This is a genomic window from Natrinema altunense (genome assembly GCF_000731985.1).
In the GTDB taxonomy this organism is placed as follows: Archaea; Halobacteriota; Halobacteria; order Halobacteriales; family Natrialbaceae; genus Natrinema; species Natrinema altunense.
Map to the genome: position 1 here is coordinate 107172 of NZ_JNCS01000007.1, position 48045 is coordinate 155216.

Annotated in this window: 52 protein-coding genes (1 of these 52 cut by a window edge); 21 read left to right on the forward strand and 31 right to left on the reverse strand. The window is 66.4% G+C overall.

The window, feature by feature from the left end; translation table 11 throughout:
- Together ALTAJ2_RS13340 and ALTAJ2_RS13345 are read left to right on the forward strand one after the other, a co-directional pair.
- Positions 1–478: the final stretch of an SPFH domain-containing protein gene (locus tag ALTAJ2_RS13340; protein ID WP_007107708.1), read on the forward strand. The gene continues 701 nt to the left of window position 1, outside the view; the window shows 478 of its 1179 coding nt (coding positions 702–1179); its start codon lies off the left edge, out of view; the stop codon is at positions 476–478.
- A gap of 179 nt (positions 479–657) precedes the next feature.
- Positions 658–1275, forward strand: coding sequence for a winged helix-turn-helix transcriptional regulator (locus ALTAJ2_RS13345; RefSeq protein WP_007107709.1), 618 nt, complete (start codon positions 658–660; stop codon positions 1273–1275).
- Positions 1276–1302: 27 nt separating this feature from the next.
- Here ALTAJ2_RS13345 and ALTAJ2_RS13350 read toward each other — a convergent pair whose 3' ends face one another.
- The 3 genes from ALTAJ2_RS13350 to yjjX form a co-directional block, all read right to left on the reverse strand.
- Entirely contained in the window at positions 1303–1959 is a 657-nt protein-coding gene (locus tag ALTAJ2_RS13350) for an HAD family hydrolase (protein WP_007107710.1), read from the reverse strand.
- Between the two features lie 114 nt (positions 1960–2073).
- Positions 2074–2295 carry a DUF7123 family protein gene (locus ALTAJ2_RS13355; protein ID WP_006186431.1) on the reverse strand — a complete coding sequence of 74 codons (222 nt, stop codon included), beginning with the start codon at positions 2293–2295 and terminating at the stop codon, positions 2074–2076.
- A gap of 239 nt (positions 2296–2534) precedes the next feature.
- On the reverse strand, positions 2535–3059 hold the full coding sequence (gene yjjX / locus ALTAJ2_RS13360) for an inosine/xanthosine triphosphatase (RefSeq protein WP_007107711.1): 525 nt from the start codon (positions 3057–3059) through the stop codon (positions 2535–2537).
- 219 nt (positions 3060–3278) lie between these two features.
- Between yjjX and ALTAJ2_RS13365 the strand changes: the two genes are divergently transcribed.
- The 3 genes from ALTAJ2_RS13365 to ALTAJ2_RS13375 all read left to right on the forward strand — a co-directional run bounded on the left by ALTAJ2_RS13365 (position 3279) and on the right by ALTAJ2_RS13375 (position 5503).
- On the forward strand, positions 3279–4259 hold the full coding sequence (locus ALTAJ2_RS13365; protein ID WP_006186429.1) for a transcription initiation factor IIB: 981 nt from the start codon (positions 3279–3281) through the stop codon (positions 4257–4259).
- Positions 4260–4330: 71 nt separating this feature from the next.
- Positions 4331–5005: a type I 3-dehydroquinate dehydratase gene (locus ALTAJ2_RS13370; protein ID WP_007107712.1), complete on the forward strand. Its 675-nt coding sequence runs from the start codon at positions 4331–4333 to the stop codon at positions 5003–5005.
- Positions 5006–5065: 60 nt separating this feature from the next.
- Positions 5066–5503 carry a zinc ribbon domain-containing protein gene (locus ALTAJ2_RS13375; RefSeq protein WP_007107713.1) on the forward strand — a complete coding sequence of 146 codons (438 nt, stop codon included), beginning with the start codon at positions 5066–5068 and terminating at the stop codon, positions 5501–5503.
- Between the two features lie 23 nt (positions 5504–5526).
- Here ALTAJ2_RS13375 and ALTAJ2_RS13380 read toward each other — a convergent pair whose 3' ends face one another.
- Positions 5527–6720 carry a 3-dehydroquinate synthase II gene (locus ALTAJ2_RS13380; protein ID WP_050031473.1) on the reverse strand — a complete coding sequence of 398 codons (1194 nt, stop codon included), beginning with the start codon at positions 6718–6720 and terminating at the stop codon, positions 5527–5529.
- A 223-nt stretch (positions 6721–6943) separates the two neighbouring features.
- On the opposite strand from ALTAJ2_RS13380, the gene ALTAJ2_RS13385 reads away from it, so the two are divergent.
- A complete protein-coding gene (locus ALTAJ2_RS13385; protein WP_049899643.1) occupies positions 6944–7525 on the forward strand; it encodes a hypothetical protein in 582 nt (193 codons plus the stop codon).
- Between the two features lie 36 nt (positions 7526–7561).
- Here the strand turns inward: ALTAJ2_RS13385 and ALTAJ2_RS13390 are convergent, their stop codons facing one another.
- A complete protein-coding gene (locus tag ALTAJ2_RS13390) occupies positions 7562–8428 on the reverse strand; it encodes an HFX_2341 family transcriptional regulator domain-containing protein (RefSeq protein WP_007107717.1) in 867 nt (288 codons plus the stop codon).
- A gap of 225 nt (positions 8429–8653) precedes the next feature.
- On the opposite strand from ALTAJ2_RS13390, the gene ALTAJ2_RS13395 reads away from it, so the two are divergent.
- Positions 8654–9334 (forward strand): HAD family hydrolase, encoded by a 681-nt coding sequence (locus tag ALTAJ2_RS13395; RefSeq protein WP_007107718.1) that lies wholly within the window; start codon positions 8654–8656, stop codon positions 9332–9334.
- A 36-nt stretch (positions 9335–9370) separates the two neighbouring features.
- On the opposite strand, the gene ALTAJ2_RS13400 is transcribed toward ALTAJ2_RS13395, so the two are convergent.
- A complete protein-coding gene (locus ALTAJ2_RS13400; RefSeq protein WP_049899644.1) occupies positions 9371–9910 on the reverse strand; it encodes a hypothetical protein in 540 nt (179 codons plus the stop codon).
- Between the two features lie 150 nt (positions 9911–10060).
- On the reverse strand, positions 10061–10633 hold the full coding sequence (locus ALTAJ2_RS13405) for a SprT family zinc-dependent metalloprotease (RefSeq protein WP_007107720.1): 573 nt from the start codon (positions 10631–10633) through the stop codon (positions 10061–10063).
- Between the two features lie 202 nt (positions 10634–10835).
- Between ALTAJ2_RS13405 and ALTAJ2_RS13410 the strand changes: the two genes are divergently transcribed.
- The gene (locus tag ALTAJ2_RS13410; RefSeq protein ID WP_007107721.1) at positions 10836–11771 is read left to right on the forward strand and encodes a cation diffusion facilitator family transporter; all 936 of its coding nucleotides are present in this window, start codon (positions 10836–10838) and stop codon (positions 11769–11771) included.
- Between the two features lie 63 nt (positions 11772–11834).
- On the opposite strand, the gene ALTAJ2_RS13415 is transcribed toward ALTAJ2_RS13410, so the two are convergent.
- The 10 genes from ALTAJ2_RS13415 to ALTAJ2_RS13460 all read right to left on the reverse strand — a co-directional run bounded on the left by ALTAJ2_RS13415 (position 11835) and on the right by ALTAJ2_RS13460 (position 22049).
- Complete coding sequence (locus ALTAJ2_RS13415) at positions 11835–12629, reverse strand: 2-amino-3,7-dideoxy-D-threo-hept-6-ulosonate synthase (protein ID WP_007107722.1); 795 nt, start codon at positions 12627–12629, stop codon at positions 11835–11837.
- 24 nt (positions 12630–12653) lie between these two features.
- A complete protein-coding gene (gene trpA / locus ALTAJ2_RS13420) occupies positions 12654–13568 on the reverse strand; it encodes a tryptophan synthase subunit alpha (protein ID WP_007107723.1) in 915 nt (304 codons plus the stop codon).
- On the reverse strand, positions 13565–14875 hold the full coding sequence (gene trpB, locus ALTAJ2_RS13425; RefSeq protein WP_007107724.1) for a tryptophan synthase subunit beta: 1311 nt from the start codon (positions 14873–14875) through the stop codon (positions 13565–13567). The genes trpA and trpB overlap by 4 nt, the downstream gene beginning before the upstream one ends.
- Positions 14872–15705 (reverse strand): indole-3-glycerol phosphate synthase, encoded by an 834-nt coding sequence (gene trpC, locus ALTAJ2_RS13430; protein ID WP_007107725.1) that lies wholly within the window; start codon positions 15703–15705, stop codon positions 14872–14874. The genes trpB and trpC overlap by 4 nt, the downstream gene beginning before the upstream one ends.
- Positions 15706–15917: 212 nt before the next feature.
- The gene (locus ALTAJ2_RS13435; protein ID WP_007107726.1) at positions 15918–16448 is read right to left on the reverse strand and encodes a TorD/DmsD family molecular chaperone; all 531 of its coding nucleotides are present in this window, start codon (positions 16446–16448) and stop codon (positions 15918–15920) included.
- Positions 16441–17817 carry an NrfD/PsrC family molybdoenzyme membrane anchor subunit gene (gene nrfD, locus ALTAJ2_RS13440; protein WP_007107727.1) on the reverse strand — a complete coding sequence of 459 codons (1377 nt, stop codon included), beginning with the start codon at positions 17815–17817 and terminating at the stop codon, positions 16441–16443. Before nrfD ends, ALTAJ2_RS13435 begins: the two co-directional genes overlap by 8 nt.
- Positions 17814–18551, reverse strand: a complete 738-nt coding sequence (gene dsrO, locus ALTAJ2_RS13445) for a sulfate reduction electron transfer complex DsrMKJOP subunit DsrO (protein ID WP_007107728.1) — start codon at positions 18549–18551, stop codon at positions 17814–17816. The genes nrfD and dsrO overlap by 4 nt, the downstream gene beginning before the upstream one ends.
- Entirely contained in the window at positions 18551–21046 is a 2496-nt protein-coding gene (locus tag ALTAJ2_RS13450; RefSeq protein ID WP_007107729.1) for a molybdopterin-dependent oxidoreductase, read from the reverse strand. The genes dsrO and ALTAJ2_RS13450 overlap by 1 nt, the downstream gene beginning before the upstream one ends.
- Entirely contained in the window at positions 21033–21293 is a 261-nt protein-coding gene (locus ALTAJ2_RS13455) for a 4Fe-4S ferredoxin N-terminal domain-containing protein (RefSeq protein WP_007107730.1), read from the reverse strand. The genes ALTAJ2_RS13450 and ALTAJ2_RS13455 overlap by 14 nt, the downstream gene beginning before the upstream one ends.
- A gap of 138 nt (positions 21294–21431) precedes the next feature.
- A complete protein-coding gene (locus tag ALTAJ2_RS13460) occupies positions 21432–22049 on the reverse strand; it encodes a helix-turn-helix domain-containing protein (protein ID WP_007107731.1) in 618 nt (205 codons plus the stop codon).
- 290 nt (positions 22050–22339) lie between these two features.
- Between ALTAJ2_RS13460 and ALTAJ2_RS13465 the strand changes: the two genes are divergently transcribed.
- Positions 22340–22810, forward strand: a complete 471-nt coding sequence (locus ALTAJ2_RS13465) for an MGMT family protein (protein ID WP_007107732.1) — start codon at positions 22340–22342, stop codon at positions 22808–22810.
- A 13-nt stretch (positions 22811–22823) separates the two neighbouring features.
- On the opposite strand, the gene ALTAJ2_RS13470 is transcribed toward ALTAJ2_RS13465, so the two are convergent.
- The 3 genes from ALTAJ2_RS13470 to ALTAJ2_RS13480 are packed head-to-tail and all read right to left on the reverse strand — an operon-like array spanning position 22824 to position 25059.
- The gene (locus ALTAJ2_RS13470; RefSeq protein ID WP_007107733.1) at positions 22824–23417 is read right to left on the reverse strand and encodes an NUDIX hydrolase; all 594 of its coding nucleotides are present in this window, start codon (positions 23415–23417) and stop codon (positions 22824–22826) included.
- Complete coding sequence (locus tag ALTAJ2_RS13475; RefSeq protein WP_007107734.1) at positions 23414–23890, reverse strand: DUF7109 family protein; 477 nt, start codon at positions 23888–23890, stop codon at positions 23414–23416. The genes ALTAJ2_RS13470 and ALTAJ2_RS13475 overlap by 4 nt, the downstream gene beginning before the upstream one ends.
- A gap of 26 nt (positions 23891–23916) precedes the next feature.
- The gene (locus tag ALTAJ2_RS13480; protein WP_007107735.1) at positions 23917–25059 is read right to left on the reverse strand and encodes a glycosyltransferase family protein; all 1143 of its coding nucleotides are present in this window, start codon (positions 25057–25059) and stop codon (positions 23917–23919) included.
- Positions 25060–25219: 160 nt separating this feature from the next.
- Between ALTAJ2_RS13480 and ALTAJ2_RS19790 the strand changes: the two genes are divergently transcribed.
- Complete coding sequence (locus tag ALTAJ2_RS19790) at positions 25220–25390, forward strand: HVO_0758 family zinc finger protein (protein ID WP_006186405.1); 171 nt, start codon at positions 25220–25222, stop codon at positions 25388–25390.
- A gap of 16 nt (positions 25391–25406) precedes the next feature.
- Here the strand turns inward: ALTAJ2_RS19790 and ALTAJ2_RS13485 are convergent, their stop codons facing one another.
- The 4 genes from ALTAJ2_RS13485 to arcD form a co-directional block, all read right to left on the reverse strand.
- Entirely contained in the window at positions 25407–26597 is a 1191-nt protein-coding gene (locus ALTAJ2_RS13485) for a DHH family phosphoesterase (protein WP_007107736.1), read from the reverse strand.
- A 149-nt stretch (positions 26598–26746) separates the two neighbouring features.
- The gene (locus tag ALTAJ2_RS13490) at positions 26747–27637 is read right to left on the reverse strand and encodes an SDR family oxidoreductase (RefSeq protein WP_007107737.1); all 891 of its coding nucleotides are present in this window, start codon (positions 27635–27637) and stop codon (positions 26747–26749) included.
- A gap of 163 nt (positions 27638–27800) precedes the next feature.
- Positions 27801–28226, reverse strand: coding sequence for a DUF5791 family protein (locus ALTAJ2_RS13495; RefSeq protein WP_007107738.1), 426 nt, complete (start codon positions 28224–28226; stop codon positions 27801–27803).
- Positions 28227–28365: 139 nt separating this feature from the next.
- Positions 28366–29841, reverse strand: coding sequence for an arginine/ornithine antiporter ArcD (arcD, locus tag ALTAJ2_RS13500; RefSeq protein ID WP_007107739.1), 1476 nt, complete (start codon positions 29839–29841; stop codon positions 28366–28368).
- A 605-nt stretch (positions 29842–30446) separates the two neighbouring features.
- Between arcD and ALTAJ2_RS20450 the strand changes: the two genes are divergently transcribed.
- Complete coding sequence (locus ALTAJ2_RS20450) at positions 30447–30668, forward strand: hypothetical protein (protein ID WP_007107742.1); 222 nt, start codon at positions 30447–30449, stop codon at positions 30666–30668.
- Positions 30669–30848: 180 nt separating this feature from the next.
- Here ALTAJ2_RS20450 and hutH read toward each other — a convergent pair whose 3' ends face one another.
- Genes hutH through hutU form a run of 4 tightly spaced genes read right to left on the reverse strand, consistent with a single transcriptional unit; the run spans position 30849 to position 36271 of the window.
- Positions 30849–32423 carry a histidine ammonia-lyase gene (hutH, locus tag ALTAJ2_RS13515; protein WP_007107743.1) on the reverse strand — a complete coding sequence of 525 codons (1575 nt, stop codon included), beginning with the start codon at positions 32421–32423 and terminating at the stop codon, positions 30849–30851.
- Positions 32416–33633, reverse strand: coding sequence for an imidazolonepropionase (gene hutI, locus ALTAJ2_RS13520; RefSeq protein ID WP_007107744.1), 1218 nt, complete (start codon positions 33631–33633; stop codon positions 32416–32418). The genes hutH and hutI overlap by 8 nt, the downstream gene beginning before the upstream one ends.
- Positions 33630–34544: a formimidoylglutamase gene (gene hutG / locus ALTAJ2_RS13525; RefSeq protein ID WP_007107745.1), complete on the reverse strand. Its 915-nt coding sequence runs from the start codon at positions 34542–34544 to the stop codon at positions 33630–33632. The genes hutI and hutG overlap by 4 nt, the downstream gene beginning before the upstream one ends.
- A complete protein-coding gene (gene hutU, locus ALTAJ2_RS13530) occupies positions 34541–36271 on the reverse strand; it encodes a urocanate hydratase (RefSeq protein ID WP_007107746.1) in 1731 nt (576 codons plus the stop codon). Before hutU ends, hutG begins: the two co-directional genes overlap by 4 nt.
- Before the next feature lie 87 nt (positions 36272–36358).
- Here hutU and ALTAJ2_RS13535 point away from each other — a divergent pair, with 87 nt between their 5' ends.
- The 5 genes from ALTAJ2_RS13535 (at position 36359) to ALTAJ2_RS13555 (ending at position 41581) form a co-directional block, all read left to right on the forward strand.
- Positions 36359–37003 (forward strand): helix-turn-helix domain-containing protein, encoded by a 645-nt coding sequence (locus tag ALTAJ2_RS13535; protein ID WP_007107747.1) that lies wholly within the window; start codon positions 36359–36361, stop codon positions 37001–37003.
- 91 nt (positions 37004–37094) lie between these two features.
- Positions 37095–38177: a tubulin/FtsZ family protein gene (locus tag ALTAJ2_RS13540; protein WP_007107748.1), complete on the forward strand. Its 1083-nt coding sequence runs from the start codon at positions 37095–37097 to the stop codon at positions 38175–38177.
- A gap of 415 nt (positions 38178–38592) precedes the next feature.
- Positions 38593–39474, forward strand: coding sequence for a coiled-coil protein (locus ALTAJ2_RS13545; RefSeq protein WP_007107750.1), 882 nt, complete (start codon positions 38593–38595; stop codon positions 39472–39474).
- A gap of 208 nt (positions 39475–39682) precedes the next feature.
- Positions 39683–40117: a nuclear transport factor 2 family protein gene (locus ALTAJ2_RS13550; protein WP_007107751.1), complete on the forward strand. Its 435-nt coding sequence runs from the start codon at positions 39683–39685 to the stop codon at positions 40115–40117.
- 90 nt (positions 40118–40207) lie between these two features.
- Positions 40208–41581: a carboxylate--amine ligase gene (locus ALTAJ2_RS13555; RefSeq protein ID WP_007107752.1), complete on the forward strand. Its 1374-nt coding sequence runs from the start codon at positions 40208–40210 to the stop codon at positions 41579–41581.
- 56 nt (positions 41582–41637) lie between these two features.
- Here ALTAJ2_RS13555 and ALTAJ2_RS13560 read toward each other — a convergent pair whose 3' ends face one another.
- Positions 41638–41991 carry a hypothetical protein gene (locus tag ALTAJ2_RS13560; protein ID WP_007107753.1) on the reverse strand — a complete coding sequence of 118 codons (354 nt, stop codon included), beginning with the start codon at positions 41989–41991 and terminating at the stop codon, positions 41638–41640.
- 113 nt (positions 41992–42104) lie between these two features.
- Here ALTAJ2_RS13560 and sppA point away from each other — a divergent pair, with 113 nt between their 5' ends.
- From sppA to ALTAJ2_RS13575, 3 genes are all read left to right on the forward strand, one after another.
- On the forward strand, positions 42105–43100 hold the full coding sequence (gene sppA / locus ALTAJ2_RS13565; RefSeq protein ID WP_049899656.1) for a signal peptide peptidase SppA: 996 nt from the start codon (positions 42105–42107) through the stop codon (positions 43098–43100).
- A 153-nt stretch (positions 43101–43253) separates the two neighbouring features.
- Complete coding sequence (locus ALTAJ2_RS13570; protein WP_049899659.1) at positions 43254–44579, forward strand: DUF373 family protein; 1326 nt, start codon at positions 43254–43256, stop codon at positions 44577–44579.
- 49 nt (positions 44580–44628) lie between these two features.
- Positions 44629–45354: a diphthine--ammonia ligase gene (locus ALTAJ2_RS13575; RefSeq protein WP_007107756.1), complete on the forward strand. Its 726-nt coding sequence runs from the start codon at positions 44629–44631 to the stop codon at positions 45352–45354.
- Positions 45355–45464: 110 nt separating this feature from the next.
- Here the strand turns inward: ALTAJ2_RS13575 and ALTAJ2_RS13580 are convergent, their stop codons facing one another.
- A complete protein-coding gene (locus ALTAJ2_RS13580; RefSeq protein ID WP_007107757.1) occupies positions 45465–46439 on the reverse strand; it encodes a sugar phosphate nucleotidyltransferase in 975 nt (324 codons plus the stop codon).
- A 150-nt stretch (positions 46440–46589) separates the two neighbouring features.
- Here ALTAJ2_RS13580 and ALTAJ2_RS13585 point away from each other — a divergent pair, with 150 nt between their 5' ends.
- Together ALTAJ2_RS13585 and ALTAJ2_RS13590 are read left to right on the forward strand one after the other, a co-directional pair.
- Positions 46590–46880 (forward strand): transcriptional regulator, encoded by a 291-nt coding sequence (locus tag ALTAJ2_RS13585; protein WP_007107758.1) that lies wholly within the window; start codon positions 46590–46592, stop codon positions 46878–46880.
- A 188-nt stretch (positions 46881–47068) separates the two neighbouring features.
- The gene (locus ALTAJ2_RS13590) at positions 47069–47437 is read left to right on the forward strand and encodes a DUF7344 domain-containing protein (protein ID WP_049899649.1); all 369 of its coding nucleotides are present in this window, start codon (positions 47069–47071) and stop codon (positions 47435–47437) included.
- On the opposite strand, the gene ALTAJ2_RS13595 is transcribed toward ALTAJ2_RS13590, so the two are convergent.
- Positions 47434–47901, reverse strand: coding sequence for a Rieske (2Fe-2S) protein (locus tag ALTAJ2_RS13595; protein ID WP_007107760.1), 468 nt, complete (start codon positions 47899–47901; stop codon positions 47434–47436). The two genes, ALTAJ2_RS13590 and ALTAJ2_RS13595, sit on opposite strands and share 4 nt — an antisense overlap.
- Between the last annotated feature and the right edge of the window lie 144 nt (positions 47902–48045).

Genomic DNA, 48045 nt, shown 5'->3' on the forward strand with positions numbered 1-48045 from the left:
GGCACAGGGTGACGCGATCTCGACTGTCCTGCGCGCCCGCTCGGCCGAATCGATGGGCGAACGCGCGGTCATCGACAAGGGGATGGAGACGCTGGCCGACATCGGCCAGGGCGAGTCGACGACCTTCGTCATGCCTCAGGAACTCACCTCGCTGGTCGGCCGCTACGGCAAGCACCTCTCGGGTAGCGACGTCGAGGCGGATGGCCACGAACTCGAGAGCCGCGAGTTCGACGACGAGACGCGCGAACTGATCGGGCTGGACGATATCGCCGAGATCATCGGCGAGATCGACCAGGAAGCGGACATGGACGTCGAAGCGATGGAACAGGAAGCGCAGGCGATCAAGGAAGGGAAGGACCCGGCCGAGATATCCGATCCCGACGAAGTCATCGAGGAGATGGATCAGGACTTCCAGAGTCAGGCCGACGGCGGTACCGAGATGGCGGCCGACGAGGACGGATCGTCCACGGGCGACTGATCGGTCGGTTGTCGACAGTACCGACGCGTTCCCAACTTCATTTTTGTTCGAGGGAAGCGAAACCCGAACAACGATTCGGCTGTCCCATCCGTTAGTATCTGACTAACCGATTCTAGTCGATGCACAACGGGGAGCGAAACCTGTTTTACGGGTCGCCCCGTTGTGGGTGGTAGGTAGTTATGACATCGCCCGATGGGGTCGACGACGACAAACGAGCGACCCTGCGCCGATTCGCCGCGCTCGGTGCTGCTTCTCCGCTGGTCGGCCGCGCGGACGCAGCGGCCGCTGACACGGGCGAAAGCGACGCGCGCGATGCGATCGCCGGGTATCTCTCGACGACGCCCGGCGCGCACTTCTCCAAGATCCGCGACGATCTCCGACTCGGGACCGGCGAGACCCAACACCACTTGCGGCGACTCGAGGACGTCGGTGCGATCGAGCGCTATCGCGACGGCGACTACAAGCGGTTCGTTACCGCCGGCCGGTTCGACGACTTCGAGAAACGGGCCCTGGGATATCTCCGCCGGGAGACGCCCCGCGGCATGCTGATCGAACTCCTCTTGAACTCCGAGACCACCGCCGGCGACCTCGCCGCGGCCCTCGACGTCTCGGCACCGACGGTGAGCAAGTACGCCGGCGAACTCGAGGAGGCCGGCCTGCTCTCTCGGGACGACGGCTACGCGGTCGAACGGCCGGAAACGGTGCTGGTGTTGGTCGTCCGCCACGCGGATTCGTTCGGCGACCGGGCTCGAGCGCTCGCCCGGAACGCGGATCAGTTCCTCACGTACGAGGGATAAGCCGGTGTCTCCCGCTGTAAGAGCATCTTACTCCGGTCCAACGAGTGACGACACGTCGGCCAGCGATGCGAGTTCGTGTGTCGCGTTCCGTGGCCGCTCCCGGTCGCGGTTGTGCGGCCGTCGGAGGAACGCGGTCTCGAGACCCGCCGCTCGGCCGGCCGTTACGTCCGTCCGGGAATCGCCGACGTAGATGCCGTCGGTGACGCCGAGGGTGTCGAGCGCGTCGTCGATGTAATACGGGTCGGGTTTGCGCCGCTCGTAACCCTCGAACGTGGGGTCTCGACCGCGGACGACATCGAAGTCGAACCCGACGTAGTCGGCGACGAACGCGGCTGTCTCGTGGCGGTTGTTGGTGACGAGGCCGATCGTCGTCCGTTCGCCGAGGTCGCGAATCGCATCGATATCGTCGTAGGTGCCGCGCTCCCCCGACCGGAGCCGGTCGTGGGTTCCCCTCGAGGCGTACGTTTCCTTCAGTTCCCAGAACCGGTCGGGATCGATCCCGAGTTCGCGGCAGTGCGTCTCCATCCGGTCGTAATCGTGATTACGAAAGTCGCGACGCTGGTCCGGCGTCGGGTCGATCCCCAGATCGGCGAGCGCTGCGTCGGCGGCGGCAGCGTACACCTGGGGGGCGGTCCGCGGCCCCTCGAGGATGACGCCATCCATATCGAACAGTACCGTCGTCATACCCCAAGACTGGGGCTCGTGAGAAAAGAGCGTTCGGCGTCGCGACGGCCGTCGCTGGCTACTCCTGACGATCGGTAAAATACGAACAGCGCCCACTGCGTCGCCGCCGCGGGGTTACGTATCGACTTTCCAGGTCGTGCTCGAGGAGTAGCCCCATTTTTCGATCTCGATATCGTAGTCGCCCTCCTGAAGGGCGGTGATGTTCGAGCCGACCTCTTTCGCCGTCATACCGAGCTCGTTGCCGATGAGGCGGGATTTGAAGTACGTCTTCGTCGCTGCATTGTTCCGGAGGTACTCCAGAATCCGCCGTTGTTTGCTCGTGAGGTCGGGGGCCATTGCAGTGCTCATACACGATCGGACGACAGGAATACCCTTAGGGGGTTTGGTACGCGCGGTTAACCCGTCGCTGTCGTGCGCTTTCCGCCGGGAGTAAGAGACGAATAACCGAGCGGAAAGCTTTCGTTGGTACGGCCAGTTAATATATATCAATTCGTGAGTGTCGTTTGTCCGTGACCGTCTCGGACGCCGGGGTTCGACCGGCCAGTTCGGGCGTCGATCGGCATCCTCGGTGCCGATCAGTCGTCGCCGTCGTAGTAGTTCGTGACGAACGGTCCGAACGCGGACGCAACGGCCTCGCCGAGCGCTTGCGTTCGGTTCGTCAGCCCGTCCGTGAGCACGCCCGCAGCGCCGTCGGCCTCGGCGATACCGTCGGTACCGAGGCGGTCGTCCATCACCGGTCCCAGTTCGGCCCCGTCGGCGACCCGTTCCGCGATCCCGTCGGGTAGACGCAGCGTCGGCCCACTGCCCCGCGCCGCTCGGTCGCCGTCCGTCACGGCCCCCCACATAATCAGGGACAGTCCCGGCGTCCCGTCCAGTCGGGCGACGCCACCCTCGAGCCCCACTCCGTAGTCGGCGTCGGTCGCCGCGAGCGCTTTCCGGGCGCGGTTCTCCGCGCCGGTGACGGTCTCCTCGATCGACCGCGGCTGTTCGGCCACGCCGGAATCCACGCCGACGGCGGTCACGGTCGGCTCGTAGCGCTCGAGCGTTCGTTCGACCGCGTCGATCTTGACGGGATTCGTGCTTCCGACTGCGAGTTCCATACCGGTCGTTCGGCGGGTGCCGATTTGGGGACTGCGTTTCCGACCGGTTTTACTGCTTCAATGTTGCTATCCATCATGCTCTTTCGCCCGAATTACTGGTTTTCGCGGGATGTGGGACCGAGATTCCGAAACCCTTAACCCTCGAGTCTCTGAACGTGGGAGGTAACGGAACCGTCCGGGCTTTTGCGATCGGTTCGGCCGGGCAGCAATCGCCATCGTATGACTAACGCACCATCGAACACGAGAGTACGACGTAGCGAACCCGAAACGAACGAACAGGAGACCGAAAGCGAGGAACAGGACCTGGCCTGTCCCGAGTGTGCGGGCAATCTCGTCGTCGACGACGAACACGGCGAGACCGTCTGTGAGGACTGCGGGCTGGTCGTCGAGGAGGATTCCGTCGACCGCGGCCCCGAGTGGCGCGCGTTCGACGCCGCCGAGAAAAACGAGAAGTCCCGTGTGGGCGCGCCCACGACGAACACGATGCACGACAAGGGACTCTCGACGAATATCGACTGGCGCAACAAGGACGCCTACGGCAACTCGCTTGGCTCGCGCCAGCGCGAGAAGATGCAGCGCCTGCGCAAGTGGAACGAGCGCTTCCGGACCCGCGACTCCAAGGAGCGCAATCTCAAACAGGCGTTGGGCGAGATCGATCGGATGGCCTCGGCGCTGGGGCTGCCGACGAACGTCCGCGAAACGGCCAGCGTCATCTACCGCCGCGCCCTCGACGAGGACCTCCTTCCCGGCCGCTCCATCGAGGGCGTCTCGACGGCCTGTGTCTACGCCGCTGCCCGGCAGGCCGGCGTCCCCCGGAGTCTCGACGAGATCGCCGACGTCTCCCGCGTCGAGAAAAACGAGATCGCGCGCACCTACCGCTACGTGGTCCGCGAACTCGGCCTCGAGGTCCAGCCGGCCGATCCCGAGAGCTACGTCCCCCGGTTCGCCTCGGGACTGGAACTCTCCGACGAGGCCGAACACCGTGCGCGCTCGCTGCTCCAGAACGCCAAGGAAAAGGGCGTCCACAGCGGTAAATCGCCGGTCGGCCTCGCGGCCGCTGCGGTGTACGCCGCCGCACTGCTGACCAACGAGAAGACCACCCAGGCCGCCGTCTCCGACGTCGCCGACATCTCCGAAGTCACGATCCGCAACCGCTATCACGAACTCCTCGAGGCCGAGGAGACCATCGGGATGGCGTAAGGACGGCGCTTGCTACACGGAACTCGCCGGACCGATATCGTTTTTGCCGCGCTCGCTCGCAGTTGGTCCCAATGGGACTCCAGTTCGACTCGTTCGTCCTCGCAGCGTCGACGGCCGCGCTCGCCGACGAGCCCGCGGCCCGCGAGCACGCCGACGCGATCGAATTTCGAATGGATCTGGCCGACGACCCTCTGGCCGCGCTCGAGGCCTACGACGGCGAGTTGCCGATTCTGGCGACCAATCGGGCCGTGTGGGAGGGCGGCAAGGCTCCAGCCGAGGGGCGACTCGAGGCGCTTGCCGAGGCGACCGCGGTCGACGCCGTCGGAGCGATCGATCTCGAACTCGAGTCGATTCTGGACGGGGAGGCGACGGCAGTGCTCGAGACCGCCCGCGACCGGGACGTCTCGATCGTCGCGTCGGCCCACGACTTCGAGGGCACCCCGTCTCGGGACGCGATGGTACGGACGTTGACGGAGGCGGGCACGTACGCCGACGTCGCGAAACTGGCCGTCACGGCCGAATCGACGGCCGACACACTCGCCTTGCTCTCGGCGACGGAGCAGTTGACCGCTCGCGGGGAGTCCGTCGCGACGATGGCGATGGGCGATGCCGGACGTCACACGCGGGCCGTGGCCCCGGTGTACGGGTCGAAAATCGGGTACGCACCCGTCCACCCGGCCGATGCGACCGCGCCCGGGCAGTACGATCTCGAGACGCTGGCGGGGCTGGTGACACGCCTCGGCTGAGAGAAACATAACGAGAATCGGAATGTTAAGGGCGACCGATCCCTACCGTCCTCACATACAATGACATGGTTCCGTGCGCTCCTCGCCGCCGGTCTCTCGGTGATAATGCCCGGTGCAGGCCACGTCCTCGTCCGGGATTGGCTCCGCGCCGCCCTCTTTGCCGGCCTCTTCCTGTCTGTTAGTGCCGTCTTCTTGCCGATCGATCAGTTGTCCGCTGTCGGACCGATAACGAGCGTCAGCGACGTCAACGCGTACGCGGATGTCATGGCCGAAGAGACGGACGTGATCGCACAGTTCTTTCTCTCGTTTATCGCCCTGTTCGCCGCGATCGATGCAACCTTTCGTGCGCTCGGCCACTCGCCCGGCGGCACCGGCGGCGCTGAGGGGCCGACCTGCCCCGAGTGCGGAAAGGAAATCGACGAGGACCTGCAGTTCTGTCACTGGTGTACGACGCGGCTCGAGCCGGCGGAGCCCGAGTCGGAGACGAACGACGTCTGAGTCCCCCGTCTCGGCCGGCGATATTACTTCTCGATGATGCTCTCCTCGACGGCCTCGCCGAAGTGACGAGCCGTGTCCTCGTAGTACAGCAGGATCTCGTCACCCGATTCGAGGTCCGTCACCGCTTTGCGCCCCTCCGACGAGGCGACCTTGATCGTCTCGGCGTTCTGGAGCAGGGTTTCGACCCGATCCCCGCTCTCGGTTTCGAGAGCGATCCGGAACATCGGGCGTTGCTCGATCTTGACGCGGCCGACGATGGCCTCGCGAGTGTTCCCTTCGAGGTCGACGACCTGGACCTCGTCGCCGCTCTGGAGCTCCGAGAGGTACTTGGTGCCGCCGTCGGGCGTGCGGACGTAGGCGTGGACCGCGCCCGCGTTGACCCGGAACGGGCGGGACGCGACGTAGGGCGATTCGGCGGTTTCGCCGTGGACGAAGACCAGTCCGCGGGCCATCGAACCCACGAGCATGCCCTCGTCGTGTTCGAGTAAGGTGCCGGTGTCGACGCAGACTCGATCGGCGCTGCCGGCCCGCTCGATGTCGAGCACTTCGGCGGACTCGAGGTCGAGGCTCTCGCGTGCGGCCTCGTCGCGGACCTCGACCGTCTTCCGGATCTCGTCGGGGTCGTCGGCGTCGAGTAAGACGGCGTCGGACCCGATCTCGAGGGTCTCGAACGCGGTCTTTGCCTCCTCGGCGCTGGTCACGCCCGCCACGAGATCGGTCTCGTCGCCGATGCGCGCGATCAAGTTCTCGAGGGGGATGATCGTCCAGTCGTCGCCGATGACGATCGTGTGGTCGGCCTCCTCGGCGGCGGTCTCGGCGAAGCGCTCGTACTCCGTCCCGAGGATGCGGACGTACGCGCCCCGGTCGAAGTCGCCGTCACGGCGCAGCGTCGAGAGGTCCGCCGACCCCGAGAAGTCCTCGGGGAGGTCGATGGTCGCGTCGCCCTCGCCGTTTTTCCCGACGACGATGGCGTCCGCCCGCGTGGCGGCGTCTCCCGTCTCGTCCTCGGCTTCGTCGATGTCGTCGACCAGGGTCACGTTTCCGTCGGTCCGAAACGCCGCGACGTTGATGTCGCCGAGTTCGCGGACGCGCTCGACGTCGTCCTCGTCGACCAGTACCCAGTCTGCGCCCGCCTCGAGCGCGGCGGTGATCCGTGCCCGACGGTCGTCCCAGTCACCGACGGTATCGTCGGCTTTTACCCAGACAGCTCGCGTCATGAATCGACGGTCGAAGGGAACCGGCTTGAACGTGGCGAATCGGGGAGGGACGACGCAACGACCGCCGAATACCGGGCGAATCGACGCGAGCCGCCGGTTCGCCGCTCGTCGCGACCGTCACCGCCGTCATTCATTTTCGGATAGTATCGGTACTCTCGATAGTAACGATTGTACGAATACTTTCTCAGAAGTTGATAATACCCGTCCGGACGATCGGTTTCGTATGGGTCAGCGCCACCTCGAGAAGAACGATGAACCGACCATCGACTGCGCCGCCCGTCGACTCGGGGTGGATGCCGTCGTCGACGTCGCCCGAGCGGCGTTCGACCACGCGGGCGAGCTGGCGACGCTCGAGTGCGGCCACACCGCTGCCGTGCTCGGTGCCGTTCGCCTCGCCGCTCGCCGCACCGGCGTCGGCGAACCCGCTCCCGAGCGGTTCGCGGAGTCGTTCGACGTCGATCCGGAGCGGGTCGCCGTGGCCGACGAGGTGCTGGCGACGTATCTGAGTCCGCCCGCCGATCGGGACGAGATCCGCTCGCTGCGCCGGACGCTCGTCGTGGCCCGGGAGGTCCGGGCCGCGGTCGAGCGCGGTCGGAACGCTGGTCCCGAGCTTCCGGGCTCGCACCTCGCTGACGCCGCGCCCTTCCTGCTCGCTCGCGCGAGCAGCCACCTCGATTCCCGCACCGACCGCGAGTACCCGGGGCTCGAGACGGCGGCGCTTCGTGACCATATCGAGCGCCTCGAAGCCGACCTCGAACTGGCTCGGCTCGGGACGAAACTGTACACGCTGGTCGCCGAGGACTGAGGCGCCCGGGGTCTCCCCGGCTGACGCCCGTGCCCGCTATCGTGGCTCGCCGCCCTCCTCGATGAGTTTGTGTCGGAACGCCCGGTAGGCGTTTTCACCCCGCGTCGTCAACTCCACCACGCGCCGCCGACCGACCGATTCGATCGTGACGTAGCCGTCCTCGACCAGCGGCTCGAGGACGTGGGTATCGAGCACGCGGAACGCCCCTTTGTCCTCGCCGGAGCGCTCGTCGGGGGAGCGACGATCGGCCATGAAGTCGAGTTCTCGATCGCGAGCGTACTCGATGAGGTCTTTCTTCTTCGGTGGGGCCGTCCGATCGTCGTGGTATCCCTCCCACGCGGCCGGGTCGGCGAGGAACCCCATGATCGCTACCTGATCGCGTGTCGGCGATTCGATCGGGTAGGTCGGCACCTCCTCGATCTCGTCGAGGCCGAACGAGACCGGCTCGTTCGTCCCGTCGTGGGCGTACTCCGACGGCTCGACGTAGTAGGCGTGAGCGTCCGTCGAGACGTCCATGCACGCGATCGTCGCGCCGATCGCCGGGATCGTGCCGGCTCCGGAAACGTTGACGTACACCTGGTCGTCGGCGTGCACGTCGGCCAGCGTCGTCACGTCGCCGAGCACCGCGTACACGTCCGTGAGGTCACACTCCCGGGTTCGGACCTCGGGGACGATCGACTCGAGTTCCGATCGCAACTCCGCGTGATAGTCGGCCGCTGCCGTCGCGTTTCGTTCGCCCGTTCCACCGTCCGTCCTGCTCGGTTTCCCACCCCGTCGCCCGCTGCCCGCGTGCTCGTCTTCGAGCAAATAGACCAGATCTGCTCGCTGGTTCCTGATCGGCTCGAGGATCCGATCGAACTCGTATCCCAGCGGCACGACGTGGACTCGCTTGACGACCTCCATACGCCGACAGACTCGTCAGTAAAAATAACTGCTACGGATCGCCGGTCGGACTCGAGTCGAATCGCCGCCAGCCGGCAGTTTCGACCGATCGGCCGACCTCCCGTCCGAGCGGACATGAACGGGGACGGGAATTTCGGCTCACTCACCACGGCGGCCGGTGTAACGTCGCCTGGAAACCCCAATCGGCGAAACGTTCAGAACGCCCGAGACCGTACAGGGTTTCAGATGGCCGCCTACGACGCGATCTGTTTCGATCTCGATGCGACCCTCTGTGAATCGACACAAGACCCCACGACCCTGCTCGAGTCGACCTTCGAGCGCGCCGGCTACGAGCCGTTCTGTACGCCCGCGGACCTGCGGACCGTCGTCCCGGACCTGCCGACCGCCGAGACGGACCGCGAGTTCTACGAGCATCTCTTTACCGCCGTCGCGGATCGCGCCGGCGTCGATACCGACGTTGCGCCCGCGCTCGCGGCGGAATACCTCGCGGTTCAGGACCCGACCGCCGTCGACTTTCGCCCGGGCGCGAAAGCGGCGCTCGAGCATGCCCGCGACCGAAGCCGTGTCGGACTCGGGCTCATCACGAACGGCGGTCGAAAGACACAGACGCGGAAACTCCAGGCGTTGGGCATCGCCGACGCCTTCGACGTGCGCGTCTTTACGGACCCGAGCGCCGGGATTCACCCAAAACCCAACGCGGCCCCCTTCGAGCACGCGCTGACCGACCTGTCCGTCGCACCCGACGCGGCGATCCACGTCGGCGACTCCCTCCACGCCGATATTGCGGGTGCCAACGCGATGGGACTCGACTCGGCCTGGCTCGATCCCGGCCGCGAGGGGGCGACCGGCGAGCACGAGCCGACCTACGAACTCGCGTCGCTCGAGGCGTTCGAGACGATCGTCTGAGGCCGGACGGTTCCGACGGTCGAGACGGCGTCGCCGTTATCGGTCGGGGAGGAGATCCGTGTGCACCACGGCCCGATACTGCGTGTCCGTCCCTTCCTCGAGTCGCTTGAGCAGGGCCGCCGCGTCCGGGAAGCTCTCGGGGAGTTCGAACGCGTCGGACGCCGCGTCGTCGCGTTGCTTACAGAGCTTGACGAACGCGACCAGCGCGTCGTAGGTCCCGCTGCGGGCGTAGACCACGCCGATGTCCCGCTCGAACCCCTCGCGCCAGCGCTCGATCACCGGTTCGACCGCGCGCCGCGGCCGTCGCATTCGCTCGGCCAGTTCGTCGGTGTCGATGCCGGTGTCGCCCTCGCCGGTCAGGTCCTCGAAGGCCGCCTGCATGTCGTCTGTTTCGGCCTCGAGCGCCGGCGCATCCGCTTCCGCCTCGAGCAACTCGGCGAACGCCTCGAGTTCCGCGCGGCGGACCGCGACGGGGTAGACGAAATCGTGGGTCTCCTTCGGGAGCGTGTACGACTTCGCTGCGACGCCTTGCTCGCCGGGACCTGACTTGCCCAGCATTAAGTCGAGTATTCCCATACTCGAAACAGGTATGGTCAGTCGAATAAGCCTTCCGCGCTCGACTAGTCGTACGCGGGTGCCCAGTGCGGGAGCGATGACACGCCGTTCGTCTCCGGGTGTGGAATCAGGCTGCCCGCACTGGAGCGATGCCCTCGTACTCGAGATCGATTACCACTCGTCGCCGAGCGCCGCCTTCGTGCCGCCGTAGCCGCTCGCGGTTTTCCACGTTCGTCCGCTGTCCGTATGTTCGACCGCGTACGCGTCGCCGCAACTCCCACAGCGGTACTGCTCGGGCGATCTCACCGGTTTCGACGCGCGATGGCGGGTGGCTCGCCAGTCGCAGTCGACCGCGAGACACCGCAGAACGTACCGCGGCTCCGTGAACGGCTCGCAGTAGCGCGGTGCCTCGAGCGCCGCGGCCCGCTCGCGGAATCGGTCGCCATGATCCGATTCGCCGAACCGCTGGAACTCCCAGGCGTGGACGAGTTCGTGGCGGACCACTCCCGCGAACGTGGACCAGTCGTACCGCTCGTACGCACGCCGGGCGAGGACGATGGTCGCCATCTCGCGGTCGGCCCGCCAGCGACAGCGCCCCGCTCGCCGCCTCGCCCGCGGCGACACCGTCCACTCGAGGCTCTCGAGGTCGACCGCGAGATCGGACCCGTCGACGACCTCGCGGGCGTGCCGCCGCGCCCTGGCAATGATCTCGTCCGCGAGCGTGCGTTCCTCGCCGTCGGTCACGGACTCGAAACGGGAGCGAGACGCCGAAACCCTTCCGATCGAGGTCGCTCCGGACCGATGCCGGAGCCGTCGCGCTCGACAGCGACGAGACGCCGCGCGGTCGTGTTAACAACATAGGCGAAGAATTTTGTTATGATTAGCATAGAAAACGCCGATTAATAGCAGTTGAATTAATAACACTGCGCTCCGAGTCTGACCCACGATGGGTCGGAACGAGTCGACTCGCTCTCACGACGGCCACGGGCACGGACACGACCACAGCGGGGACACGACGAGCAGCCGCAAGCTCGCCGCCGTCTCGCTGATCAACGTCGTCGGCTTCGTCGTCGAACTCGCGGGCGGACTGGCGTTCGGTTCGGTCGCGCTCATCAGTGACGCCGTCCACATGCTGTTCGACGCGCTCGCGTACGTGATGGCCTTCGCCGCCGCCTCCATCGCCGAAGGATACGACAACGGAGAGCGCTGGTCGTACGGTCTCCACCGCCTCGAGCCATTTGCCGCCTTCCTCAACGGCCTGTTGCTGCTGCCGATGGTCGGGTTCATCCTCTGGGAGTCGTATCAGCGATTCCTCGATCCCATCGCGATCGGGACTGGACCGACGATCGCCATCGCGATCGGGGGGCTGCTCGTCAACGTCGGCTCGGTCGTCGTCCTCCACGGCGACGCGATGAGCCTCAACGAGAAGGGGGCGTTCTACCACCTGCTCGGTGACGCCGGCGGCTCGATCGCCGTCATCGTCTCGGTGCTGGCCGTCGAGGTGACCGGTATCCGCGCCGTCGACCCGATCACCGCGGCGCTGATCGCCGCCGTCGTGGCCTGGTCGGCGATCACCGTCCTGCGCGGCAGCGGCGAGATCTTCTTCCTCAAGACGCCCCTCGAGAGCGGCGAGATCCGCGCCCACCTCACCGAGATCGAGGGCGTCGACCGCGTCGATGACTTCCACGCGTGGCAGATCTGCAGCCAGATCACGGTCGCGACGGTCCACGTCGAAACCGGCGTCGAGACGATGGCCGAGGCCGAGACGGTCGTCGGCCGCGTCCACGACGCACTCGACCGCCACGGCGTCGATCACGCCACCGTCGAACTGAGCCCGCGGTACGCCGATCGGGACGTCTACCTCGATACGCACTGTCACTGAGGGCCGGCGCGTCGCGAGCGCCGCCGCTGTAGACCGGTCGAACGCACCGGGAGAACGAGAGAATCAGGCCTCGAGCGCCAGTCCCGACTCGGCCAGTGCCTCGTCGGTCGAGAGATCCTCGTGGACGACGCCGGAGACCGCCCGCGCGATGGCCGCCGGGGTTTCGTGCTGGAAGACCGATCGGCCCATGGAGACACCGGCACCGCCGGCGTCCATCACGCCGCGGACCATTTCGATCGTCTCGCGGTCGGTCCCCTTCGAGCCGCCGGCGATGACGACGGGCAGCCGCGTCGACTCGACGACGTGCTGGAAGCTCTCGGCGTCGCCGCTGTACCCCGTTTTGACGATGTCAGCGCCGAGTTCCTCGGCGAGTCGAACCGCGTGGCCGAGCGCTTCGGGGTCCGTCGAGTCGACGCCGGGGCCGCGGGCGTAGGCCATCGCGAGGACCGGCATGCCGAACCGCTGGGCCTGCTCGGTGACTTCCGAAAGCTGGCTGATCTGGTCGGGTTCGTAGTCCGAGCCGACGTTGATGTGGAAGGAGACGGCGTCGGCACCGACCCGGATAGCCTCCTCGACGGTCCCAGTCATGCGCTTGTCCTGCTCGTCGGGACCGATCGTCGTCGAGCCGTTGAGGTGGACGATGTAGCCCTTGTCGTTTTTGTTGTCGTGGACGCGCGGCGCGATCCCCTTCTGCGTGAGCACCGCGTCCGCCCCGCCGCTCGTTACGCCGTCGATCGTCGATTCGATGTCTTTCAGTCCCTGGACGGCACCCATCGTGATACCGTGGTCCATGGGAATGATCACGTACGATCCGTCTGTCCCGATCCGGTCGAGTCGTGCGTCGATTCCTGTGGTCATTGCGGGAGTGTAGCAAGCTTGCAGTTATGGCTGTTCTGGTTCCGGCTGTTTCTCGTGATCGTCCGTGATAGTGTCCGCACCGCGGCGTGCGCCGCGTTTGAGTTCCGCGGCTTTCGCCTCGAGTGCGGCGGCCGCGTCGCTCGAGGCAACACCCCGGGACGCCGTCTCGGAGCCCGTCGGGCCGTGTGCAGCGATGATGTCGACCAGGGCGCTCCCGACGATGACGCCGTCCGCGCCGGCATCGACGATTTCGGCCGCGTGGTCGCCCTCGCTGACGCCGAACCCGACCGCCTTGGGAACGTCGTACTCCGAGAGCCGCGCGAGGCTGTCGTGGGTCGCACCCGAGACGTTCTCGCGTGCGCCCGTCGTCCCGAGACGCGCCTGGACGTAGGCGAAGCCCGACACGTGAGACATGATCCGGTCTAAGCGCTCGCCCTCGGTCGTCGGCGCGATGATGAAGACGAGATCGAGCCCGGTGTCGTCGCAGGCCTCCCGCAGCGGATCGGCCTCCTCCGCGGGCAGGTCGGGGACGATGATCCCCGAGAGACCGGCCTCGGCGGCGCGCTCGACGAACGGTCGCACGTCGGGCTCGGCACCGTACTGGAGGATCATGTTGTAGTACGTCATCACCAGCAGCGGTGCCTCGGTCTCGAGGTCGGCGACCAACTCGAAGAAGCCCTCGGGGGTCGTGCCGGCCTCGAGCGCACGATTGATCGCGGCCTGGATCGTCGCTCCCTCCGCGACCGGCTCCGAGAACGGGAGGCCGAGTTCGATCAGGTCCGCGCCGCCCCGGTCGAGTGCCTCGACGTACGCTTTCGTGTCCGCGAGCGAGGGGTCGCCCGCCGTAATGTAGGTGATGAGCGCGGGGTGGTGCTCCCTGATCGCCGCTTCGACGTCGCTGTCGTACTCGTCGACAGGCGACCCTCCGGCGTCGGTCATCCGTCGAACACCTCCACGTCCGGCGCGGCCTCGAGATCGCGGGTCTCGGTTTCCTCGAGTACGGTCTCGAGGTCCTTGTCCCCGCGGCCGGAGACGTTGACGACGACGAGGTCGCCGAGGTCCTCGTCCCGCGGCCGTTGCCCGCCTGCCGTCTCCCCGGCCGGTCCCGCCGCGCGCTCGAGATAGCCCAGCGCGTGACTCGATTCGAGCGCCGGAATGATCCCCTCGAGCCGCGAGAGACGGTGAAAGCCGTCGAGCGCGGCTTCGTCGTCGACGGTCGCGGGCACGACTCGTCCCGTCTCGACGAGATGCGAAAGCTCCGGCCCGACGCCGGCGTAGTCGAGACCGGCGCTGACGCTGTGGGATTCGACGATCTGGCCGTCGGTTCCCTGGAGGAGCTTCGTCATCGCGCCGTGAAGCACCCCGTCGGTTCCCGTCGAGAGCGTCGCGGAGTTCGGTGCCAGACCCGCGTCCTCGTCGATCTCGAGGCTCGAACCGCCGGCCTCGACGGCGTGGAGGGCGACCTCGTCGTCGGGTACGAAGGCGTGGAACGTCCCCATCGTGTTCGAGCCGCCGCCGGCGCAGGCGACGACGCTGTCAGGGAGCCGACCCGCCTGTTCCCGGATCTGCGTTCGAGTTTCGTCGCCGATAACTGCCTGGAAGTCCCGGACCATCTTCGGGAACGGGTGCGGGCCGACGACCGAGCCGATCACGTAGTGGGTCCGCTCGACGGTCGTCGCCCAGTCGCGCATCGTCTCGTTGATCGCCTCCTTCAACGTCCCGCTGCCGGCCTCGACGGGGTTCACGTCGGCCCCGTTCATCCGCATGCGGTAGACGTTGGGGCGCTGGCGATTGACGTCCGTTCGACCCATATAGATCTCGCAGGGCATGTCGAGATGGGCCGCGGCCATCGCCGTCGCGGTGCCGTGCTGGCCGGCCCCGGTCTCGGCGATGATCCGCTCTTTACCCATGTATTTCGCCAGGAGAACCTGTCCGAGCGCGTTGTTGAGCTTGTGAGCCCCGCCGTGGAGGAGGTCCTCGCGTTTGAGGTAGATCTCGCGGTCGTAGCGCTCGCTCAGGCGATCCGCGCGCTGGAGCGGCGTCGGTCGGCCGCCGAAGTCCCGCATTCGCTCGCGGAACTCGTCCATGAAGCCGTCCTCGTTCTCGAGGACGTACCGCTCGTAGGCGTCCTCGAGTTCCTGCAGGGCCGGCATCAGTGCCTCGGGAACGTACTGGCCGCCGTAGTCGCCGAACGTCCCGGCCCGCCCGGATTCACTCTCGTCGTCGTGTTCGTGTTCCATGCTCATGTCTGGCTGTCTCCGTCGTGGTCCGTCGTCGCGGACGCCCTCGTCGAGTCCGCGGCGTTCATCGATTCCGCTCGAACGAGCCGTCGCGTGTTCTCGGTTACGTCGCTATCGCCGCCGTGGTCCATGATGGCGCTGCCGACCAGCAGGGCGTCGGCATCCGCCTCCCGCATCCGCCGGACGTCGGCCGGCGACGACACCCCGCTCTCCGCGATCAGCGTTACGTCCTCGGGGACGTCGGGTGCGACCGACTCGACGGTTCCGAGATCGACCTCGAGGGTCGCCAGATCGCGGTTGTTCACCCCGATCAGGTCCGTACCCGCTTCGAGGGCGGTCTCGAGTTCGTCCCGGTCGTGGACCTCCACGAGGGGCTGCAACCCGCGCTCGCGGGCGGCCGCCACGAGGCCCTCGAGATCGTCGACGAACCTGGCGATCAATAGGAGCAGGTCCGCTTCGACGAGGTCCAGTCCGTCCTCGTCAACCACGAAGTCCTTCCGCAGGACCGGAACGTCGACGGCCTCCCGAATCCGGGTCAGCGCCTCGGGCGAACCGCCGAAGTGGCTCGGCTCCGTCAGCACCGAGATCGCCGCCGCGCCGCCCGCGACCATCGCTCGAGCCAGTTCGACCGGATCGTCGTCTCGAGTCCCTTCGGCCGTCGGACTCGTCGGTTTCACCTCCGCGATCAGTGGCACTCGCCCGTCGGCCTCGGCGTCGGCCAGCGTGTCGGCCAGCGGGCGCGCGTCCACGTCGACGACGCCCTCACCGCCGGCACGCTCCCGTGCGGCCGCGAGTATCGACTGCACCGCGGGGGCGAGCTCCGTATCGGAGTTCATTATTGTACATCGACGTACTCATATGTACATAAGGCTTGCGTCACGTCCCGATCTTTGCCTCGAGAACGACGCCCTCGACGCGGTTGGACGTGCGGGAGAACTGGAGCCGCCGCCTTCCACGGTGACGGTCCGTCGCCGGTCGACCGGACGGGGGACCGTCCGGCGGTCCCGGCGACCCCGCAGCGCGGACGGCTCCCCGGTGTTTCGGCCGGTCACCCGTCGATGGCGGCGGCAGTCATCGTCGCTAACGCCCGATAGTAGGGTTCGCGCGTTTCTCGCTCGACATCGTCGAGGAACTCCTCGATCCACAGTCGCGGATGCTCGTCGAGGAACCGTTCGCACGTCTCCGGGTCCTCCCGTTCGAGGAGATACGCGGCGAACTCGAGTTCGGTCGCGATGTGGTCCGGCAGGTCCGGCCACTCCGGCTCGAGTCCGAGCCCGTACGACCGGTACCACGTGACGACGGCGCGCGTCGATGGCCCGAGCACTGCGTCGTCACCATCTCGATAGAGGCTCTCGTAGGGCGGACACACGGGTTCGGCCGGACCGACGAACAGCCGCGCGTACTCGACGCGGAGGTCCTCGACCGAGGTCTCGGCCACCTCGGGTTCGATCCGTTCGAACGTCCCGTCCGACACCGCCGCGAGGAGGTCCGCGGTCGGCTGTCGCCAACAGCGAGCCAGCACCGAGTACCCACCTGCCAGTCGACCGCGGTCGTCACCCTCGAGCACCGAGTTACGCATCGCCGGTCACCTCCGCATCGGCTTCGTCCTCGGGACGACGGCCGCCGTCGGTCGCCACAGGGTCGGCCGTCGTTGCAGTCGTGTCGTCCCGCTCGGCGCTGACTGGGGTGCGGTCGTCGGGCTGGATCGGAACGACCCGAAGGCCGAGCGTCACGATCAGCGCGCCCACGGCGACGAGACCGACTGCGACCATCACCTCGACGATCGTGGGGGTGTAGCTGCCGGTCGTCGCCCAGATATCCGCCTCGAGTCCGGTGTAGTCGGTTCCGGTCGTCACGCCGGGTGCGGCGTCGATGTTCAGGTCGTGATACCCGGTGAATATCAGGTACACGCCCTCGAAGAGGATGCCGACGATCGCCGCGACGCTGGCCACGAAGACCGCTTTGATCCGACGACGGAGGGACGGCACGGCGAGCAACGCGATCGGAAGCACGCCGCCGATGAGCGTCCACAGCCAGAAGTGGATCGTATCCCCGACGAGGAACGCGCTTGTGATCGACCAGAACTCGAAGTGCGCCGCCCACGCGTGGGGCAGTCGTTCTGCCGCGACCAGGTAGACGACGTGGACGGCCACGAAGATACCCAGCAATTTCCCGAGTTCCGGCACCAGTTCCCGCGGGAACCGAAACCGCGTGAACCGGTCGACGAGGATGCCGGTCACCAGCAACAGCGCCAGCCCCGACACCAGCGCTTTCATGATGAACATCGGCGCGACCAGCGGGTTGAACCAGTCGCCACGGCCGATCTGGGTCGCGAAGATCCAGCCGGTCACCGAGTGCAACCCGACCGCAAGCGGCATCGCGATCGCCGCCGCCCAGAAGGCGCGTTTGCGGTCGCGTTCCCGGCCCGCGGGCGTGTCCTCGACGCCGAACGCCAGCCGCGACCCCATCTTCGCGAGGTCCCGTCTGGTTAGCAACCAGAGATACCCCACGTTGAACAGCCCGTAGAGGAGTACGATCCCGAAGTCCCAGACCATCGGCGAACGGGGGTCCGGCGACGTCAGGAAGCCGGTCACTCGGCTCGGACTCCCGAGGTCCGGCAGGATCAACAGCCCGGCGACGACGATACACCCCAGGCTCAACAGCACGCCCAGCGCGGCCAGGCTGTCGTACCGCTTCGAGTGGAAGAACTTCGGCGCGCTCGAGATGATCAGCCCCCCCGCCGAGAGGCCGATGAACAGGACGAACAGCATGATGTACAGTCCCCAGGAGAAGACGTTGTCCATCCCGGTGACCGCAAGCCCCTGCTGGAGCTGATACGCCCAGGCACCGAGCCCGGCCACGATCAGCACGCCCAGCAGGGCGAGCCAGGCTTTGCCCCGCGTTCCGAAGCGGGGAACGACGACGCCGGCGTCCGACGCGGAACTCATTGGCCGTCACCTCCGTCGGTCGCGACGCCGTTGGGGTTCCCGACGTCTTTCTTCTCGGTTCCCTCGAGTTCGTTGCCGCTTCGCGTTCGACCGGGGCTCATCTCGCCGCGGATGTAGTAGGTGTTCGGATCGGTCTCGAGTTCGTCCAGGAGTTGCTCCGTTTCGTATTTCTCGACGTATCGCGAGGCGGTACTCTCCTCGTCGTCGAGGTCGCCGAAGATGCGAGCGTCGGCCGGACACGCGACCGTACAGGCCGGGTCGAGGTCCTCCTCGAGCCGGTGACTACAGAAGGTACACTTCTCGACGACGCCTCGCTTGCGCTCCTCGACGTTGCCGGTCCCGTCGGTGGGCAGCGTCTTGGGGTCGTCGAAGTTGAACACCCGTGCGTTGTACGGACAGGCGCTCATACAGTACCGACAGCCCATGCACTTGTCGTAGTCGATCTCGACGATGCCGTCGTCGCGTTTGTAGGTCGCGTTGACCGGACAGACCTTGACGCAGGGGGCGTTGTCGCAGTGCTGGCACGCAAGCGGCAGATGGTTCATCGAGAGCGTCCCGTCGCGTCCGTTTTCCGGGTACGAGCCCTCGGGTGTGTCCATCGCGTCGCCGCCCTCCGTGAGGATGCGGTTCCACTGTTTGTCGAGCGAGACGTTGTTCTCCTGGCTGCAACTCACCGCACACGCGTTACAGCCGATACACCGCTCGAGGTCGATTACCATGCCGTAGTCGGTCATCAGTTGTCACCGCCGTTCGGGTACCCCTCGAGCCAGTCGGCCGACTCGGGGGCCGTGTATTTGCTCGTGTCGATGTCTTTCGGTGCGGGTTCGACGTCCGCTCGAACGTCGTAGAACGCGAAGGTCGGGGCCAGATCGTTGACCTCCATGTGGGTGAGATCCTGGTGGCTCCCGTGAACGTAGTCGTCCGTCCACCAGCCTTGATCGATGTTGATCAGTCCGGGTCGCATCCCTTCGTTGTAGCTGGCGCGGACGACCACCTCCCCGCGGTCGTTGTAGACGCGGACGTAGTCGCCGTCGTCGATCCCCCGGTCTTGGGCATCCGACGGATGGATGTCGAGGGTCGGTTCCGCGTTGAACTTCCGGATCATCGCGTTGTCCGCCCACTGGGAGTGAATCCGCCACTTGGAGTGTTTCTGCATGAAGAGCAGCGGATACTCGTCGGCGAGGTCGTGATCGGCGGCGGTTCTGTCCTCGATCGGCCGCGGGAGGTCGAGCACCGTGCCGTCGTCCTCGACCGGGTGGTCCTCGTCGTAGAGTTCGATCCGCCCGGTGTCGGTCGGGAACGGATCGGTGTACTTGATCCCCGCCGCTTCGTCCTCGACGCGAACGTTCCCCTTCCGGCGGAGTTCGTCGAAGTCGAACCGATCGTCGTTCGACGCGATCTTCCTGAGTTCGGCGCGCTTGTCGTCGAGGAACAGATCGTCGTACCCGAGTTTGTCCGCCAACTCCGCGATGATGTGGTAGTCGTCCCGCGCATCCCACAGCGGCTCGTGTGCCTTCGTCCGGTGTGAGATGTGCGGATGGGACCCCCACGCGTCGGTGATGTCCTCCCGCTCGAACCAGTGGGCCGCCGGCAGGATGATGTCCGCGTGCTGGACCGTCGGCGTCCGATGGAAGTCCGCCATCGCGAACATGTCGACGTTCTCGAGGAGATCGTGCCAGCGCTGGCGGTTCGGGAACTGGTTGGCCAGCATGTTCGACTCCATCCCGTAGATCGCCTTGATCGGGAACGGCTCGCCGTCCTCGAGCGCGGCGGGGACTTCGTGCATTGACAGCGACTGCGTTCCCGGCGCGCCGTCGGGAGAGCCGTACTCGCCGCTGTTCAGCGTCGTCCCGGAGGGGTGCTGGGCGTGGATCGTGCCCGACTTCCCGTAGTCCCCCGTCAGCGCCAACAGGATGGCGTAGGTCTGGCCGAAGACGTGTCCGTACTTGTACCGGCCGAGCGCGTAGCTCGGCGCGATCCCACCCGGGCCGCGGGTCGCGAGCCATCGGGCTGCGGTTTTGATGTCGGCCGGATCGAGGTCGGCGACGGACGCCACCGTCTCCGGCGAGTAGTCCGCGACGTGCTCCTCGAGCAGCGACAGCCCGGTCGTCGCCTGGATGCCGTCGACCTCGTACTCGCCGAACAGTTCGACCGCCGCGTACGTGTCGGGCTCGAGCGGCACCGGCTCGCCGGTTTCGGCGTGGATACCGACGACCCGATCGTCGTCGGCATCGCCCTCGAGGTCCCGCATCCGAAGCATCTCGTCGGTGTCCCCGCGGACGAGCGCGCCGGCGGTCGTTCGCTCGCGAAGGAACGCGTCGTCGTAGGTCCCTTCGGCGAGGACGTCGTGGATCATCGCGAGCGCGAGGTGGGTGTCCTTCCCCGGTTCGATCGGCAGCCAGAGGTCCGCTTTCGACGCCGTCGTCGTGTACACCGGATCGACGACGACCAGTTTGGCACCGCTTTCGATCGCGTCGAGGACTTTCGAAGCGTCGTTCTGGAACTGACTCTTGAAGAGATCGGAGCCCCAGACGATGATCGTGTTGGCGTTGACCCAGTCGGCGGACTCGTTCGTCGGCGGGAGGAAGAACCCGTGTCCGGTGATCCGGTTGAATCCGACGCCGACGTTCGAGTCGATCGACCAACTCTGTTGGGTCCCGCCGAACATCGACGCCAGCCGGCCGAAGATCGTGGTTCCCATACCGTTGTCCCCGGATCCGGTGTGGAAGAACACGCTCTCCGGCCCGTACTCCGATCGGACGCGGCGCATCTCGTCGGCGACGTACTGCAGCGCTTCGTCCCACGAGACCTGCTCGAATTGGGCGTCCTCGCCGCGGCCGCCCGGATTGGGAGCGTCGGGTTCCCAGTCGGCTCGTACCATCGGGTACTTCAGGCGCTTCGGACTGTACACGCGCTGGACGTGTGACTGTCCGAGGAGGCACCCCCGTCGATACCGTTCGTCGTCGGTCATCTGCGGTTCGACGAACTTGATCTGTCCGTCCCTGACGTGGACGTTGAGAGGACACTTGCCCCGACAGTTCGGCGCACACGCCGTATTGAGTACCTGCGTTTCGTCGAACAGACCCTCGACCGCGGCGTCCGTCTCGTCCCGCGTGAGCGATTGGAGGGCGCTGTGCCCGCCAAGCCCCAGCATACCGGCTGCTGCCCCGGCCGAGAGGAGCACGGACCGCCGACTCACGCCGGCCCCGTCCTGCTCACTCATCGGCATCACCCGTGTCTATCGGCCGGTCGTCGACGCCGAACTCCTCGAGCACGGCGTCGTGGTACTTCTCGTGGAACTCCGCCTCCGTCATGCGGCCGGTACTGACCCGGACCGCGTCCCTGCTCATCTCCTTGCCGAGCTTCGGATCATAGGGGCCGTCCGCGAGGAGTTCGTCGGCCGTCTCCTCCCAGACCGCTGCATCGATACCGACCGCCTCGTCGTCGATCATCCGCGTCTCGTCTGAGTTTCCCATCGTGATCCCTCCACGTTCGGCTACGAGCCGCGAGGCCGAGCACTCGCGGGCAAATAGTTTCGTCTTTTATAAGCAGCAGCGCGGTAGTCGATGGCGATCCCGCCGTCCTCGCAGCCGAAACTCCCCGCGACAACCGGGCTACCCTTCAAGCAGGTCGAGCAACAGTTTCGATTCGGCGGCGCTGAGTCGCTGTGAGAGCGTCGACTTCGAAATCCCGAGCCGGGACGCCAGCGCCTCGAACTCGATCCCCCGCGGATCGTCGTAGTAGCCGGCTTCGATCGCCCGCGTTAGCGTCTCCTGTTCGCGCTCGGTCAGCAGCGAGAGATCCGCGGTTCGCACGTCGGTAAACTCGTCCGTGTCGGACGTCGTGAGTCGTCGCAACGAGACGTGGTCGACGACGTCGCGTAACTCCGCGATCAACTCCTGTAACGTGTCACGGTCGGACAGATACGTCGTCACCACCGTCGCGCCGTCCTCGACCGCTCCGAACAGCGGAACACACTGATGGCGACGAAAGACCGCACACGGACAGGACTGGTCGACGGTGGTTTCCGTCTGCGTGACCCCCGTCGCCTTCGTCCCGGCATCCGAGATGACGTAGCACGTATCGTTCATGATCTGATGCCGGACCATCGGCTCCTCCTGGGTCCCCTCGAGAATGCAGTCCGTTCCGGCGAGATCGAACCGGATTTCGGCCCGGATCTCCCGCTCGTCACCCGGTGTCCCAACGGTCGTCCCGTCTTCCTGTGCGTTCATAGCTAGAGTTCGGAACATCGGGGACAAGAGTCCGCGCGGAGTTCTCAGACGCCAAGAACCATCGGAAGCGGCTCCGCCGTCACGCCGCGATCGGCTCAGCATCGGTCGCGACCGTAACCACGATGTCTTCGACGGCTCGGCCGGCGAGAGGGACGACCGTACGCTTTCGACGTGGGCATGCAGCGACGCCCCTCGGAGTCGCTGCGATCCCGACGGCGTCGGAGGCTGATCCGCCGCACGGGCGACGCCGGACCGGCGGCTATTCAAGTCCCGACGGGCTACGGATAGCTATGGAGGACGTTACGGACGCTGGAATCTACGCGCGGGAATCGCCGTATCTCGACCGGTACGTCCAGCTCGGTGTCGCCAGCGGACGGGTGCTGAGCGTTTCGTTTCCGGACAGTCCAGACGACGACGCCGAGGACGACCATCCCGTTCTCGATCGGATCTTCGACTACCTCGACGGCCTCGAGGAGATCACCTTCGAGGACGTACAGGTCGCGATGACCATGCCGACCGACCGGCGGGCGGTCCTCGAAGGGGTCCAGGGGATTCCCTACGGCGACCAGATCTCCGTCGAGACGCTCGCCCGGATGACGTCCGGGCTCGATCACGAGGACGAGGACGACATCATTCTCGTCCGGACCGCACTCGCCGAGAACCCCGCGCCGCTTTTGCTCCCGGATCACCGCGTGCGCGACGGCCCGAGCGCCGCGCCGCCGGACGTCGAACAGAAACTGCGATCGCTCGAGGGACTGTAACCGGCGGTCAGTCTCAAAACCCCGACCGGTCGACCGTTTCCGGCGCTTCGAACTCGGTCGCCAGCTCGAGCAGTTGGACCAGAATCCGGCCGGTCGCACCCCAGACGGTGTAGCCGTTCACGCGGAAGTAGTGGATGACGATCTCGCCGTAGTAGGGATGAGAGCGACGCTCGTACTCGTAGTTATCCGGATCGAGCAGCCCCGACAGCGGGAGGACGACGATCTCGGCGACTTCGCTCTCGTCGCGGACGTACTCCCGATCGGGGACGTGGGCGACGAACGGCGTCACGGCGTACTCGGTGACGGTCCGAATGTCGTCGAGTTGCCCGACCACTTCGGCTTCGCGTCGCTCGAGGCCGATCTCCTCGTTGGCCTCCCGGAGCGCCGTCTCGAGGATCGTCTCGTCTTCGGGCTCCGCGCCGCCCCCGGGAAAGCTCATCTGGCCGGGGTGTTCGCCGAGGTGGTCGGCTCGCCGGGTAAAGAGCAGGGCGTCCTCGCCGTCGCGGTCGACGACCGGCGCGAGGACGGCCGCGTCGTACTCCTGGTCGCCGATCTCGGTCGGCTCGTAGTTCGCGACCGGATCGAGCAGCAGTCTCCGGTCCGTCATTCCTCGAGCGCGTCCTCCAACCGCCGTCGTTCGTCCGTGAGATCGACCGGTGCCCACGCCTCGACGTCGTAGCTCACGTCGATCAAGGTCTCGATCCGCTCCGTCTCGCCCGCGGCGACGGCCTCCTCGGCGGCCTCGAGCACGCGTTCGCGGACCGTCTCCCCCAGCGCCTCGCGATCGGGGGCTCGCGGCTCGATATCGAGGATGTGTGGGACGTCCTCCGCGTGCTCCGGCACCGTCGGAAACGCCGTCGGGCCGGCGATTAGCAACGCCTCGCCGTCCGCGTCGGGGGCGTACCGAACGAGCGCGAACGACTCGAGTGCCTCGTCGATGGCCGCCGTGAGGGCCGCGTCCTCGACGGTCCGTCCGTCGGCCCGGTAGGCGGCCTCGGCGAGCGCCCGCTCGAGTTCCCCACGGGTCAACCCGCCGAAGAGGTCGACCACGCCGGCCAGTTCGTCGGCGGTCGCGTCCATACGCTGCCCAACGGCCGATGGCGGGATTAGTCTTGCGAGCCAACGCGGCGCTCCCGCCAGGGGCGGGCGGCCGCGAGCACGTCGGCCGGATCGAACGGGGCGTCGGTCCACCGCGGCAGGCGCGTGTCCGGCCCCGGCGGTGCGATCGAGTCGGCGTAGCGCGACATCTGGTCCCGCTCGTCCGCGGGGTCGTACGCCAGACCGTTGAACGCCGCGTCGGCGCGGTACTGGTCGATCAACTCGTCACCGGCGGCTCGGTATCGCTCGGGGAGGGTCTCGTACGCGGGGTCGACGCCGTGCTCTTCTACCACCCCCAGGAGGGTAGCCGCCACTTCTCGGCTCATCCCCTCGAGTCCGGTGTCGCCGGCGACCGCGCGGTGGTCGTGTTCGTGGCGACCGAGGTCGACCTGTGCGGAGCCGTCGAAGCCGGCGATCTCGTAGGCATCGCCGAGCGTGCCGACCTCGAGCCCCCACGCACGCGGCGCGCGAAGCCGCCGGGCAAGGCGGGCACTCGCGGCGAACTCGCCGGCGAGCGCGTACCGGAACGCACCGAGGTAGTCGACGATCGGCGCGTCGTTGGCGTCGGCCAGGGCTCGCAGCAACGGTTCGTAGAACAGTCGGCAGAGCCGCCCGTAGAGCCGGTCGCCTTCGACGCGCGCGTAGTATCCCTTCGCAAAGTCGAAGTCCATCGTCAGCGGTGCGAGCAGGCGCTGGACGTGTGCGGCCTCGTAGCTGCGCGCGTCGGCGTCGTGGACGACGACTGCGTCGGCGACGTCCGCGGCGGGTCCGAGGGCGAGCCAGACGTCCCGTCCCTTTCCGAACCCGCCGTCCAACCCGGCGTCGGCGAGCACGGCATCGACATCCGGCGCGTTACACCACAGGACCCGTGTCGGCAGTGCGAACGAACCGAGCCAGTCCCGAAACGGTCCGATTCGGTCGGCGTCGGCCCGAACGGGGACGAAAACCGCCGCGGGTGCCGGCTCGAGGCGCTCGAGTTCCGCGAGGACGCGCTCGGCGGCGGGGCTCTCGTGCTCGCGGCCGGTCATCGGGACGACGACGGCCGTGTCGGCGACCGCGGCGGCAGCTTCGCGGGCGAGGTCGCCACCCATCCCCGCGTCCCCGTCGCCGAACTCGTGGAGCGTGGCGATCCGCTCCTGGACGTACTCCATCGGTGGGGTCTTCGAGCGGACCGGTAAAACGGCCACGGATGCGGCCAGATACCCCGTCGGCGGGACCGGATCGAGGGCGCGGTCGTCACCGAACGCCGAGCCGAGTCGAGACCGGCTAAAGCACCGGTCTTTTTCTTCCCCTCCTGCCTACAGGGCGAACATGAACTCAGTCCGGAAGGCGCTTCGCGCCGGCGACCTCGAGAAGGATACCTACGATCGGCTCGTCTGTGGCGAGTGCAAGAAGCCGCTGAAGACCGAAAACGACCCGGACGAGATCAAGACGGTTCGCATCTGTCCGGACTGCGGCGCGGAGTGGAAGGAGATCCGCTAGGCGGGAGCGCGGCCGGCTAGCGCTCGCCCGCCATCGCGGAAAAGAGTCGCTCCTCGAACTCCGCGCGGCTGATCCCGTCGGAGGGGCCGATCCCGTTCATGTGGTCGACCGAGAGCTGACCGCCGCCCATCCGCGCGTGGCCGCCGGCGCTGGCCATCGGGATATCGCTGATGGCGTGGCGCAGTGTCTCGCCCATGTGAACCCGGTCGTCGCGCGACCGGCCGGAGAGGTGGATCGTCCCGTCGTGTTCGCCGTAGACGACGACGGCCGTGACGCCCTCGAGATGCATGAGCTCGTCCGCGGCCTGGGGAATCGCGTCGACATTACCGATCTCGCCCACGTCACAGACCGCGAAGGGACCCTCGATTCGCTTTTCGGTGATCGCCGTCGCCTTGACCTGCAAGACGTCGTCGCTGACCTGCGGGTTGGCGATCCGGTCGAGCAGGTCCTCGTCGATCCCCGAGAACAGCGCGGCGCAGGCATCGAACTCGGCCCGGGAGCAGCCGTTGGTCAAGTGGTTCGTGTCGGACTGGATGCCGTAGAGTAGCCCCGTCGCGAGCTCCGGCGAGACCTGAACGTCGCCCGAGCCGTCCTCGTCGGCCATCGACGCGTCGATATCCGTCAAGTACTCGACGATGATCGTCGACGCCGCGCCGTAGTCGGTCCGGACGTCGGTGAACTGCGTCCCGGCTCCGTTGCCGGGGTGGTGGTCGACGACCGCGATCGGTTCGACGGTCTGGGCACCGGTAAAGCCCCGCGGCGTGTTGTGATCGACCAGGACGACCGGGTCGGTGGCGAGTTGGGAACTCGCCTCGATGGACTCGAGGTCCAGATCGAGGACGGTCCGGAACGCGCGGTTCTCCTGATGGCGGATCTCGCCGGAGTACTGCAGCGTCGCGTCGGTCTCGACCGAGTCAGCGATCCGCGCGACGCCCATCGCACACGACATCGCGTCCGGATCGGGATTCGGATGCATCAACACCGTCACCTCGTCGTGTGCGGCGAGCATGCGTCGAAGACGTGCACCCGGCGGACGACGGAACCAGCGAACCACCCACCACCCACCGAGGACGAGGCCGACGACGGCGAGAACGAGAAGCGAGAGAACGAGCGGCTCGAGGGACCGGATCGAGTCGGCAAGCGACTCGGTTACAAGCGGGGTCGCCCCGACGACGGGACCGTCGATCGGGACGCTCCGATAGCTCATATCGAGTGATCAAATCGAACCACCAAGAAATTTCCCCCGATTCCCCGGGTCACGGCGGGAATACTCAGCTAACTAATCCGTCGGTATCGGGCCACTGAAACGGCTTACACGCCGATCGAAGGCTTTGGATCGGGCGGACGCCGAACGTATCAACCGTTCCGATAGGTCTCGATCGCGTCACGGTACCCCTCGCGGTACGTGGGGAAGGCGAACTCGTAGCCAAGCGCTCGGAGCTTCTCGTTCGAACAGCGCTTGCTCGTCAGGATCCGGCGACGGCCCGCCTCGGAGAGATCGTCGTCCGCCAGTCGGTCGGCTTTCGTCCGCTTCGGCGGCCGCTCGACGTTACACTCGTCGGCCAGCCAATCCGCGAACGCCCACTTCGAGACCGGCTCGTCGTCGACCACCTGAACGACCTCGCCGCGAGCGAGACTCCCCTCGAGCAGGGAGCGAACTGCGCCGGCGGCGTCGTCCCGGTGGACCATGTTCAGATAGCCCTCGGTGACGGGGCCGTCGAGGTAGCGCTCGAGTCGGTAGCGGTCGGGGCCGTACAGCCCGGCGTAGCGCGCCACGGTGCCGTCGAAGCCGTATTTCGCCGGCAGTTCGAGGGCGATCCGCTCGGCCTCGGCGAGCACCTCCGTCTTCTCGGTGGTGGGCTCGAGCGGCGTCTCCTCGTCCACCCAGTCGCCGTCGTGGTCGCCGTGGACGCCGGTCGAGGAGGTGTACACGAGTCTGTCGGGTGTGGTCTCGCGTTCCCCGAACGTCTCGATCGCCGTTCGTAACCCGTCGACGTACACGTCCCGGGCGGCCTCGGCACCTCGTCCCCCGCTGCTCGCGGCGAAGACGATCGCGTCGCCGTCGGGAACCGCTGCGAGCGCGTCCCGATCGGTGATGTCCGCCCGCACCCCCTCGAAGCCGGCGGCGTCGATCCGCTCGACGCCCTCCTCGGATCGGCGGACGCCGATCGGCTCGTGGCCTCGCGAGGCGAGTTGTCGGCCGAGCTCGATGCCGACGTACCCACAGCCGAGAATTGTAACCTTCATAGCTCGACTCGTGGCCGGCTCTACATAATTTCACCGCTCGAGGCGACGTTCCGTGTCTTGCACCGTGAATCGTCGCCCGAATCGCCGGCTGGCCGGTGAACGTATCCGTGGACGGCGACGCAGCCGACGGAGAGTGATTCAGCGGGCCGGCCCTTCTCCGGAGTCAGGGCGCGCCGTCCGCGATCACGTACTGGATGTGGACGAACTCCCCGAACGACATTGGCGCTCGCCCTTCGATCTTCTGATGGATTTCCTTTGCGTCCAGGTCGATCTCGAGGTGACTCTCGACCGCGTCGACATCGAGGACCGCCGTCGACATGCCCAGTAGCAGGTGCTCGAGCGCCATCGTCACGATCGTCTCCGGGTCCGGTGTCCCCTCCTCGAGCGACTGGATTCGGGCGGCCTGCTCGAGGGTCAACGCGGGCGACTCGCCCGCGGCCACCGCCTCGAGCGTCTCTCGCTCGAGGTCGGTTTCGTCGGCGACGGCCTCGGTGCCGCGATCGTCGACGATCGTTGCGAAATCGGCCTCGTACTCGGCCCGGAGGTCGGCGGGCGAGTCGGGAACGGTCATCCGCTGGTCGTAGAACATATGCGAAGGGACGGGAATGGCGTAGAAAGGGATTGTGACATTCCCGTTGGTCACGTGCCGCCGTCCCCGGGCGACCGATGCTCCGTATCGACGACGGGTGGCGGCCGGTCGGTGGGCCGATTCGACCCTACGACCGGCGTTACTCGTCGCCGCCCGTGACGGCCGTCGTTTCGCCGGTCGTCGATGCGGTCTCACGGGGCTCCGCTCGCGTCTCGGACGTTATCTGCCAGCCGGTCACGCCCATACAGAGGAGCACGAGTGGCGACAGGAAGCCGAAGAAGTAGTACGGCGCGTACGACAGCGTCGGGACGCCCAGCGTTCCGGCCATGAACAGGCCGCCGCTCGACCACGGGATGAGGACCGCGGTCGTCGTGCCCGATGCTTCGACGGCACGCGAGAGGTTCTCCATCTTCAGTCCCTGTTCGCGGTAGAGGTTTCGAAGGGACATCCCTGGGACGACGATGCTGATGTACTGTTCGGCCGCGAGGACGTTCATCGAGATCGCGGAGAGGACGGTGACGCCGGTGAGGCTCGCCTCGCCACGGCTCAGTCGGCCGAGGTGGTGTGCGAGAACCGCGAGCACGCCAGCGCGCTCGAGTAACCCCCCGAGCGAGAGCGCGGCGATCGCGATCGTAACGATCCACGCGCCGCCGAGTAGGCCGTCGCTCTGGAGCAACCCGCTTACCAGTTCCATCCCGGTCTCGGGAGCCGTTCCGGACTGTGCGACGGTCCACGCCGCGGCGAACCCGGTCCCCTGGATGCCGACGGAGGTGAGGACGCCGGCGAACACGCCGACGCCGAGCGCCGGCAGCGCCGGCAGGCCGTAGATAGCCAGTCCGAACGTCAACACCAAGGGCACGAAAACGAGCGGTGTCACGACGTACGTGCCCTGAATGGCACCCTGGATCTCCGCGATCCGTCCGGCGGGAATCGTCCCGGAGGCACGGAGGCCGAGGATGGCGTAGAGCGCGACGGAGAGGCTAAACGCGATGAGCGTCCCGAACCGCATCGCGTTGATGTGATCGTAGAGGTCGGTGTTCGTCACGGCAGCGGCGAGGTTCGTCGTGTCCGAGAGCGGGGACTGCTTGTCACCGGTGTATGCGCCGGTCAGAATCGCGCCGGCTGTCATCGGCATCGGAATGCCGAGTCCGGCCCCGATACCGATGAACGCGACGCCGAGCGTCCCCGCGGTCGTCCACGAGGAGCCGACGGCGAACGTGACGAGCGCCGCGAGGATCGCGGTCATCGGCAGGAAGATTGCCGGTGTGAGCAGTTCGAGCCCGTAGTACATCAGCCCCGGAATCGTCCCCGCCTGAATCCACGTGGCGATAAGCGCATAGACGACGAACATGATGAGGATGACCTGCATCCCCATGAGGAGGCTATCGGTAATTCCGTCGTACTGGTCTGCCCACGACAGGCCGAGGTGGTACCGGGCGAACAGCCCGGTAAACGCGATCCCCCAGAGGAGCGGGAACTGCGGATCCAACTCGAGCAAGACGATCCCGACGCTGAGGAATCCGAGCATCGCCACGACGGGGACGAGCGCCGCAAGCAACGACGGCCGTTCCTTGGGATCGATATCCTCGAACAGTTGCGGCTCGAGCGCTACCATCGGGTCACCTCGTGCCCGATCCGGTCACGATCGAGTCGAACCGACGACGGGAACCGCTGTCGACGTGTGGCCGATCGATCGGTGTCGGCAGTGCCCCCCGCGTCCGGAACGGCGTCCACGCGGTCGGGCCGTCTCGTGGACGATCCCGTCTCGAGCCGGGGTATCCGTCGTCTCGGTGTCTCGGTGCGATGCTGGGCGCGCGTCGGGTGGGTGATGCTCGCTACCATGTAAACAACACTCGTGGTTCAGTCCAAGTAGTACTGGTTTCCATACGGTCAACTATTTATGTACCGGCTGTCAGTGTGGCGCGTTCGTCCCGACGAACCCAGTCCGGTTGTATATCGGTTTCCGTTCCGCGCTCGCCATCGCGCCGAGTGACAGTCCGTGTCCGCAGACTGTCGGCGGCATCGGCTCGAGTGGCGTTGCAGTCGGCACACGAAAGCGTCCGAACCGCGTCACCGTACTCGCGACCGCGCTCCAAAACGAGAGTGTCATAGAACAGTTCGCATACCTGCGATGGAGGTATCCCGATTCGATAAGTACAGGCGGTCTACTCGGCGACCACCTCACGAAACGCTTTCCGTTGCCCATCTCATAGCGTGGATATGTCCACGACCGTCGCAACACCCGACGCGGACGAGACGTGTACGTACTGTGGCTCGCGGATTTTCGACCACGACCCGATTTGTGTACGCGACTGTGACGACAACTGTGGATCGCCTATGTACTTCTGTAACTATGCTTGCCTGTCGGCGTACATCGACGAGAACAATCGCACAACGGGCGATACCTGTGAGTGGATCCCCGACGAAAGCGATTGTTGCTAATCGGGCGTCTCGATAGGTTTGCACACCTCGTATCGGCTCTTCCACTATCGTGAGGGGTGTACTCAATACTGTGTGAAGACTTCTATGACACCCTCTCCAAAACAGGAAAAACAAGCGTCGAAACGCATGGTTCGGCGGGACGGCGTTCGATGGACACGCCCGACGGGAGCGCCGCTGATCTCACGCCACGCCGTCGTCGAGGTCCCGTTCGATGGTCGCGAGCAACTCGTCGGAACGGATCAGGTCCGCCATCGTCTCGATGTCGTGGTGGATGGGGCGATCCGTCTCGAGGTGCGGGACGTGGTCGCGGATGGTTCGGTGGGCGGCCCGCGTCCCGACGCCGGGAACGCGGTCGTCGACGAAGTCGAGCGCCTGGGCGGCACAGGCCAGTTCGATGCCGACCACGCGTATCGTCCGATCGACGGCGTCGCTGGCGACGTGAGCGCTCTGGGCGCTCATGCTCACGTGATCCTCCTGGTTGCCGCTCACCGGAACGCTGTCCGTCGACGGGCGGCCCTGCGTCTGGATCGTGCTGACGAGGTCCGCGGCCGTATACTGGGCGATCATGTAGCCCGACTTGAGGCCGCTGTCGGCGGTCAGGAACGGCGGTAAGTGCGGCTCCTGGACGTTCGGATTGAGCAGCCGATCGATCCGCCGTTCCGCGATCGACGCCAGGTTCGCGAGGGCGCTCGTCACGTAATCCAGCCGCAACGCGAGCGGCTGGCCGTGGAAGTTACCGCCGGACAGCACCGCCGCCCGATCGGTGCCGCTCGCTCGGTCGTCGGCCTCGTCGGCGGGGAAGACGAGCGGGTTGTCCGTCGCACTGTTGAGTTCCGTCTCGATGGCCGACCGGAGGTGCCGAATCGCGTCGCGGACGGCCCCGTGAACTTGCGGGAGACACCGGATCGAGTAGGCGTCTTGGACCCGGTCGCAGTTCCGGTGGGATTCGACGATTTCGGAGTCGCGCGTCAGCCGGCGGATGTTCTCCGCGCTCGTGGCCTGCCCCTGATGCGGGCGGACGCGCTGGATGCTGGCGTGGGCGCTCGCCGTGGTGCTCATCGTCGCTTCCGTCGTCATCGCCCCGGCGACGTCCGCCATCCGCATCGCCCGCTCGGCATCGCGGACGACGAGTGCGCCGATCGCGACGGTTAGCTGCGTCCCGTTGATCAGTGCCAACCCCTCCTTCGGCCGGAGATCGAGCGGCTCGAGGCCGACACGGGCCAGCGCTTCGTCGCCGGCGAGGCGGTCGCCGTCGACAAGCGCCTCGCCCTCCCCGATGACGACGAGTGCGAGGTGTGCGAGAGGCGCGAGGTCGCCGCTCGCACCCAGACTTCCCTTGGCCTTTACGACGGGGTGGACGCCGTTGTTGAGCATGCCGACGAGGAGATCGACGACGCGTTCGCGGACGCCGCTGTATCCCGCGACGAGCGCGTTGAGCCGCGTCACGAGCATCGCCCGGATCTCCGGCTGCTCGAGGTCCCGACCGGTGCCCGCGGCGTGGCTTCGGACGAGGTTGTGCTGGAGGGCTTCGATCTCGTCGCCTGGAATCCGTTCCTGCACGAGTTCGCCGAACCCGGTGTTGACGCCGTACACGGCCTGTCCGGAGTCGACGATGTCGACGATCCGCTCGCGGGACGCACGGACTCGTTGCCGTGCCGATTCGGGAACCGAGACGGTGGCTCCCTCGCGGGCGACGCGTTCGACGCCCGCCGGCGTGAGCGAGCTCCCGTCGACGACGACGGCGTGGTCACTCACGGTGGACCACCTCGCCGCCTTTTACGACGGTTCGAACGGTCGACACGCCGAAATTGTACGGGAGATGCTGGTAGTCGTCGACGTTCGCGACGACCAGATCGCCCGGTGCGCCCTCGCACAGCGTCCCGGTCCCGTCCGTACGATCGATGGCGGCGGCGGCGGTCCTGGTCGCGCTGCGGATCGCCGCGGCCGGTCGCATTCGCATGCCGTTACAAGCGAGATCGATAGCGAACTCCATGCTCTGTGAGTAGCAGTTCGGGTTGAAATCCGTTGCAATCGCCACCGGTACGTCGGCCGCCTCGAAGGCCGCCGCGTCCGCGTACTCGGCTCCAAGCGAGAACGCCGTTCCGGGGAGCAAGACGGGTGTGACGCCTGCCTCGCCGAGCGCGGCGATATCGTCGTCGGTCGCCTGCAACAGGTGATCGGCACTCGTCGCCCCCAGGGAGGCAGCCAGCTGGGAGCCGCCGAGTCGCTCGAACTCCTCGGCGTGGACCTTCGCTGCCAGACCCGCTTCTTGTCCGGCCTCGAGGACGCGGCGGGACTGCGCGACCGAGAAGACGCCCGCTTCACAGAACACGTCACAGAACTCGGCGAGGTCGGCCGCCGCGACCGCCGGGAGCTGCTCCTCGACGACGCGATCGACGTAGTCGTCGGCTGTCAGTCCCTCGGGGACGGCGTGGGCCCCCATAAACGTCGGGACCACGTCGATCGGGTGTCGCTCGTCCGCCGTGGCGATCGCCTCGAGCAACTTCAGTTCGGTCTCGACGTCGAGCCCGTATCCGGATTTCACTTCGGCCGTCGTCGTCCCGTGGGCGAGCATGACGTCGAGCTGTGCCACGAGGTTCTCGACGAGTTGGTCACGGGACGCCTCGCGCGTCGACCGAACGGTCCGCAGAATGCCACCGCCGTCCTCGAGTATCTCCTGATACGACGCTCCCTCGAGCTTCGCGGTGAACTCGTCGGCACGGGTCCCGCCGAAGACGGCGTGCGTGTGCGGATCGACGAACCCCGGGAGTATCGTCTGGCCGGTCGCATCGATACTATTCGCTGCGTTCTCCGGCGGATACGCACGGGTGATTTCGTCGGTCGGTCCCGTTGCGACGACGACGCCGTCGTCGATCGCGACGGCCCCGTCCGGGATCACCTCGAGCGCGTCGTGCTCGGTCGGCGTCGCGAGCTGGGCGGCGTTGGAAACGACGAGATCGGTCATGCTGCCCACCCCGCGAGGGCGTGTGCGACGGTCCGCGCCGCGGCATCGACGGTGCGGCCGCTCTCGTCGAGCGGTGGCGCGCATTCGACGACCTCGAAGCCGGCGAGTCGGTCGTCGGCCGCGAGGCGACCGACGATATCGAACACCTCTCGTGGCAGCAATCCGCCGGGCGTCGGGGCGCTCACACCGCAGTAGGGTGCGTCGAGAACGTCGATGTCGACGCTACAGTAGAGCCGGTCGACCCCCTCGAGCGCAGCCAGCGCTCGCTCGACCGCTCCGGCAGGATCGGCCGCCGTCTCCGTCGCGGTGACGACGGCCCCGCCGCGCTCGCGGACGAACTCGTGGTAGGCCGTGCTCGTCTCGAAATGGCGCGCGCCGAGACACGCGTAGCCGTCCAGCCCGGCCTCGTGTAACTGGCGATAGGGCGTCCCGCTGGTCGGGCCGTCCCGCGTCTCGCGGACATCGAGGTGGGCGTCGATGTTGACGACGCCGACGCTGGCGTCCGCGAGCAGCGGGGCGACGTTCGGATAGGTGAGCGAGTTGTCACCGCCGAGGAACACCGGCAGTGCCTCGCGCTCGTGTATCGCTGCCGTGCGCTCCCGGATCGCCCGCTGGACGTCGGCGACGGAGCCGTCGGGAATCGGCACGTCACCGAGGTCGGCGACGTCCCGGACGGGACCGCTCCCGAAGTGATGGGTCTTCACCCCCGACAGCGACTCTCTGAGTGCACGAGGCCCCGCTGCTGCCCCAGCTCGGGAGATGACCGCCCCGTCGTACGGCTCGCCGACGAGGACGGCATCGAACGCGTCGGCCTCCTCGAGCGTCGTCGCGGTAACGACGTCGCCGAACTGCTCGTCGGCGGGGTCCGACGACGGTCCCGACCACGTCGGTGGGTCGATAAACGAACTCATTCGTCCTCCCGCATCGGCACGTGGACGTCCGACGTTGCGGCCTCATCGAGTGCCTCGTCGTAGCCGGCGTCGGCGTGGCGGATGACACCCATCCCGGGGTCGGTGGTAAACACGCGCCGCGCCTTCCGTGCGGCGAGGTCCGAGCCGTCGAGAACGACGTGGTTGTTGGTGTGCAAGGAGTTCCCGATCCCCACGCCGCCGCCGTCGTGGACGCTGACGATGTCCGCGCCGGCAGCGCAGTTGAGCAAGGCGTTGAGCACCGGCCAGTCGGCGACGGCGTCCGAGCCGTCGCGCATGGCCTCGGTCTCCCGGTTCGGGCTGGCGACGCTGCCCGCATCGAGGTGGTCGCGCGTGACGACGACCGGGGCCGAGATCTCGCCCTCGGCGACGAGGTCGTTGATGTGCAACGCGAACCGTGCGCGTTCAGTCAGCCCGTCGTCGGCCTGGTAGCCCAGCCAGCAGACGCGGCTGGGAAGTCCCTGGAAGGAGACCTGCTCCTGTGCGAGGTCGATCCAGCGGTGGAGTTGCGCTTTGTCCGGAAACAGTTCCTTGACGGCCTCGTCGGTCCGATGGATGTCCGCCTCGTCGCCGGAGAGGGCGACCCAGCGGAACGGCCCCTTGCCGCGGCAGAACAACGGCCGAACGTACGCCGGCACGAACCCCGGGAAGTCGAAGGCGGTGTCCAACCCGCGGTGTGTTTCGACCTGGCCACGGATGTTGTTCCCGTACTCGAAGGCCACCGCACCCCGGTCCTGCATCGCCAGAATCCCTTCGACGTGGCGCTCCATCGTGTCGAGGCTCTCCGCGACGTACCGTTCGGGATCGGACTCGCGGAGCGCGTCGGCCTCGGCGACGGTGTAGCCGCTCGGATAGTAGCCCTCGAGTTCGTCGTGGGCACTCGTCTGATCGGTGACGATCTCCGGCACGAACTCCCGCTCGAGGAACTCGTCGAACATCTCCGCCGCGTTCATGTGGAGCGCGATCGAGCGCGGTTCGCCGGCCGCCGCAGCCTCGCGGGCCAGTTCGATCGCCTCGTCGATGTCGTCGGTCTTCTCCATGCAGTAGTCCGTCTCGAGCCGCCGGTCGATGCGCCGCTCGTCGACCTCGGCTGCGATACAGACGCCATGGTTCATCGTCACGGCAAGGGGCTGTGCACCGCCCATCCCGCCGAGGCCAGCAGTAGCGGTGATGGTCCCCCGGAGTCCCTCGCGGTCGGGGAAGTGCTGGCGTGCGACCTCGGCCAGCGTCTCGAAGGTCCCCTGGATGATCCCCTGCGTGCCGATGTAGGCCCACGAGCCGGCGGTCATCTGCCCGTACATGATGAGCCCCTTCGACTCGAGTTCGTGGAAGTGTTCCCAGTCGTCCCAGTTACCGACGAGGTTCGAGTTCGCGATCAATACGCGCGGTGCACGTTCGTGCGTTCGAAACCGCCCGACCGGTTTCCCGGACTGGACGAGCAACGTTTCGTCGTCGTCGAGGCCCCGGAGTTCGTCGAGGATCGCGTCGTACGCGTCCCAACTCCGCGCGGCGCGGCCGGTCCCGCCGTAGACGACGAGGTCTTCGGGCTCCTCTGCGACCTCGGGATCGAGGTTGTTGTTGAGCATTCGCAGGGCGGCCTCCTGTCGCCACCCCTCACACTCGATGTCGGTCCCCGTCGGAGATCCCTGGTATTCGCGCCAGTCCGACGACGGCTCGCCGATTTCGTGACCGGTGTCGTCTCGTGTCATACGTCTAGCTCTCACGCTAGCGAACGTGAAATCCTGTCACTCTCCGCTTGGCCAATATTTTTTAAGTAAACCGGGCGAACGTGCCCTATGTACAAGGCGGTGTTTCGGATCGAGAGCGACGATCCGTACTCGAGTTCGACGGCGAACAACGAGACGAGCATCGAGTTGTGGTGTAACGATCACTGTGACCTGCTCCACGTGACCGGGGACCAGCAAGCCGACGTGGAGGCCCAGGTGGCCGCGGAGGTCGGCGTTCAACAGCGGATCGAAAACGGCAGTGACCGGACGATAATCACGGAGTCGTGTCTGAAACAGTACGGGGACGACTATATCGAAGCACCGCTTGCCGCCAACGATTGTCTACTCTTGCCGCCGTTACGGTACGAGAACGGGGCGAAGGTCGTTCGCGTCCTCGCGCTCACCGCGTCGAACCTGACCGCGTTCTACAGCGACATCGCGGCCGACTCGATCGTGACCGTCGAGTCGAAAAAGGAACTTCAAACCGTTCGATCCGAGACGCCGGTCCTGTCGGTCGACTCCTTTCTGCCGACGCTCTCCGACCGCCAGCGCGAGGTGTTTCTGACCGCCTACGAGTGGGGGTACTACGAGATCCCGCGCGGGACGACGACGGCCGACATCGCGGACGCGCTGGATCTCAGCCGTCGAACCGTCGACCACCACCTCAGACGCGCCGAGGAAAAGATCGCGGACGCGTTCGCCACGTACCTGTAGGGGCTGCGTCCGAGCGCTCGGGTCCGTTCACTGCCGCCGAACCCTTCACCCGATCGGAACTTTCAACAGACCACCATCATATGTGACTTGCATGAAAGTAGCCCTGATCGGAGTCGGCCAGGCTGGCGGCAACGTCACCGAACGACTCGCCCGGTTCGACGCGGACATGGGTTTCGAAGCCGTACAGGGGGCGCTGGCCGTCAACTCGGCGGAAGCCGACCTCGAGTCGCTGCAGTTCGTCGAGACGCAACTGATCGGTGCCGACCGCGTGAACGGGCACGGCGTCGGTGCCGACAACGAACTCGGGACGGAAGTGATGCAGTCGGACATCCAGCAAGTACTGGACGGCCTCGACGGCCGCGTCACGTCGAAGGCCGAAGCCGTCTTCGTCGTCGCCGGCCTCGGCGGCGGCACCGGGAGCGGCGGCGCGCCGGTCCTCGTCCATCACCTCCAGCGGATTTACGATATCCCTGTCTACGCGCTCGGCATCCTACCGGGACGGAACGAGGGCGCGCTCTATCAGGCCAACGCTGGCCGCTCCCTGAAGACGCTCCTCCGGGAGGCCGATTCGACGCTGCTGATCGACAACGACGCCTGGCACGAACAGGGCGAGAGCATCGAGAGCGCCTTCGAGACGATCAACGAACGGATCGCCAAGCGGGTCGGCCTGCTCTTTGCCGCCGGCGAGGCCGTCAACGGCGTCGGCGAGAGCGTCGTCGACTCGAGCGAAGTCATCAACACCCTTCGCGCGGGTGGGGTCGCGGCGCTCGGCTACGCGACCGAGGTCGCCAGCGAGGACAGCGGCGAGAACATCACGAACACGATGAGCGTCGCTCGACAGGCGCTGTTGACGGGAACGAGCCTGCCGGACGCGACGACGGCCGACTCGGCACTGCTCGTCATTGCCGGCCGGTCCGACGCGATCCCGCGCAAGGGCGTCGAGCGCGCCCGCCGCTGGCTCGAGGACGAAACCGGGAGCATGCAGGTCCGCGGCGGTGACTTCCCCATGGACAGCGACCGACTCGGCGCGCTCGTCTTGCTCGGCGGTGCGGAGCGTTCCGACCGGATCGAGGCGTTCATGGAGCGCGCCCGCGAGGCGAAAGACGCCCAGGAGGCCGAGGCCACGGACCACGCCGAGGAGTTCGCCGACGATCGTCTCGAAAACCTCTTTTAGCGCGTTCACCAGTCGATTACCCGTCGGATCGCCGACGCCGATTCGCTCGCGGTCACGTCACGAGCGGTGCTGTCGCCGATCGATTGGCCGACCCGTGTTTATATTGCCGACAGCAGCCGTGGCACGATCCAACACGGGGAAAGGAGGCCCCTGCTAACGGTTTTCAGGGGTATCGTGACCGGTACCTTTAAATTATAGGGGACAGTAGTACCAGTCACCAGAACGCCACCGGGGCGCGTATCGCTCGACGATCGATGACAGGAAATCTTATTCACCGAGGTTTCGCAGATCGTGAGCAGTCGCTTCGAACGGTCGAACGGCTTCTTTCGAGTTACTCGCCGAGCCGTCGGCGACCGACTCGCGTAGCCGTCCGACGGGTTCTCCGGTGCGGGTATGGCACAGAGGTTTGACTAACATGGTAGACGAATCGAAGAACATCGAACTGACAGAGGACGACCTAGAAAACAAATCGAAAGGACAGCTCATCAAAATGGCCGGTCAACTGCGGGACCGGCGAAACGAGCTGAACCAGATGGCCTCCGACCGGGCTTCCAAGCGCGACGACCTCAACGCGAAGACTCGCGAGAAGGTCGACGAGGCCCAGGAGCACCGCGAGAAACGCGACGAGCTCAACGAGCAGGTCCAGGAACACAAGGAGAGCCGCAACGAGCTCAACGCCGAAGCCAACGAGCTGTTCGACAAGGTCGAACAGCTCAAGTCGGACATGGAGCTCGACGAGGGGAAGGATCTCGAGGAACTCGAAGAGGAGATCGAGGAGCTCGAGTTCAAACAGCAGACCGAGGTCCTCTCGAGCGAGGACGAGAAGGAACTCATCGAGAAGATCGAGAGCAAGCGCGAGGAGTACGAGGAGCGCAAGCAGAAACTCGATCAGAACGAGGATCTCGAGGAACTCGTCGAGGAAGCCGAGGAAGTGCGATCGGAAGCCTCCCAGCACCACCAGAAGGTCACGGAACTGGCGGACAAGGCCCAGGAACATCACAACCAGATGATCGAGGCCTATCGGGAAGCCGACGACATCCGTGACGAGGCCGACGAGATGCACGAGAAGTTCGTCGAGGCCCAGGAGGCCGCCGACCGCCACCACGAGGACTTCGTCCGCGTCCAGAAGCGCCTGCGCGAACTGGACAAGCAGGAAGAAGAGGAGCGCAAGTCCGAACGCGACAAGAAGAAAGAGGAGGCCAAAGAGGAGGCCGAGGAAATCTATCAGAAGTTCAAGGAAGGCGAAACCCTCGACACCGAGGACCTGATGAAACTCCAGAAGACGGGACTGCTCTAAGTCGATTCCGTCTACCGCGATTTCTCTCCCCGAATCTTCGGGGTTTTCGAGCGTTCGGACAGCGACTGCTCCCTCGCGGCACGCCCGAAAGGCGGCCGGCGATTGTTCTCCGGTCGCCGGACTGACGTGATGGACTTCGTGACGTTCTCACCGCGTGTACTCGGATCGCGCTCTTTTGCCCGGTCGCGTTTTTGATACCACCGCACTCATGACACCGACCGAACGGCGAGCGGCCGAGCGGACGGCCACACGGGAACGGCTCACGGCGTTTTACGCCGCGTTCAACCGCGTCGTCACGGGCCGAGACGGAGCGGACGAACTGGCACCGATACTCGAGGCTGGCGTCGTCTGGACCGACGCCACGACCGGCGACCGCGCCGGGCGAACGGAGACGGGCATCGACGCGGTCCTCGAGAACGTGGTGCTGGCGACGGGGCAACGGGTCGGGCATCTCCAGGCGCTCCCCGAGCGGTTCGTCGACGCTGGCGAGCGGACGATCGTAACGGGTGCCTACGTCGGAACGGTCGACGGTCGCGCCTTCGATGTCCCGTTCGCTCACGCGTTCGCCGTTCGAGACGGGCGGATTCGTCGGTGGACGGCCTACAGGGACCCCACGCTCGAGCGGAGCGTATTCGACGCCTAACGCCGCGTCTCCCGATCGAGCCCGGAGCGGCGATCGACGCCCCGAATTATTCGATCTATAACAATGCAATAAGCCCCCCAGCTACCGATTATGCAACGTCACAGGGACAACGCGAGCGTGCTCGTGCCCGGGATCGACGCACCGAGCACCGTTGCCTGTCTCCGCTCACTACACCCGCGGGGCATCCGGACCATCGTGGGTTCGGAGTCACGGTCGACGCCGGCGGCCAGTTCGGCCTACCGCGACGAGTTCGTCACGCTGCCGGACCCGGACACCGAACTCGCCGCGTACGGGGATGCGCTGCTCTCGCTCGCCGAACGCCCGACCGTTCGGACGATCGTTCCAGTCCGTGAGGAAGACATCTACGTGCTCGCAAAGCGCAAGGCGGCGTTCGCCGACGAAATCGCGACGCCGTGGCCCGACTTCGAGACGCTGCGTCGAGTGCAGGACCGCGTCGAACTCTTCGCAGCCGCCGAGACGGCCGGCGTCGGTACGCCCGAGACCGAACTCCTCGATCAGTGGACCGACTGGAGCCGTGAGACGATCGTGAAACCGCGCTACACCGTGGCGTCGCCGACGTATCTCGGGGCACGGTTCGAGGACGCGGAGATCGGTTCGACGGCGTACCAGCGGCCCGGGACGCCGCCGGACGAGCAAGCGGTCGTCGAGAAACGCGGTCATACCCCGCTCGTTCAGGAACGGATCGCCGACTCGCGGGAGTTCGGCTTCTTCGCGCTCTACGACCGCGGCGACCCCGTCGCGACCTTCCAGCACTGCCAGCGTCGCGGCTGGAAGTACTGCGGCGGCCCCAGCGCCTACCGGGAATCGGTCCACATCCCCGAACTCGAGACCGCCGGGCGCGCGCTCCTGAGCGAACTCGAGTGGCACGGGCTCGCCATGGTCGAGTTCCTGCGCGACCCCGCGGACGGCGAGTTCAAACTCATGGAGATCAATCCGCGGTTCTGGTCGTCGCTGCCGTTCTCGGTTCGGGCGGGAGCCGACTTCCCCTACTACTACTGGCAGTTGGCGATGGACGAGCCGATCAACTCGGAGCCGACCTACGAGGTCGGGCTGGGTGGCCATCTGTTACGTGGCGAACTCAGTTACCTCCACAGCGTCGCGACCGAGGAGTACCCGCTCGTCGACCGGCCGTCGCTCGGGACGGCTGCACGCGAGGTGGCGACGTCGCTCGTCCGCCAGCCCCGGTTCGATTACGCGGTCGCCGACGACCCGGTGCCGTTCTTCCAGGACGGCGTAAACCTCGTCCGGGCGTGGCTCGAGAGCCGCTCCGACGGGGGGCCGCGAACCGAAACCGAGCGGGATGTCGAGGTCGGGACCGATACGGAGACGGAAATCGGCGGCGACGGCGCGGACCCGACCGAGACGGGGTCGGCTGCGGACGGCGATCCGACGCGATCGGCACAGACCGATGGCGGGCCCCGGTCCGACTCGAGGCGGCGCTGACGGAGTGGACCCGCGGGTATCCGATTGCGACCGCGAACGAAGTGTGCGTTCGCACGTTATCTCGAGGGAATCGACTTCGAGGACGAGTCCGGGAGCCACCGCTCGAGCGTATACCTGCCGCCCGTGGCAAGAAGGATGCCCGAAAAAAACGCTCCGAGGACTTCGAACCACGCTCCGCTGGAAACGAGTATACCGAGGATCCCTCCGCCAACGGCAGCTAATATCATCCGGAGTATCGCGCTATCCCACGCGCACCCGGTGACGGCACTGACCGTTCCGAGACCGGCCGCAACGAGGAGAACGTCCATATTCGTCTCGATTCTCCCGAATCGACCGGTGATGGCAGCATACGCTCCGAGGACGAACAACCCGCCGCCTGCGACGAATAGTTCTCTCTTTCGATGGTCCATCGATTAGTAATACTGTTTGCCGTTGGTTAAAACCATCTAACACGTTTTCTCTCGGAACGTCAACGCTTAACGGGACCCGCTCCCAGGTATCGGTATGACTCGAGGTGCTGTCCGTGGTCAGTAGCGGCGGGATGGATCGACTCCTGACGGTCGTCCTCGGTGGGCTCGCCTCCGCGGTGGTCGCGATCGCCCTGTTCATCGTCTACCCGGAGACGCTGACGGACCTGTTGGGCGTGCTGGTCGCGCTCGCAGCCGTCCTCGTCGGCCTGCGGTTTGCGAGCAACGCCGCCGATTCGCTGTATCCGGCCTACGACGTCGCCGAAGTCGCCGTCGAGGGGCCGATCAGCCGAGACGGCGGTGGCGGGCCGCTCCCCACGACTCCGGGCGCGACGCCGGCCGACGACGTCGTCGAGCAGATCGATCGGGCGAACGAGGACGAGAGCGTGCGGGCGCTCCTCCTGAAGCTGAACACGCCCGGCGGCGAGGTCGTCCCCAGCGACGACATCCGCCTCGCAGCCGAGCGGTTCGACGGGCCGACCGTCGCCTACGCGACTGACGTCTGTGCCAGTGGGGGCTACTGGATCGCCAGCGGCTGCGACGAACTGTGGGCCCGCGAGGGATCGATCGTCGGCTCGATCGGCGTCATCGGCTCCCGGGTCAACGCCAGCGACCTCGCCGAGAAGGTCGGCCTCTCCTACGAGCGGTTCGCCGCCGGCGAGTTCAAGGACGCCGGCACTCCGCTGAAGGAACTCGAGGAGGAGGAACGCGAGTACCTCCAGGGCTTGATCGACGACTACTACGATACCTTCGTCGAGCGGGTCAGCGACGGCCGGGATCTCGATTCGGAGTTCGTCCGGGACACCGAGGCCCGGATCTACCTCGGCGAGGAGGCCCACGAGATGGACCTGGTCGATCATCTCGGCACCCGCCGGGAGATCGAGGCCGAACTCGCCGACCGCCTCGACACCGACGAGGTGACGGTCGAGGAGTTCGAGCCCGAACGGCCGCTGATGGCCCGCGTCGGCGCGGGTGCCCAGCAGGTCGCGTACGCCTTCGGTGCCGGAATCGCCGGCCTCGACGACGGGCGCGGGTTCCGACTGCGGAGCTGATTTCGACGCGTTCGCGGGGCCGCCGCGATCGTTGCGGTCGTCGCGGCCGGTGTGAGCACCGTTCGACGGCCGAACGGGTTCGGATCGGCTATCGCCGCGACCGTCTCCGAACGAGTAAGTGGTTTTATCGTCGCACAGAATGCATCGCCTACCGTGACAACGCTGGTCGTCTGTCTCGACCGGACCGACGATGTCGGCCGGAAGACCGGTCTTCGGTCGCCCGTCGTCGGCTGGGAGGCAGTCCGCGCGCTCGTGACCGACGTCGGCCTCGCGGACCCGGAGGACTCGGGGGTCAACACCCTGCTCGAGTCGCTCCGGGTCGCCCAGAACTTACGCGACGAAAACGAGGAGGTCGTCGTCGCGGTCGTCTCGGGGGACCACGAGTCGATGGTGTCGGCCGATCGAGCGGTCGCCGAGCAACTGGACGACCTCATCGCCGAGTACGATCCGGAGTCGGCGGTCGTGGTGACCGATAGCGCGGAGGACGAACGGCTGATTCCGATCGTCGAGAGCCGCGTCCGGGTCGACTCCGTCGATCGAGTCGTCGTCCGGCAGGCCCGCGACATCGAATCGACCTACTACCTGCTCAAGCAGTTCCTCGCCGACGAGGAACTGCGACAGACCGTCCTCGTTCCGATCGGGTTGACCCTGCTGGTCTTCCCGCTGCTCGCGACGACGGTCGGCCCTGCACAGGGTGCAGCCGCGATCACCACCGTCATCGGCCTCTTCCTGCTCTACAAGGGGTTCAACGTCGACGAACTCCTGGCTCGAGCGGCCCGTCAGACACAGGAATCGCTCTACTCCGGGCAGGTGTCGGTCGTCACCTACGTCGTCGCCGCGGGGCTGACGTTCGTCGGCCTGTTCGTCGGCGCGCTCGGCGTCTCGAACCTCGGGGAGACGCCGGGAGTGGTGATCCCGGCGACGCGGTTCGCCTTCGATAGCATTCCCTGGCTGGCGATGGCCGCGCTGACCGCCAGCGCCGGCCGACTGCTCGACGAGGCGATCGGCGACGATCCGATCCGGAGTTCCTTTCTCAATCTCCCGTTTATCGTCCTCGCCGTCGCGCTGGTCGTCCGCGGGTTCTCGGCGTACTTCCTCGAGCAACAGGGAGTGATCGACCCCTTCGTCGTTCCCGCAAACGAGTTCGGCATCGTCTCCAACAAGCGGTTCGTGATGGCTGCGGGCGAACGCCTCGCTCTCTTCGTCGTCACCGCGATCCTCGTGAGCCTCGTCGGGGCGCGTGTCGCGGCCTCCCTTAGCGGCTCGAGCGAGGCCGCCGAACGGGGCGACGGCGGTTCGGAGACGGCACTCGCCAACGGCGGGCAGGCGGGGACGGACGGCGACCGCGAACCTGGGTCCGAGACCGATGGAGTCGCGGACGCCGCGACCGACGCGATCCCGGAGCGGCGCGACCAAGAACTCGCGGACGGCGGGGCCGACGCGAACGCGGACCCGAACGGCGACGATCGGGACCGGTGACCCGTCCCCGACACGGTATTCATTTACCCGCGCCGAGCGACCACCGACTATGAGCGACGCAGACGGTGCGTGGGTGAGCCTCTTTTCGGGCGGCAAGGACTCCGCATGGGCGCTGTACCGCGCTCTCGAGGCGGGGCTGCCGGTCGAGCGACTGGTCACCGTCCACCCCGCGGGCGACTCGTACATGTATCACGTTCCCGAAACGGAACTGGCCGCGCTGGCCGCCGAGAGCATCGGCATCGAACTGCTCGACGTCGAACCCGACGACTTCGCGGTCGACGCGGCCACTGATTCGGGCGCACAGGGCGACGCCGAACTCGAGCCACTCGAGGCCGCGCTCGCGGACCTCGATCGCGACCTCGCGGGCGGTATCGCCGGTCTCACGGCCGGAGCCGTCGAGAGCGAGTATCAGACGAGCCGCATCCAGGGGATGTGTGACCGGCTGGGCTGTGATCTCTTCGCTCCGCTCTGGCAGGAAGACCCCGCGGAACTGGCCGACGCGATGCTCGCGGCCGGCTTCGAGATCGAAATCATTCAGGTCGCGGCTCACGGACTCGACGAGTCGTGGCTCGGGCGGACGCTCGATCGCGACGCTATCGCGGACCTCGAGACCCTCCACGAGGAGTACGGCGTCCACATTCTGGGCGAGGGTGGCGAGTTCGAGACGTTCGTGGTGGACGGACCGCACATGGACCGCCGGATCGCCCTCGAGTACGAGACGGAGTGGGCGGGGACGCGGGGACGATTGCGGGTCACGGACGCGCGACTGGAGTAACGGTCCTCGCGGCGTCCGTCACGGACCACACTGCTCCGATCCTGGCCGCCATCGTCGAGACGACCGATCGACGCTCGCCGGTATGCCAGTGCGTCCCCGCCGATGCGAGGTTACCGTTTCGATCCGTTCGTGATCGTCGTGTGGGCACCGATGAGAGCCCCCGCGAGGTCGAGATCCTCGATGTGGGTCCCCTGATCGATGATCGAGCGCCGAATGTCGCCGTTGCGTACCGTCGCGTCCGGGAAGATGACCGTGTGCTCGAGATCGGTGCCCGTCAGCGTTACGCCGTCCATGACGTGGACGTTCTCGCCGATCGTGGCGTCTTCCAGCGTCGCGGAGTCGGCGACCAGCGAATCACCGTCTAGGTGCCAGGCGACGGCGTCGAGGTAGCTCTCGGGAGTGCCGATATCGAACCACGCGCCCTCGAACGTGAAGGCGTAGGTGGCTTCGCGGTTCTGGAGCCACTGGACGAACCAGCCGGGCTCGTCGGGGTTGTTGCCGTCCTCGAGATAGGTCGGGAGAAGGGACAGCGAGTCCTGGGGGAACGCATAGCAGGCGATCGAAACGAGCGTGCTCTTCGGATCGTCGGGTTTCTCCTGGAAGTCGACGACGCGGTCGCCCTCGAGTTCGACGAGCCCGTAGGACGTCGCTTTCTCGCGGGAGCCGACGTCGTAGGCGGCGAGCGTGGGTGCTTCTCGCCGCTCGAAGTCGTCGAGGAACTCGGCGATATCGAAGCTGATCAGGTTGTCGCCGGCGATGACCAGCAGGTCGTCGTCGACGTTCTCGCGGTCGATCAGTTGGGCCAGGGCACCGACGACGCCGAACTTGTCGTCTTCCTCGGTCGTCTCTTCGATCGATAGCTGCGGCTTCTCGAACTCGCTGTCGGCGAGGTGAGCCTCGAAGTCGGGCGCGAACCGCTTGTTCGTGCTGACGTAAACCTCCTCGATCCGATCGTCAGCCTCGAGTTCCGAAAAGATCCGATCGATGACGGTCGATTCACCGATCGGGAGGAACATCTTGGGCCGATGCTTGGTAATTGGCCACATTCGCGTCGCGTACCCGCCTGCAAGGACGACGGCCTTCATGGCCCTGACTTCAGTTGGTGCCGGTAAGTTACTTGCCCTTTCACTGGGGCTCGCACCCCGCACCAGCCGGGTCGTCGAATCGCGACGCGGCTGTCGGATCAACGGACGTACTGCCGTGAATATAAGTGCGAAACCCGCGTGACCCAACGTATGCGCCAGGCCGACGAAACGACGCGACAGAAACTCGCCGACGCGCTTCGTGCCGAGCCGGCGACGCCGAGCGAACTCGCGACCCAGTTCGATCTCACGCCGCACGCGGTGGTCCGGCACGTCGAACACGTCTCCCAGTCGGTCGACGGAACGGACGAACGGCTGCTCGTCGCGCCGCCGACCTGTCGGGACTGCGGGTTCGACGACTACGACGACCTGTTGAACCTCCCTTCGCGGTGTCCCGACTGTAAGAGCGAGTCCGTCGACGAGCCGACGTTCACCATCGAGTGAATCGGACGGCCATCGCCGACGGACTGTCAGCACCCTCGATAATTCAGTCTCCAATCCGATACTAATATTTACGGCGCAGGCGAGAACCCGATACGAACTCTCGAGCGAACGGCGTCGACGCGGCCGTTCGACGGCGACCGTCGTCCGTTCATCGCCGCGGCCGTTCGACTCGAACCCACGGAACACATATGACTTCCAGATCTCACCCGGAGCGTAATTGCGCCGAGTCCGTACAGGCAGTGCTCGACTGGCTCGACGGGCACGACGGGGTCGACGCGTCGACCGAGTCGCTCGACGGCGCATTCGCACTCCTGGCCGACCAGCGCCGCCGCCTGCTGCTTGCCGTCATGTGGACCTACGGTGAGGAACTGACGCTGCCGGACGCGGCCGAGGAAGTCGCCGTCCGCGAAACGGGGCGCAAGGTGACGAACATCCCGGCCGAGCGGGTCAGAGAAGTGTATCTCTCGCTCTACCACGACCACCTGCCGCGGCTCGTCGACGCCGGCCTGCTCGAGTACGATCAGGAACGGGATCTGGTCGCTCCGGACGCGGTCTAGAACTCCACGTTCGAGGTCGATACCCGGTCGAGATCGTCGCTCTCGAGCGGCCCGGGACCGACGAACTCGTAATCCGCGTCGGTCAGGTAGACGTCGCCGTCCGAGACGGTGACCTCGAGATCGGTGAGGTACGCCCCCTCGCAGGGACCGAAGGTACAGCGTCCGGAGTCGGCCGCGAAGTACGCACCGTGGTTCGCACAGACGAGTTCGCCGTCTCGCATCGGTGCACCCGAGCCCTTGTCCAGTTTGATGTGCGTGAGATGCTGACAGTAGTTCAACCAACAGGCGATCCCGTCGGCGTTCGGGTCCGACTCCGAAGCCGTCCGGTCGTCACCGTCTGTCGCCGCCGTCCCGTCGGCGACGAGAATCGCTTCCCGTTCGTCGCCCGAGTCGTCGGCGACACGAAAGAGGAACGTCGAGTCGTCGGGAACGTCCGCGAGCGCCGTGATCCGTCCTGCGTCCATCACCAGCCGGTTACCAGTCGGACGCCCTGAACGTTACGACCGCCGGCGCACGCCGTCTGACTGAAGTTTAACTTTTGCAGGCTAAGTCCCCGTCCTCAAGGAGCAACGCAGACCGAAGGTCGAGTAGCGCAGTAGGACAGGGAT

Bases quoted from the DNA above. Each gene is read 5' to 3' on its own strand.
- ALTAJ2_RS19790 (WP_006186405.1), top strand. From the start codon at position 25,220: ATGAACTCAGTCCGGAAGGCGCTTCGCGCCGGCGACCTCGAGAAGGAT.
- ALTAJ2_RS13355 (WP_006186431.1), bottom strand. From the start codon at position 2,295: ATGGCCCCCGACCTCACGAGCAAACAACGGCGGATTCTGGAGTACCTC.
- ALTAJ2_RS13350 (WP_007107710.1), bottom strand. From the start codon at position 1,959: ATGACGACGGTACTGTTCGATATGGATGGCGTCATCCTCGAGGGGCCG.
- hutU (WP_007107746.1), bottom strand. From the start codon at position 36,271: ATGACACGAGACGACACCGGTCACGAAATCGGCGAGCCGTCGTCGGAC.
- ALTAJ2_RS13590 (WP_049899649.1), top strand. From the start codon at position 47,069: ATGACTTCCAGATCTCACCCGGAGCGTAATTGCGCCGAGTCCGTACAG.
- hutI (WP_007107744.1), bottom strand. From the start codon at position 33,633: ATGACCGATCTCGTCGTTTCCAACGCCGCCCAGCTCGCGACGCCGACC.
- ALTAJ2_RS13490 (WP_007107737.1), bottom strand. From the start codon at position 27,637: ATGAAGGTTACAATTCTCGGCTGTGGGTACGTCGGCATCGAGCTCGGC.
- ALTAJ2_RS13375 (WP_007107713.1), top strand. From the start codon at position 5,066: ATGACATGGTTCCGTGCGCTCCTCGCCGCCGGTCTCTCGGTGATAATG.
- ALTAJ2_RS13370 (WP_007107712.1), top strand. From the start codon at position 4,331: ATGGGACTCCAGTTCGACTCGTTCGTCCTCGCAGCGTCGACGGCCGCG.
- ALTAJ2_RS13485 (WP_007107736.1), bottom strand. From the start codon at position 26,597: ATGAGCTATCGGAGCGTCCCGATCGACGGTCCCGTCGTCGGGGCGACC.
- ALTAJ2_RS13380 (WP_050031473.1), bottom strand. From the start codon at position 6,720: ATGACGCGAGCTGTCTGGGTAAAAGCCGACGATACCGTCGGTGACTGG.
- ALTAJ2_RS13580 (WP_007107757.1), bottom strand. From the start codon at position 46,439: ATGAAGGCCGTCGTCCTTGCAGGCGGGTACGCGACGCGAATGTGGCCA.
- ALTAJ2_RS13390 (WP_007107717.1), bottom strand. From the start codon at position 8,428: ATGGAGGTCGTCAAGCGAGTCCACGTCGTGCCGCTGGGATACGAGTTC.
- ALTAJ2_RS13555 (WP_007107752.1), top strand. From the start codon at position 40,208: ATGCAACGTCACAGGGACAACGCGAGCGTGCTCGTGCCCGGGATCGAC.
- dsrO (WP_007107728.1), bottom strand. From the start codon at position 18,551: ATGACCGACTACGGCATGGTAATCGACCTCGAGCGGTGTATCGGCTGT.
- ALTAJ2_RS13395 (WP_007107718.1), top strand. From the start codon at position 8,654: ATGGCCGCCTACGACGCGATCTGTTTCGATCTCGATGCGACCCTCTGT.
- ALTAJ2_RS13455 (WP_007107730.1), bottom strand. From the start codon at position 21,293: ATGGGAAACTCAGACGAGACGCGGATGATCGACGACGAGGCGGTCGGT.
- ALTAJ2_RS13465 (WP_007107732.1), top strand. From the start codon at position 22,340: ATGGAGGACGTTACGGACGCTGGAATCTACGCGCGGGAATCGCCGTAT.
- ALTAJ2_RS13595 (WP_007107760.1), bottom strand. From the start codon at position 47,901: ATGGACGCAGGACGGATCACGGCGCTCGCGGACGTTCCCGACGACTCG.
- ALTAJ2_RS13495 (WP_007107738.1), bottom strand. From the start codon at position 28,226: ATGTTCTACGACCAGCGGATGACCGTTCCCGACTCGCCCGCCGACCTC.
- ALTAJ2_RS13460 (WP_007107731.1), bottom strand. From the start codon at position 22,049: ATGAACGCACAGGAAGACGGGACGACCGTTGGGACACCGGGTGACGAG.
- ALTAJ2_RS13410 (WP_007107721.1), top strand. From the start codon at position 10,836: ATGGGTCGGAACGAGTCGACTCGCTCTCACGACGGCCACGGGCACGGA.
- ALTAJ2_RS13480 (WP_007107735.1), bottom strand. From the start codon at position 25,059: ATGGAGTACGTCCAGGAGCGGATCGCCACGCTCCACGAGTTCGGCGAC.
- ALTAJ2_RS13400 (WP_049899644.1), bottom strand. From the start codon at position 9,910: ATGGGAATACTCGACTTAATGCTGGGCAAGTCAGGTCCCGGCGAGCAA.
- ALTAJ2_RS13470 (WP_007107733.1), bottom strand. From the start codon at position 23,417: ATGACGGACCGGAGACTGCTGCTCGATCCGGTCGCGAACTACGAGCCG.
- yjjX (WP_007107711.1), bottom strand. From the start codon at position 3,059: ATGGAACTCGCAGTCGGAAGCACGAATCCCGTCAAGATCGACGCGGTC.
- ALTAJ2_RS13560 (WP_007107753.1), bottom strand. From the start codon at position 41,991: ATGGACCATCGAAAGAGAGAACTATTCGTCGCAGGCGGCGGGTTGTTC.
- hutG (WP_007107745.1), bottom strand. From the start codon at position 34,544: ATGAGTTCGTTTATCGACCCACCGACGTGGTCGGGACCGTCGTCGGAC.
- ALTAJ2_RS13545 (WP_007107750.1), top strand. From the start codon at position 38,593: ATGGTAGACGAATCGAAGAACATCGAACTGACAGAGGACGACCTAGAA.
- ALTAJ2_RS13385 (WP_049899643.1), top strand. From the start codon at position 6,944: ATGGGTCAGCGCCACCTCGAGAAGAACGATGAACCGACCATCGACTGC.
- arcD (WP_007107739.1), bottom strand. From the start codon at position 29,841: ATGGTAGCGCTCGAGCCGCAACTGTTCGAGGATATCGATCCCAAGGAA.
- ALTAJ2_RS13475 (WP_007107734.1), bottom strand. From the start codon at position 23,890: ATGGACGCGACCGCCGACGAACTGGCCGGCGTGGTCGACCTCTTCGGC.
- ALTAJ2_RS13585 (WP_007107758.1), top strand. From the start codon at position 46,590: ATGCGCCAGGCCGACGAAACGACGCGACAGAAACTCGCCGACGCGCTT.
- trpA (WP_007107723.1), bottom strand. From the start codon at position 13,568: ATGACCGACGCCGGAGGGTCGCCTGTCGACGAGTACGACAGCGACGTC.
- ALTAJ2_RS13415 (WP_007107722.1), bottom strand. From the start codon at position 12,629: ATGACCACAGGAATCGACGCACGACTCGACCGGATCGGGACAGACGGA.
- ALTAJ2_RS20450 (WP_007107742.1), top strand. From the start codon at position 30,447: ATGTCCACGACCGTCGCAACACCCGACGCGGACGAGACGTGTACGTAC.
- ALTAJ2_RS13365 (WP_006186429.1), top strand. From the start codon at position 3,279: ATGACTAACGCACCATCGAACACGAGAGTACGACGTAGCGAACCCGAA.
- ALTAJ2_RS13575 (WP_007107756.1), top strand. From the start codon at position 44,629: ATGAGCGACGCAGACGGTGCGTGGGTGAGCCTCTTTTCGGGCGGCAAG.
- ALTAJ2_RS13540 (WP_007107748.1), top strand. From the start codon at position 37,095: ATGAAAGTAGCCCTGATCGGAGTCGGCCAGGCTGGCGGCAACGTCACC.
- nrfD (WP_007107727.1), bottom strand. From the start codon at position 17,817: ATGAGTTCCGCGTCGGACGCCGGCGTCGTCGTTCCCCGCTTCGGAACG.
- ALTAJ2_RS13535 (WP_007107747.1), top strand. From the start codon at position 36,359: ATGTACAAGGCGGTGTTTCGGATCGAGAGCGACGATCCGTACTCGAGT.
- ALTAJ2_RS13550 (WP_007107751.1), top strand. From the start codon at position 39,683: ATGACACCGACCGAACGGCGAGCGGCCGAGCGGACGGCCACACGGGAA.
- trpB (WP_007107724.1), bottom strand. From the start codon at position 14,875: ATGAGCATGGAACACGAACACGACGACGAGAGTGAATCCGGGCGGGCC.
- trpC (WP_007107725.1), bottom strand. From the start codon at position 15,705: ATGAACTCCGATACGGAGCTCGCCCCCGCGGTGCAGTCGATACTCGCG.
- ALTAJ2_RS13450 (WP_007107729.1), bottom strand. From the start codon at position 21,046: ATGCCGATGAGTGAGCAGGACGGGGCCGGCGTGAGTCGGCGGTCCGTG.
- ALTAJ2_RS13345 (WP_007107709.1), top strand. From the start codon at position 658: ATGACATCGCCCGATGGGGTCGACGACGACAAACGAGCGACCCTGCGC.
- ALTAJ2_RS13435 (WP_007107726.1), bottom strand. From the start codon at position 16,448: ATGCGTAACTCGGTGCTCGAGGGTGACGACCGCGGTCGACTGGCAGGT.